Consider the following 57,671-nt stretch of genomic DNA (forward strand, 5'->3'; position numbering starts at 1 on the left):
CCAAGTTGAGCGGATCCCCGGCGCATTGATTTGCGAAGCAAATCAGCGGGGGATAAGCCTTAATAAAATTATATATCAATTTAGTTTTATGAAACTGTAACTTATGGAACGGCAGTGAACATAAGTTGCCAAGTTGAGCGGATCCCCGGCGCATTGATTTGCGAAGCAAATCAGCGGGGGATAAGCCTTAATAAAATTATATATCAATTTAGTTTTATGAAACTGTAACTTATGGAACGGCAGTGAACATAAGTTATTAAATTGAAAAAATATTTTATCCCATGAAAAAAAATTTCGTTTCTGAAATCGGAAAATATTTCAAACCAGGGGAGAAAATTGTCCTGGGGTTTTCTTCCGGCCCGGATTCCGTCTTTCTTGCGGACTGCGTCAGCGCGGTATCCGAAAGAAAAAAACTGAAAGTATGCATAGCTCATCTTAACCATATGCTGAGAGGGGCGGAAAGCGACAGGGATGAAAAATTCGCGGAAACCTTTGCCGGCGCGCGCGGCATGTCATTTTATTCCGAAAGGAAAGATGTCGCGGCCTTGAGGAAAAAGCTGTCAATCGGCATGGAAGAGGCCGCAAGGATAGCGCGGTACGATTTTTTTATGCGTTCATGCGGGCGTTTCAATTCATCCACGCTTGTCCTGGGGCATAATTTGGATGACGTTGTGGAGACCGGGCTTATGAGAATAATAAAAGGGACTTCGGTGGACGGCCTCGGCTCCATAAGGAAAGAATCGGTTTTTAACGGAATAAAAATCGTCAGGCCTCTGGTCAACACGGAAAAATCGGAGATCCTCAAATATCTTAAAGAGAGAAAAATCAGATTCCGTGTGGATAAAAGCAACCGGGATAAAAATATAATCAGGAATAAAATCCGGCTGGAACTTATTCCCCTTTTAAAGAAGGAATACAACCCCGCGGTCAGCGAAGCGCTTTCCAGGCTGATGTCCGGAGCCGCCTCGGCAAGCGACGTATTATCAAAGGAAGCCGGCAGGGAACTTGCGCTCTGTTTAAAGGAAGAAACCGGCGGCTGCCTCAGGCTTGATTGCGGAAAGCTTGTTAATACACCGGATGCGGTTGTCTCCCGTATGATTAAAACGGTTATTTTATCTGCGGGCGCGGACCCCAAGAAAGTCACCTTCATCAATCTTTCAAGGATTGTCCGGATGCTTCGCCGGGAAGGAGAAAACAAATCGTTTTCGTTTGGCAGCCTTGTTATATCAAAGGACGGGAACTTTCTGTATGTTGAACCCCGCGGGGAAAAAAGCAGGGCCTTAAAAAAAAGTTTTTCTCTCGGCAGCGGCGTAACGGCGGAAAGAGTCGGACTCAAGACAGAAATTCTTAAAGCGGGCGGAGGAACATTCAGGAAAATCCGGGAAGATTTCAAAAAGCAAAAAGCGTTTGATTTCAGCAAAGGGGCCCTTTCGGGCGTCCAGTATTTTGACGCCTCAAAATCTGGGAAAAGGATACTTTTGAGAAGCGCGGCCGAAGGGGACAGATACAGGCCGTCAGGTCTTAACGGGCGCAAAAAAATCCAGGATATACTTGTTGATTCAAAGGTGTTATGCCGCCGCAGGAATAAAATCCCCGTGTTCTGCGATATGCGCGGCAGGATAATTTTTCTTGCAGGGTACAGAATCAGCGAAGATTTTAAGGTTACGCCGAAAAGCCGGCTCATAGGCAGGATAAGATTCAGGTTCGAATTATAATAAACCGGAATCAAATTGAATATTTTTTGACAAATGTGTTAGATTATATTACCGCAGATAGTATATTGTATTAATTAAAAAGAGGTATCCAGTGAAACCCAAGAAACCTAATGACGACCAAAAAGCCAGATTTTTCCTGAAACCGGCCGTAGTCTGGCTGATAGTCTTATTGACGATATTTTATTTTTTCAGGTTCAATTCGGTTACTGAAGAAAAACCGGAAGCGATAAGCTATTCCGTGTTTCTGCAGAAAGTCCGGGACGGACAGATTGCCACTTATCAAAAAACTGAAGGGACTATTACCGCGACCGGCCAGTATACCGACGGGGAAAATTATACCGTGAATGTTGACAGTAACGATCTCCGGCTTGCGGGTATACTCGATGAATACGGGGTAAAACTCAATATAGAAAAGGAAAACCCGTTGTGGCCCATTATCTGGACCATCGCGCCGTGGCTGATATTTATCGGGTTTTTGTGGTTTATGTTTTTCAGGCAGGTTAAGGCGGGCGGCGGCGGGGCGTTGAGCTTCGGCAAAAGCCGCGCGAGGCTTATGACCAAAGATACGGAACGGGTGACCTTTAAAGATGTTGCCGGAATAGATGAAGCAAAAGAAGAAGTCGAAGAGATTATAGATTTCCTTAGAGACCCGAAAAAGTTCCAGAGGCTGGGCGGAAGGATCCCGAAAGGAGTCCTGCTTGTCGGCCCTCCGGGAACAGGGAAAACCCTGCTCGCCAAAGCCATAGCCGGAGAGGCGGACGTCCCGTTCTTTTCCATAAGCGGGTCCGATTTTGTTGAGATGTTCGTAGGAGTGGGAGCTTCCCGCGTGCGCGATATGTTCGAGCAGGGAAAGCGCAACGCGCCGTGCCTGATATTTCTTGATGAAATAGATGCCGTCGGAAGACACAGGGGAGCGGGATTAGGCGGAGGACACGATGAAAGGGAACAGACGTTAAACCAGCTGCTGGTCGAGATGGACGGGTTTAACACGAAAGAGGGAGTAATCCTGATAGCCGCCACAAACAGGCCCGATGTGCTTGATCCGGCGCTTTTAAGGCCCGGCCGTTTTGACAGGCAGATAGTTATAGATTTTCCCGACTTGAGAGGCAGGGAACAGATACTCCGGGTCCATGCAAAAAAAATAAAAATTTCCAAAGATGTCGAGTTAAGTATTATAGCCAGGGGGACACCCGGTTTTTCAGGGGCCGACCTTGCCAACCTTATAAATGAAGCCGCTCTGCTTGCGGCGAGAAAAGACCTGAAAGAAGTGTTTCTCGATGACCTTGAAGAGGCGAGGGATAAAGTTGCTTTCGGGAAAGAAAGAAGAAGCCGCACGATTGACGAAAAAGAGAAGGAGATTATCGCATATCATGAAGCCGGGCACGCTATACTGCAGAGCATCCTGGAATATACAGACCCCGTTCATAAGGTTACGATAATTCCCCGCGGGATAGCTTTCCTGGGCGCTACCATGCATCTGCCCGAAAAAGATAAATACCTGGAGGGGAAAAAGGAAATACTCGATGATATAACCGCATTGCTCGGCGGAAGAGTGGCTGAAGAAATGATAATCGGCGACATTACTTCGGGAGCCAAAAGCGATTTAAAAAGGGCGACTAAACTTTCAAGAGCCATGGTGTGCGAGTGGGGAATGAGCGAAAAAATGGGCCCGATGACTTTCGGAGAGAGAGAGGAACATATTTTTCTTGGAAGAGAAATTTCAAGACATCAGGATTACAGCGAACAAACCGCCGTCCAGATAGATGAGGAAGTCAGAAAAGTGATAGATTACTGCTATGAGCGGGCAAAAGAGATTTTAAATAAAAACAGGGATAAAATGGTCCTGCTTGCCAAAGCCCTGCTTGCAAGAGAAGTCATAGAAGGTAAAGATGTAGATTATATAGTTAAAAAAGGAAAATTGCCGAGATTTAAAAGCCGCATAAAGGAAAAAAGTGCCAGCAAAAAGAAAGATACCGCTCAAAAAACCGAAAAAACTCCCGAAGAGAGAGCAAGGGAAAATATCCCGGATAATAACCCTCTTACCCAAAAGGCTAAGTGATTTTGAAGAAGAGCTGAGAAAAATTGAGGTTGATCCTGCGGGTATAAGCAGGATGAAAGAAAAAGGGGTTATGGCCTTATTGAAAATTTCTTCGGTCCGTAACCCTTCGGCAAATATCATAAAACAGGCAATGCTTTCCCTGGGCGGAGACGCGGCGATATCAAGATGGGCGCTGACACAGCCCGGCAGAAAATCCGATATTATCCTGATAGGAACCCTTGCCCAGATAAAAAAACTGCCGGAAAAACTTCAGAAACAGAATTACTTCGAATTGCCCCGTATAGCCGGTCTTATAAGCGAAAAAGTCAGCGGGAAATCTTCCTGTCCACCGGAATTCAGGTTCGGCAGAGAAAAAATCACATTCGACAAAGGGCCTGCCGTGATGGGTGTGGTGAATATTACGCCGGATTCTTTTTACGACGGCGGAAAGTTTTTTTCGGTTGAATCTGCGGTTGAGCGCGCCCTGCGGCTTGCGGCGGAAGGCGCGGATATCTTGGATATCGGCGGCGAATCGACAAGGCCCGGTTCCAAAGGGGTTTCACCGGATGAGGAACTCAGGAGAATCATTCCCGTTATAAAGAAAGTAAAGCGGCGCGTGTCGGTGCCGTTATCCGTCGATACGAGAAAATATAAAGTTGCCGCCGGGGCTATAAAAGCCGGAGCTTCCATAATCAACGATATAAGCGCGATGACCGCCGATAAGCGCATGCTCGGGCTTGCCGCGCGGACCGGAGCCGGATGTATAATTATGCATATGAAAGGCAGTCCTGAAACAATGCAGGTAAACCCCGGTTATTCGGACACAGTCGGCGAAATCGCGGAGTTTCTTCACCTGAGGGCGTCGGCGCTGGTTAAAGCGGGCGTAAAAAAAAGTTGTATTTCTGTTGATCCTGGCATAGGATTTGGTAAAACTGTAAAAGACAATTATGCTATACTGAATCGTATAGATGAAATAGCGGCGCTCGGTTATCCTGTAACGCTGGGGTTGTCGAGAAAATCGTTTATAGGCAGGGTGACGGGAGAAAGCGCCGAATTCAGGCTGCCCGGTTCCATCGCGGCCGGAGCGGTCGGAGTTTTTCTCGGCGCGAATATTATAAGAGCTCATGATGTGACGGAAACCCGGCAGGCGCTTAAGATAGCCTGGCTGATACGCAATTATAATGATGTCAAGGAGCGGTAATGGAGCAGGTCGTTGAATTTATCCTGGCAGTATGGAAGCCGGTTGTTGAAATCGCGGCTATGTCTATCATTTTTTATTATATGCTTCTTTCCATCAGGGGAACGCTCGCTCAGCAGGTTTTAAAAGGGATTATAATATTTTTTGTGGCGTTCATATTGATTCAGAAACTGCATCTGGAAACTATAAACTGGATTTTAACGAAAGTTTTCGCGATTTCGATTATCGGTTTCATAATACTTTTCCAGCCGGAACTGAGAAGGACACTTGCGCATATAGGCGAAAAACAGTTTTTTATGTCTATGTATGCCGAAGAAGCGGTGATAGATGTCCTTGTCCGCGCGGTATCGGGCCTGTCGAAGAAAAAAATCGGGGCTTTGATAGCGATTGAAAGGGAAGTCGGGCTGAAAGATTATATTGAAAGCGGTATCCCCATAAACAGCAGGGCAAGCGAAGAACTCATACAAACGATATTTATCCCGAACACGCCTCTGCATGACGGGGGGGTTATTATAACAAACAACAGGATAAGCGCCGCGGGGTGTATTTTTCCCCTTTCGAGCAACCCGACGCTGAGCAAGACATTGGGGACAAGGCACAGGGCGGCTATCGGACTTTCGGAAGAGACGGATTCGGTTACAATAGTGGTTTCGGAAGAAACAGGCTCGATTTCAGTCGCTTCAAACGGCGTGCTGACAAGGGATATGGATGACGCAAGGCTTAAACGGGCGCTGCTTAACCTTCTTGAACCGAAGAGCAATAAGCCGGCCAGGAATAACAGGTTATTTTTCAGGAAAAACAAGAGATGAGAGATTTTTTTACAAAAAACATATGGACTAAAATCTTATCGGTGATATTTGCCGTGATAGTCTGGTTTTATGTCGCCGAAATGAGAAGCGTGAAACACGTCGCGAAAATACCCCTGAGGTTTATTCCTCCGGCCAACCTTGCGGTTGTTGACAGTTCCGCCGATGTGTTGAGAGTGACTTTCAGCGGGACGGCCGAGGAAGTCCAGAGCCTTGAAAATTATGACCTTGAGGCAGTACATAAAATCCCTGATTCCCAGGACAAGGGCCGCGTCCTTATAAAGGTGGCAAAAAGCGATATCAGCAAACCCATAAGAGTCAGTGTTGTAAATATCGAGCCTAAAATTGTAGATGTGGCGCTTGATGAACAGATAGAAAAAAAACTGATAGTCAGGCCTGTCTGGATAGGCCAGCCGGCTTACGGTTATGAAATCGCCGACGCATCTTCAACCCCGAGAGAAGTATCCGTTCTCGGGCCTGAAAAACTGTTAAGCTCCAAGAGATACATCGAAACCCTGCCGATAGATGTTACAGGCAAGGATAAATCGTTTGCCGTAAGGGTGCCGCTTGAGCCCCTTATCAAAGATGACATCTATAAGGGAGAGAAAGTCGTTGTAGTATCGCTTGAAATAAAAGAGGCGTTGTCCCAACGGCGCTTTGAGCAGCTGCCGGTGAATATACTTACTTCTTCATCAAGAAAACTTTCCATCAGGATTGAACCTGTGAGTGTTGCCGCGGTAGTGAGCGGCCCGCAGAACATACTCGACAAAATGGGTCCGCAGGAAATATCGCTGTTTATAGAAGTGCTTGAGAAGAAAAAAGGCGTGTATGAGCTTCCCGTCAAAGCCGACCTTCCCAAAAATGTTTTTCTTGAGCGAACCGAACCCGAGGCGGTTGAGGTAACGATTAACGGGCATTAAGGGAGATTCCGTGAGTAAAAAACTTCTGCTGGGTGTTAATATCGACCATATTGCGACTTTAAGGCAGGCGAGGCTGGAGAAATTTCCTTCCGTTATCCGGGCCGCTAAAGCCTGCGAACAGGCCGGAGCCGGCCAGATAACGGTTCATCTGCGGGAAGACAGAAGGCACATACAGGACAAAGATGTCTTTGAACTGAAAAAAATTTTGTCCGGAAAATTGAACCTTGAAATGGCCTGTTACGATGAAATAATTAATATAGCGTGCAAACTCAGGCCCCACCAGGCGACACTTGTTCCCGAAAAAAGAAGAGAATTGACCACAGAAGGCGGCCTTGATGTTATAAAGAATTTTAAGGCCGTTTCCGGAACCGTTGACAGGCTGCAGAAGAAAAGAATAACGGTCAGCCTTTTTATAGATCCCGATTTGGAACAGGTGGAGATGGCGTTAAGGACGGGAGCGGAATTCATTGAACTTCACACAGGTTCTTTTGCCAACGCGGCGTCAGAATCAAAAGCGCAAAAAGAGCTGTTGAAGCTGATTGACGCTTCGGTGTTCGCGCGCGCTCTCGGGCTTGGAGTCAATGCCGGGCACGGCATAGATTACAATAACATAAAATCAATATTGAAGATTCCCTATATGCATGAACTGAACATCGGGTTTTCCATTATTGCGGAAGCTGTTTTTACGGGTTTGGATAAAGCGGTGAGAAAGATGATTAAGTTGATGAGACAGTATAGAGGTGTAAGTTGATCAAAGGTATAGGCGTAGACCTTGTGGAGAATGAAAGGATAAAAAACCTTATACAAAAATGGGGTCAGGCTTTTCTGGATAAGGTTTTCCTGCCGGAAGAAATCGAGTATTGTTCCGGCAAACGGGATTTCCCGTCGTGTTTCGCGGCGCGGATTGCCTGCAAGGAAGCTGTCTTTAAAGCGTTCGGCACCGAGAAACTTACGTGGAAAGATGTCAAAGTCGTCAAGACGCTCCATGGGGCGCCCCAGATAAAACTTCTCGGGAACGCGTTGAAGTTCTGGGAAAAAAGCAGCCTCAGGCATTTAAACATAAGCCTGTCGCATTCGCGCAATTACTCGATTGCCGTCGCGACGATAGAAACATAAAAATATGAAAGCCGTAACTCCTCAGGAAATAAAAGAAATGGACGCGAGAGCGTCCTCCGAATTCGGCGTGGCCGAAACCATCCTTATGGAAAACGCGGGGAAGACGGTTGCCGAAACCGTCAAAAAAGAGGTTTCATCCATGTCCGAAACGCCTCAGGTTGTCGTTCTCTGCGGAAAGGGCAACAACGGCGGCGACGGCCTTGTTGCCGCGCGCCATCTCTGCAGCGTTTTTCCGGATGTTAAAATTTTATGCTGTTTCAAAGAGGAAGATGCCGGAAACAACACTAAAGAGCAGTTAAAGAAAATCAAAAAATCTTCTGTGGATTTTTTACCGGATTCGCTTGAAAAGTATCTTGGGAAAGATTGTATTGTGGTGGACGCGCTTCTTGGTATCGGTGTCAGGGGAAAAGTCGAAAGCCCTTGTTCCGACTGGATAAATACCGTCAACCGGTCCGGTCATTTTGTTGTTTCCGTGGATGTCCCTTCGGGCCTGGACGCGCTCAGCGGACTGCCTTGCGGAACAAGCGTCAAAGCTGATGTGACGGTAACGATGGGCCTGCCTAAAATAGGATTGCTCTATGAAAAAGCGTCCGCTTATACAGGAAAGATGATTGTGGCTGATATCGGCTATCCTGATGAAATTTATAATATGAGCCATTCGAGAGTTGAAGTTATGACGCCTTCCGAGGCAAAATCTTTTATACCAAAAAGGTTTTGCCCTTCCGATAAAAGGTCTTACGGCCATGTTTTTATTGTTTCGGGGTCATCATTATATACAGGCGCGGGTATTATGTGCGCGAGGGCATCTATGAGAGCCGGAGCCGGTTTGGTGACGCTGGGTGTTCCCGAAAGCCTGCTTTCGGTGTACCAGTCAAGGTTAATAGAAGAGATGCCGTTTCCCCTTAAGGAAAAAAGCCACGGCATACTGGGTTTTAAGGCTCTTCCCCAGATCCTTAACTGGACGCAAAGAGCCGATGCCGCCGTTATCGGGCCGGGACTTTCGGTGGATTCCGAAACTATGGCGCTTGTCCGCGACGTCATTAAATACAGCACCGGCAAGATAGTGCTGGACGCTGATGCCATCACAGCCGTTTCCGAAAACGCCGATGTGCTGAATTTCTCGGGCGCTGAAACGGTCCTGACGCCTCATGCCGGGGAAATGGCGCGGCTCTGCGGCTGCACAAGAGAGGAAGTCGAGGCCAACAGGTGGGAACTGGCCCTTGAGGTTGCCGAAAAAAGGAATACCACCGTTGTGCTGAAAGGTGCCCGCACCGTTATAGCCGGGAAAAACGGCTCATTGTTTGTTAACATCACAGGCAACCCCGGGATGGCAACCGGAGGCTCTGGGGACGCGCTCGCGGGCATTATAGGTTCTTTGATTGCCCAGGGGCTCGGAAGTTTCAACGCTTCCGTATTCGGCGTTTTCCTGCATGGTGTTGCCGGGGACATTGCCGCATCAAAAAAAGGCGAAATATCACTGATAGCATCAGACATAATATCTTCGATACCCGACGCTTACAATATGCTGCCGTCCCTGTAATTTATTTTTAACTTGATTTTTGAGATGTTTTTTATTTTAATAAGGGGCTTGACCCGGGTTTTGTATTGGCAAAACCCGCCTGTAAGGGCAACCGATTAAATTTTTGGGAAATTTAATCGTGCTTGTTGTGGTCCCCCTTTAGGGGCGCCGGCGTAGCTCAATTGGCAGAGCAGCTGACTTGTAATCAGCAGGTTATCAGTTCAAGTCTGATCGCCGGCTCCAGCAGAGCTAAACGGTTGGCGAAATACGTAAGACGAAGGACGAAAAGTTAAAAAGAGAATATTCTTTGGCGTTCTCAGTTTAGTCAACCGTTTGACGTAGTTTTGTGGGTAGGTGCCCGAGTGGCCAAAGGGAGCAGACTGTAAATCTGCCGGCGTAGCCTACGGTGGTTCAAATCCATCCCTACCCACCATATTTTTTGCGGGCGTTGCATAGTGGTAGTGCTCTAGCCTTCCAAGCTAGAAGTGTGGGTTCGATTCCCACCGCCCGCTCCATCACCAGTTTGCAATTCTCACCATTTATCTGCTGCAGTTCCATATATAACTTTGTCTACTGCGTCAAATTCCTTCGGGTGTCCTCAACAGACCCGCCGGGTATGCCTGCGGTACCCTCAGTCATTTTCCTTGTATCCAAAATCATCTATGTAACTTCGCTACAATAAATGGCGAGAAGTCCAAACTTGGAATAAAAAACAACTGCAACTTTACAGAATTAAAACTTTTCCTTATCGAGGTTACTTTTTTCCCAAAGGTACAAAAACCTACAAATTGCGAATTCGCATTTCGCGCTATTACAGACAAAATACGAACTTAAATAATCAGTATTTAAGATTGAAATCAGGGATTTAAGGATTATAATGGGTTTAAAGGTGGTAGAAAAAGCCACAAATTACGAATTCGTATATTATATGTTAGGTTAAAAATTATGAATTTATCCGGCTCGTATCGAAATCTACTAAATAATTCAAAATCTGCAATGCTTGCAGCAATAGAAATCTATAATAAACCTCAAATTTCATATCGAGATGAATGTTTCACGATATTATTAATAAATGCGTGGGAATTACTACTAAAATCGATATTATCTAAAAATAAAAAACGAATTTTTTATCCTAAAGAAAGAAAACAGAATTACCGTTCATTAACGATACAAGATGCCTTAAATAAAGTTCAGCCAGTTTTCCCTATCGATATACAATATGAGCCAATTGCACAAAATCTCGAGTTGCTTATAACTTATCGAAATAATGCTATTCACTTTTACAATCAAAAAGGATTTAGCATCGTAATCTATGGATTAGCACAAACAAACATCACAAATTTTAGAGACTTAATGATTTCAGTTTTTAAATATGATATTACTGATGAGATGAGTATTAACTTACTTCCTTTATCATTTGGAACATCTCCAGATCCTATTGAATTTATTCAAAAAAGTAAAAATCATCCATGCAAAAATAAAGCTGTTGCGCAATTTCTTAAAGAAATTTCCCAAATTACAACCAGCCTAGAGAGGCAAAACCTAGATACATCTCGATTCTTAACCACTTTTAATGTTACATTAAGATCTGTTAAAAAAATTTCATCTGCTGATGTTGTTGTTGGAGTAAAAGGCGAAGTCAGCAGTGATGGGCCACTATTAATCGAAAGACGTGTTGATCCCAACAAATCACATCCACTTAGACAATCACAGCTTATGAAAAATATTGGCTCGCAATTTAAAGGTGTTAAGTTTACAACTTTTACGTTGCAAGCGATTGTTTGGAAATATGATTTTAGAAACAAACCTCATCTTTATTGGCGTCCATCGTTGGGAGGTGTAATACAATATTCCAATGAAGTTCTGCCATTTTTGAATGCATTAACTAAGGAGCAAATTGAAGCCGCTGTCTTTGAGTTTAAGAAAACAAGAAAAAAGAAAAAAAACAGTACAAATATAAAAACCTAACGACTTCATCCCCCTGACCGTTACCCGCGCCTAAACGGCGCGTGCCCCGGCAGGTGATGTCGATGTTAGCCTTAAAAACGATGGAACATATTTATCCAGATATTGAGTGGTATACTGCAATAAGTCAGACAAAGGGTGTCACTCCGCGTTGTCCTTTTGCAAATGTACACCGGTGTCCGAGATACTATTGGAGCTACTCTTTGCTTGGAGAACAAGGAATTACAACTAAATTAAAGCCTGATGTGGATAATACGGTTCGTCTAAAATGGATGAAATCAGACCTTTGGACTACATTGGGGGAAGAAAAGACAAGAATCACGAGTTCAGATGATGAGCCTCATTCATTTAATAATTTTTGTCCAGAGGTTTCAAGTCAGGTGTTCGGCTTGTTTGCCTCTTCTCTCTCAAAATATGTTGATGAAGTAGATCGAGAAACAATGGAGAAATGGCTCGTTGAAAATGGAAGGGCATACTCTAAAGATTGGCGGTGGGATTGGGCATCAGTAACCCATAGACACTATACAGAATGTTCCACTTATTCCTTGCTTAAAACAGATCTGAGTCCAATTGAAATCAGCCCAACAAGAGAAGAGCTCATTTCAGCAAAGCCTGGTTTCTTCGGATTTTCTGTTGATTTACGTAAGCTTATTACTCGTTTTGCTCGTTGGTGGTTGAGAAAGAATATATAAATGAACTAATATCATAATAGATTTGGATTTTTAAATTTTAGCTTTGATAGAATAATAATATGAATGATGAATTTGAATATCATAATAATAAAAAACCAGGAAAGACATATCACAGTAAAAGTTTGTCTTTTAGGAATCAGGAGAATAGAAAATTTCGCTATGCGTCGAAGGTTTTCTCGGAACATGAGTTAAATAGTTTTGCTCTAGAGAAAGGAGAGCATGTTATTAGAATTACTCCTGGTGGCAAACAAGAAATCATTGCAAAGTTTTATGAAGATAATAGGGGAATATTTACGTTAACTATACAGCGTTTTACTGTTAAAACTGGCATTCCTCATAAAACTTATTTTACATTCGTAGGAGAAGAAATAGATACAATACTTGAGTTTATTAATAATATTCAATTAGTAGATTTAAGTAGCCCTAAAAATATCAATGTTACAGATAAACAGCTTGAAAAAATGATTCTAAATCGTAGCCAGGCTGTGGATCTTATTAATCATAATCAAGATTTAATGCTTGAACTTGCTAAATCTGAAATAACCAAAGAAGATATTATTGCTTTAGGATACCGTAAAAAACAGTTGGAAAGATTTGAAAAATTGCTTACAGATCCAGATTATTTTAATTCTGAAAAAAGAGAATATGATTGTACTGAAGAGCTTTTATGGCAAAAGTTTTTTGAAAAAAATAAATGGGTTTTTGGTTATGGTTTAAGTTATGTTTTTCTATCGGGTCTTGATGATAAAAAACTTGAACAAGTTGTGATTGGTTATGATTTATCTCAAAGTGGCAAAAGAATAGACGCAGTTATGAAAACTCGAGGTTTAATAAATTCATTTTGTTTTGTAGAAATAAAAACTCATAATACTGTTTTGCTTAAAAAAAGTAGTTATAGATCTGCTTGTTGGCCAGTATCTGATGAGATTTCTGGTGCAGTTTCTCAAGTTCAAGGAACAGTCGAAAAAGCTGTAGAAAAACTTCCTCGAAAACTTGAATTCAAAGATAAACAAGGTAATCCAACGGGAGAATGTGTTTTTAACTATCAACCAAAGTCTTATTTAGTTGTTGGGAATTTAAGTGAATTCAAAACCGATTATGGAATAAATCAGGACAAATATAGGTCATTTGAGCTTTACAGAAAAAACATACGCTCCCCTGAAATTATTACATTTGATGAACTACACGAGAGAGCTAAATTTATTGTGAAACATTCAGAAGTCTAAAGATGCTCTTAACCTGATGTGGAATACGCTGCCCGATTCGCTTCGCTCTTTGGGTGTTTTATACACGCAGGTTAGCTTAAATGTTAGATTGCTTTGAAAACGCATTACAGGAACAATTATCAAAGGATAAATAATGTCATTCGCTAAACCGTCAGACTCAATACAAATAAGCCTATTCCCTCAATCGAAATCAGACACTAAGATTGCGGATCTTGTGACTCCAAAAACTTATACCGGCTTGGCGGGTTTTCATAAATACTGGGGAAAGAAACCAATAGAAAGCTTATGTTACCTTATTGAAAAATGCACCAAAGAAGGAGATATAGTAATGGATCCCTTCCTTGGGTCTGGCCTGATATCGTTGGAGTGCTTACTTCGTAATAGGCGTTTTGTTGGAATTGATATCAATCCGTTTTCTGTCGAACACACATCCCTCCTGCTAAACCTTCCTTCCCGTCAAGAATACTACCAAGCATTGATCGAAATTGAAAATTCTGTTACTGAAAAAATCAGAAATACATATCTGACATCTGAAGGGAAAATTGCATCTCATTATCTTTGGGAAGGAAATGAACTCGTCTCTGTGTGGGTCAAACCTGAAACAGGTCGGACGCGAATTGAAATGGAGCCATCTGGTATAGATTTAAATTCCTACTCAACATACAAAGATTACAAGCCTTTGCATTTCAGAAATCTCAGATTTTTTACCAATTCCCGGATTAACGTCAAGCCGACCATGACAGTCAGTGATATTTTCACTGGTCGAGCAATGCGTAATATCGATTTACTTATTGAATCATTTTCCGGTTATCCAGCATATTTGAAACGTGCACTTCTTCTTACACTAACATCTTCGGCTGGTCAGATGTCAAACATGGTTTTTGCCATCAAAAATCGAAGCAAAGGCAAGAGAAATGGCAACAGCGACAAAATTGAGGTTGGTAGTTGGGTTATTGGTTTTTGGTTGCCCGATACGCATTTTGAAATCAACGTATGGAACTGCTTCAACAATCGGGCGAACAAGCTGCTAAGGGCTCTACCTGTCAAGAGGCAAACCGACTATACAGTCTCAAGTGATCCAGTGACTGTTAATACTCCGGGTCGCGATGCATGGCTTATCAATTCGGACTGTAGATCAGCACTTAAAAAAATGCCATCTCAATCGGTATCTTTCGTTTGCACTGACCCTCCGCATAGTGACCGTGTCCCTTATCTTGAGTTAAGTGAGTTGTGGAATTCCTTGCTGGGCTATACCGTAGACTTTGAGAGAGAGATTGTTGTTTCTAATGCAAAGGAACGTCTGAAATCAAAGATTAACTATAATTCAGAGATGACCGAGTTTTTTTTGGAAATATCTAGAGTTCTCAAGCCAAATGGATACATAGCATTGTATTTCAATGCACGTGATGATGAAAGTTGGCAATATCTAAAAAGCATCGAAAAAACATCTGGAATACTAAAATTTATAGGATGCTTCCCAATGACTTATTCAGCTACTTCAGTTGTGCAAGATAACAGGAAAGGGGCCATGAAAAGCGACTACATTATTATTTATCAGAAGGGGCAATCCAACTCTGAACACATATTGGAGAGTGTTTTTTCTAAGCTACCGAGCTGGTCGTCTCAATTTCCCGCAAAAAAGGAGAGTAAGTAAGAATGAAAGACTTCAACTATTGGAAAAAATTACATGAAAGTGAGAAATTGGAGGAATTCAGTTCAGATCAACTAGGTTTTCTTTGGCTCAAAGTGAAATCTATCGTTAGAAAAGAACTGATTTCAGAGTTTATCACGGCGAATAGAATAGAATTGAAAGAGACTTCTTTAAATGGTCAATTCTTTGAGTTATACGCTTTGCTTGTTAAGAATCCAGCGAAATCACACAGAATATTGAACGAATACATTGAGGCAAAAAACAAAAGCATTTTGGGTGCCTTGGACACCAAGAAACTCGTCTCCGAGTTGTACAAACTCAAATCATTTGATTGGGGAGGTGATTACCAAAACTCTTTAGATAAATATCTTGTAAGCCGCTATGTCAAAGTACTTCAGTCCTATGACGTTCTCGTATCAAAATTTGAAACAGAAATAAGTACTGCAGTGCAGGGATATGTTCTTAACAGTTGGTACAATCACTGGTCAAGTATACTAATAGAACATATCTTCAAATCAAATGAGAAAGTGTTGCCAACGGTTGGCCAAATAAAGCATGTTGATTTCTTCATTGGGAATGTCCCGTTTGATTTGAAGGTAACATATTTACCGGCAGAATATATAAAAGCTAAAAGAAAAGAGAATGGATTCCCTGTAGAACTAACTTATTTGAAGGCTCAAGCGAAAAACCTTGGGATTGATTTTGATAAGAAGGCAAAACAAACTGATGTTTACTATGAAGTTGTTGAGAAGTTAAAAGACAAGGGCACCAAGGAATGTATAGGGGTAATCGAAACTCTGAAGAAAGAAAAAGTGCAGATACTCAAAGAAGCAATTGATAATCCAAAAGGGTTGGCAAAATGGCTATATGAAAATCAGGGCGAGATGCGTTTTGGATCAGAGAACAGGCTTTTCCTTGTACTTGTCGACACAGATGATTTCACTGGGTCTTGGAAATTGAAACGTAACATGGATTTGTTAAAACCAGTTATAGAAGACTACCTTAATAATTTTTCCAAGAAAAAAGTTTCTGACTTGAAGATTGATTTTAAATACAAGGGAAAGCCACAGACATTTACGGCTTTAACTGATGTCATATTTGTCGTCAAATAGAGAACGATATGAACGCTGATTGTTCCGGGGACAGAACACTTAATTATTGAGAAGAAAATCAATGCCGCCTAAATATGTAAAAACTATTCGGGAAGAGTTGCTTTATGAATATGCGAAGCTTATGTCCCGGTCTGTTTTTGACGGTAAGCTAAATTATGGGTTTGTTTCCGATAGGTTTAAGGCTTTGCGGGATGGAGTGATTACAATATCGGGCACTATCAGAGAATGGCAAAGAGAGCAGGAATTTCCAAAAGAATGTGTTTTTTGCGGGTCCCCGGAGAATCTTCAGATGGATCATCTTATCCCGAAGCATAGAGGAGGTCCTGATTCAGCGGATAATATGGTGTGGTCTTGCAGAAACTGCAATATATCGCGTGGTGATAAGGGTATTTTTGTGTGGCTGGGGCTTCATGAGAAAGACAACCTACATCGTTTAGTCGCGGGAAAATATTTGAAACAGCTCCTTGATATGCATGAAGCTAAAGGAACAATGGATGTTCACAAAGATGACATAGAGATTCTATGTAAAGGATGCAAGAATAAACAAGTGTGTATTCAATGGAATTCAGAAAAAGAGCTAACCTGTTTCTGTCTGGAAAGTATTTTTTAGTATAAGTAATACTTTTACAGTTAGGAACAGCCACTTAAATTAGTTTTATAGGTAGAACAAATAATGCAAACTGTTAAAGGAGATGATAGATGCCACAAAAAACAGTTTTTATATTTGGAGCAGGAGCTTCAAAAGCTGATGGGGTATCAACACAAGCCGAACTTCTAAAAGGGTATTTTTCTAACAATCCACAAGACAGTTTCTCTGTGGCCTTAAATGGCTATTTTAGAGACTTTTTTGGCATTGTTAATACAATGGCTGAAGATAACAAGTGGCCTAGTTTTGAAGAGGCTCTAGCCATGGTAGAAATTGCAATAGATAGAGAACATTCATTTGGTCCTGTGTATACAGCCAATAAACTTAAAGAAATAAGAGATGGTCTTATCATTTCAATGGGGCGTGCTATAGAAAGTTGTCGGGTTGTTACCAAGACTATCCATAAGAAGTTTTTAAGTAAGCTTTTCTGGAAGGGTCACTACTGCAAGGAAGAATATTCTTTTGTCAGCTTCAACTACGATATATTGCTTGATATAGCTCTCATGGAAATGCTTTGTTATGACATTTACTCTGACTACGGGATACAATTCGCAAATTCAAAAGATAATTTTGACTCACCTTTGTTTCACAGATGGAAACCACCAGGAGATAAAAGCGTTTTGATTCTCAAGCCACATGGCTCTTTAAACTGGATGCAGTGTGCATCATGCAATTCAATTGCAATATCAGGCAGTACCAAGGGCCAAATATTTAAAACTGGTTTACTCCACACCATTGAACGATGTCCTATTGATAACTCACCAATGCAATTTGTAGTAGAGCCGCCCTCATATTTTAAGAGGTATAAGAACTATTATCTTCAAACCACATGGATTAAGTTACATGAGACATTGGTTGCAGCAGATAAGATAGTGTTTATTGGTTACTCAATGCCAGACGCAGACGTAATGATAAAATATGCTTTCAAACGAGCGTGTTTTGGTAAGAACAAGAAAATTATAGTAGTGGATCCGGAAGAAACCGTAACTGAACGTTATGAAAGGGTACTTGGACCAATTGCCTTCCATAAAATAACTTTTGCTGATCTATTAGAGCCAGAAAATTACAGAAAGATTATAAGAAAAAATGGGTCAGAGTGATTTTTCTTAAAACAAACGCCTGTTTCTCCGATAAAAAAATGAACAAGAAAATCTTAGTAAGTTTAGTCTTATTTTTTATTTCGTTAAACGCTTTAGCTGGTCAGGTTATTCCTCGGGAATATCAAATAATATTAACTGATAACAGTCAAAGTTGGGGACCGAAAATTGAATGGATACCCACAGAACCGCAAACCTCACTGGCGCTTAAGAGAATCGAACAATACCTTAAGACGAACAATACATTTCCTTCTGATTTTGAAGAACAGAAGAAAACAATTTTAAAAAGCCTTTCTAAGTACAGTGTCCAGTTTGTAGGCATTGTGGTCGATGGACGGAAGTTAATTCACTGTAATTTTTTCCCGAGGTCAGCGAATCTGAAAGATGTAAGAAATACGTATGTTTTTGTCTTTGATGGCGGCACCTCGTTTTGGCGCATAGATTATGATATTGAAAGGGATAGCTGTTTAAATTTTGAGGTTAATGGTGAGGGATAAGGCTTTAATAAATATCAAACACCTGTTTAAATTAAGAAGTACAAAGCCCACAAAATACGAACTTCTTTGAGATTGAAATCAGAAATTTAAGGATTATAATGGGTTTAAAAGTGGTAGAAAAACCCACAAATTACGAATTCGTATATTATATGTCAGCAATTTACTCCGGGAGATTATCGCAAAATGCCGAATACGATAGTTAATAACGTCGATCTTTACTATGAAGTTCATGGGAAAGGCATACCACTAATGCTTATTGCTGGACTGGCCAGTGACTCCCAAAGTTGGCAGCCGATAGTGAAAGGTCTATCCCGGCATTACTGTGTCATAACTCTCGACAACAGAGGCGCGGGCAGAACAAAACCTCAAGATATTGAGACAAGCATTCAGTATATTACCGAAGATTGTATCAACCTTATCAGACATATGGGGTTGTCATCCGTCAACCTTCTTGGACATTCAATGGGTGGATTTGTGGCGCTGGATTGTGCCATCCGCTATCCTGAATATGTTTCAAAATTGATTTTGGCAGGAACATCAGCTTTCAATTCCGAGCGGAATAATGCCCTTTTCCTTGATTGGCTTTCTTATCTTGAAAGCGGACTGAGCTCTGAACTGTGGTTCAGAAACATGTTTTACTGGATATTTTCAAGACGTTTTCTTGAAGACAAAGAAGCATTGAATAAGGCTGTTCAATTCGCAATTGAATATCCCTATCCGCAAACTAAAATTGCATTCAAGAATCAGGTCAATGCTATTAAAGAGTTTAACTGCCTGGAAGATTTGTCCGGTATCACATCAAAGACCATGATTATCTGCGGGAAGGAAGACCTGCTGTTTCCTCCTGAAGAAAGCGTCAAGGTGTTGCAGGCGATTCCGGGGGCGATTTTTTCTTTTGTTGAACATGCCGCGCATTCCATACATGTGGAAAATCCGGGGGAATTCATAAATATTGTTCGAAATTTTGTAAACAATTGCTAAAAAAATCCAGCGGACGCTAACGCGCCGCTGAATTTGAATGTATCTCAAAAGAGGAGGAAATTATGAAACTGCCTGAATATATTACTGTGGAAGAAGTAAAAAAGGTCTGTAAAGCAATCGGGTTGAGTGATTGGTCTGCAAAAAAAGAGCCAACCGTTTCGGAGAAAGAAGCATCCGTAGTCCTTAAAATCGTAAATACGAAATCAATGGAAATTCCTCTTGAAGATTTTCGAAAAGGTTTGGAGGTGGAACTTGAGCACGGCACCCGGTTTGATGATGCAAATGTGACAAACAATCATCCGATTTTAACGGGGAAAATTGTCATAGCCCATCTTAAAGAAACTATGGATTATTATCGCAGAATCGATGTTGCTGAAATAGAAGGCGACCTATTGAAAGCCATATTGTCCAGGAATATCGACAAAATAGAGTCGAAGTACAAAAAACTTATTGAAGCTCAGAACGCGCTGAATCAAGCTATAGCAGATCAATTGAAAAAATAGCAACAGCCATCTGATTTCTGTGGGCTTGAATATTGATTATTAGGGGATGAATAAAAATGAAAAAGTTCCTAAAATTTTTCGCATATTTTTTCGGAGCTGTTCTAACCATAATAATAATATTTTTAGTTGGCCTGACTGTTTATGATTCCATACAGATGCATCGGTTAGAGTCTAAAATTGTCCAGTTAAAGTTGGGCGATTCGAGGGAAAAAGCAATTCAAATACTGGGCAAACCGGATTATAGTTGGAATAAAGGAGAGCCCGAATTTACCATTTTTGGAAAACAGAAATACTATGAAAATTCGGGAATGGCATATGGGAAAATTATGGATTGGGAAAACGCCTTTTATTCTGATTTTCCTTATTTTTATCCTTTTAAATTTCGTTTGTTTGGTCCTGGGAAAGACGACATTTCGATATATTTTAACGGGAAAGACCGGATTTCGAAAATAGAAATGCCTAAAGAATAAACAAAACAAACCGGGACAGACACCTATTTCTTTAAGATTGAAACCGGAATTTTAAGGTCTATAATAGATTTAAAAGTGGTAGAAAACCCACAAATTACGAATTCGTATATTATATGTTATACAAAAAGGAATAATCATGAAACATCTGTATTTAACAATAGGTTTTCTTTGCTGCAGTAATATATTTATGACTTTTGCTTGGTATGGTCATCTTAAAAATTTAAACCATAAAACATGGATATTTGCGGCGCTTATCAGTTGGGGAATAGCGCTTTTTGAATATTTATTGCAGGTACCCGCAAACAGAATTGGACATCAGGTTATGAGTGTTGGGCAACTAAAGATTCTTCAGGAAATAATCACATTAACTGTCTTTATCCCATTTTCAATCTTTTTTATGAAAGAGAAAATTACACAAGATTATATTTTTGCCGGATTATGCTTGCTCGGCGCCATATTTTTTATGTTCAGGGTAAAAATATTCGGAGTATAATTCCGGGGACGAAACATTTAATTCGAATAGCCGGCAACAGGCGCCTGATTAAATAATATTGGGGAACGGGAAAAATGAAACAATGGTATGAAGAATTATTTGAGAATTATGCTGAAAAGTATGATAAAGAAGTGTTCACCAGAGGGACAGTCGGAGAATGCGATTTTATTGAGAGGGAAGTCAACTATGACAAAACAGCGAAAATACTTGATATCGGATGCGGAACAGGACGGCATTCGATAGAGCTGTCCAAAAGAGGCTACGCTGTTACCGGAATCGATTTATCCGAATCACAGTTACAGCGCGCCAGATTAAAAGCGTCCGGGCAGTCGCTTAAAATCGATTTTCAAAAGCATGACGCAAGAGCCCCGCATTTTTCAAATGCCTTTGATTTAGCGATTATGTTGTGCGAAGGCGGGTTTTCTCTTATGGAAACAGACGAGATGAACTTCCAAATCCTGCAAAACGCCGCAAGGGCGTTAAAAGACAACGGGAAGTTGATATTCACAACATTAAACGGATTGTTCCCGCTGTTTCATTCTGTCAATGAATTCTATGAGTCGGAGCAGAAAGAAGGCCAGTCCCAGTGTAAGGGGTGCTCTTTTGATCTGATGACTTTCCGTGATTATAACACCGTTGTTCTTGAGGACGATTCTGGCAGAAAAAGGGAGCTTAAGTGCAACGAACGTTATTATGTGCCCAGCGAGATAACGTGGCTTTTAAAGACGCTAGGATATAAAAAAATCGATATCTTTGGTTCAAAACTCGGAGCTTTCAGCCGGAATGACGCTTTAACGACTAAAGACTTTGAAATGTTGGTGGTAGCGGAAAAGTAACAACCGGCAACAGGCGTCTATTTCAGAAAAAGGGAACGTTTCTATTTTTTACTTGCCTGAATAAATAACAGCCAACAGGAAAACACTTCCTTAAATAAAAAACATCTTGTTCCCCCTTCCTGACAAAACATTACTTCGAAGCCTCCGAAGCGAAACTTCGGACAGAGGAAAAAATCTTCATGGAAAGAAATCACAGCTGTTTTTAATCGGCTTTTTGGAGAACATCCTTGAATATAGGGGAAAAACGGAGGATAATAAATACGGACTGTAAGGTTTGTTAATAGACAAAAATTATTCAGGGATTCTTTAAGATTAACCTGCCATGCGAACTCATAAGAAAAGTTTATTTCTTTTTTTCAGATTATCAGGTGTGTTTTTTAAATTTGGCACAATCCTGTTTGTTCTGTCCGGATTAGCTCCCGCGGATACATTCTATGTTACAAATACCGATGACAGCGGCGCCGGTTCGCTCCGGCAGGCTATAACCGATGGCAATGCGAGCGGTGTCGATGCCACAATCGAATTTCAGACAGAAGGAACAATTACCCTGGCTTCCGCACTGCCCGCTTTGGTTGTCAAAACGACTTTTGACCTTGCCGATTACAATGTTACTATCGAGGCTAACAGCGGAAGCAGCACCGCCGATTCCTTTAAAGTTGATAACGGCGCGGCGGGGACAGGTGTTTTTACCGTAGGAGCCGGTTCGACCTGGACTAACAGCAACGACCTTTATGTCGGGCATTCAGGAGTTGGAGACTTTGCCGTATCCGGCGGCGGCCTGGTAGACAGTGATTACGGGGTTATCGGGTATAATGTCGGTTCGGAGGGCGCGGCTGTTGTGACGGGTGCAGGTTCCGTCTGGACCGCCAGCGTCGAATTTTATGTAGGTTACACCGGCACCGGAACATTGACCATCTCTGACGCCGGAATGGTGCTTAATCCATCCGGAACCATCGGGAATGAAGCAGGTTCTGACGGGACCGTTACTGTGACCGGCGCGGGTTCAACATGGATAAGCAATACAGGCCTTAGCGTCGGATACTCTGGCACAGGCGCGTTGAATATTTCTGACGGCGGCTCTGTAAGCAGCACAGGTTTCGGGTATATCGGTTCCGAAGTTGGCTCTGAAGGAACCGTGACAATGGCCGGCGCGGGTTCAACATGGACTAATACCGGTAATTTATATGTCGGCCGGTTTGGGACAGGAACATTGACCGTTTCCGGTTCCACCGTGGATAACAGCGCCGAACTTTATGTCGGTTCTACAGGCAATGGGAATATGACAGTTTCCGATGGAGGTGAAGTAAATAATACCACCGGAGTAATCGGTTATAATTTGGCGAGTGAGGGAACAGTTGCTATAACAGACGCGGGTTCAAGCTGGGTAAACAGCGATGAATTGTATATAGGCTATACCGGCACGGGCACGATGACGGTATCCGACGGCGGGGGCGTAGAAAATACTAACGGGGTTATAGGTTATGAAGCCGGCGCTGAAGGAACTGCTACTGTAACAGGTGTTGGATCCACATGGGCTAACAGTAACCATCTTCTTGTTGGGTATACGGGAACCGGGACACTGACTATATCCGCAGGCGGCTCAGTAAGTAATGCGGGGCGGGGCTATATTGGTTTTGAAGCGGATTCCGAAGGTACATTGAATGTAACCGGCGCCGGGTCGACCTGGGCCAGCACCCAAAACATTTATGTCGGCCGCGTTGGAACGGGAACCCTGACAGTTTCAGGCGGCACAGTGGATGGCACCGCCGAGCTTTATGTCGGATACACTGATCCCGGCGTAGGGACTATGACGATTTCTAACAGCGGTGACGTGAGCGATACCAATGGAGTTATAGGTTATGAAGCCGACTCTGAAGGAACTGTTACTGTAACAGGAGCCGGGTCTATCTGGAATAACAGCGCCAACCTTTATGTAGGTTACACCGGTACCGGCACTCTGAATGTTTCTGATAACGGCTCTGTAAGTGTAAACAACGGGGCAGGAACACTTACTCTCGCTGAGGATGCAGGTTCAGTCGGCACTCTTAATATAGGCGAAGGGTTATCAGCGGGCGTTGTCAATGCTGATGATATTTTTGGGAATGACGGTACGGCAACAATTAATTTTAACCATAATGAAAACTCTTACATCTTCGCGCCTGATATTGCGGGGACTCTCGATGTTAACCACAACGGCGATGGAACTACGATTCTTGCCGGCGCAACCACTTATACGGGTGACACAACCGTTAACGCCGGAACACTTGATGTATACACAGACAGAACATTGACCGGGAATCTGAATGTTGCGGGAGGGGTTCTTTATTTGAGGTCAGGGGCACTTACAATCACCAATGATTATACGCAGGCGGCTGACACCACTCTCAAGCTGGACGTTACGGGTTCTGCTGTTGCCGGTTCGGTAGTATCAGCGGGCACTACTACTATATCTGCGAACAGTTCTTTACATGTTAATGTCACGGGATATACAGCCAACGGTTCCGCATACACAATTATTGACGGCCCGGCGGCAGGCGGCCTTGTTAACGTCCCCGGGACTATTACAGATAGCAGCGCTGTTTTGACATTCGCGGGGACAACGGATAATGATGACCTTACACTTACAGCAACCAGAGCAAACACATATACATCTCTTGGGGTAACAGAAAATGAAAAAGCCGCGGGTACAGCTCTCGAAGCCGCAGGCGGTGACGGGACAGGTGATATGATGACTGTTCTCGGGCAGTTAGACCAGTTAACTTCTCAAACCGATGTCCAGAACGCTCTTTCCCAGGTGACCCCGTCAGTTGACGCGGGTGTGATGGATATAGGATACACAACAATAACCCTGTTTCAGGAAAAGGTCACAGACCATCTGGCCGATACAAGAAGCGGATTGGCCGCAGGGGATGCTTTTAAAGACGTTGATATCTGGGCAAAAGGGTTCGGTAACTATTTAGACCAGGATAAGCGCGACCATATAGACGGGTATAAAGCCCACACGCTGGGAACGACTATCGGTGTAGATTTCCTTGTAGCCGATCCCGTGAGAATAGGGATAAGCGGAGGATACGCGTTCAGCAGGGTCGATTCCAAACAGTCAAATATCGGGGATACCGATATTGATTCTTATCAGGGTACAATCTACGGCGGTTATGACGGCGGGCCGTTCTATATAGATGTAGCGGGTTCATTCGCGTATAACAAATATGAAGGTTCACGCAATATAAATTTCGGGGGGATTGCAAGGACAGCCGATTCGGATTATGACGGCCAGCAGTATTCGGCGTATATCGGAGGAGGATACACGTTTGAGACTAACGGCCTTGAAATAACTCCGATGGCTTCTTTAAGGTACATTTATCTGTATCTTGATGATTACACAGAGTCAGGCGCTGACGCTCTTAACCTGAAAGTCGACAGCCAGGATTACGATTTCCTGCAGTCGGGGTTAGGAGCCAGGTTCGCATATCCGATAAGAAACGCCGATATGACTTTTATACCTGAAATACACGGTATGTGGTTATATGATTTTGTCGGAGACGAACAGCAGGCAACATCGACATTTACCGGAGGCGGAGCTTCTTTCAAGACTGACGGAGCTGACCCCGCCCAGAACAGTTTTAATGTCGGAGGAAGCCTGACCTTTATTATGACCAATAACTGGAGCCTGCTTCTTTCTTATGATTTCGAAGGAAAAGAAGATTTTATCGGTCATTCAGGGTCGGTTACTATGAAGTATGGTTTCTAAAAAAGATAAAAGTGCATTGTGATAAATTATAAGGGAGGGTAAAAATGGCGAAAAAAACAGCAAACCGGTTGATTCCTGTTTTTGGGATTTTGATTGTTATACTTATTGTTTCTGTTCTGGCATGGAGTATGTGGAGGGGAAGCAATGCCAGGCTGATGAATATTGCAGGGGACAGCTCCCTTTCCGATTCAGCCGCGCTTGAGAAAATTGCGAGCGTTGTCTGGCCTGAGCATATTAAAAAAGCGAGCGCGGAGAAAATACCATCGGGGGAATATGAGCTTGAGGTTACCATAAGCTACGGGAGCATTATGGCTTTCGGGGATATTACAAAAGAGAAATTGAGGCGCACCGATGAGCTTGCCGGGGGAGCCCTGCTTTGTTTCCGCGCGGGGAAAGGGAGAAAACTCACAAAGCTTATCTTGCAGCTTGAAACGCCTGTCAAATCCGCTTTAGGGAATAAAATAGAACGGATTATTGCTTATAGAGTTATCATTTATCTGCAGGATGTTGAGAAAATTCCGCAATGGGAGACTTGCAGTATAAATGAAGATGCCAAACAGAAAATAAGAAGCCTGTGGCATGTGAAACTTGATAAATTCAATGAATTACAGGTAAAATAACTTTAAATAGGGACAGACACCATATTAAGCGGAGAAATATGGTGTCTGTCCCTCATAAACGGAGGGGTTTTTATGGGAAAAAGCATGACAAAAAGAAAAATATACATTACCGAGTTTGATAAGGCGCGGCTTAATGAGCTTATCGCTGTTGCCGAAGAATTTGGAGACCATGACAGAAAAGATTTACAATCTTTGGCCGGAGAACTGGCGCAGGCGGAAGTTGTTTTGCCCAGAGATGTGCTGCCCGATGTGGTAACGATGAATTCAAAAGTTGTCCTTAGCGATATCGATACCCGGGAAGAAATGACCTATGTTCTGGTCTTTCCCAAGGATGCGGATATTGATAACGGGAAAATCTCTATTCTTGCTCCTGTCGGCACGGCGATTTTAGGTTATGCCAAGGGAGATATTATCGAATGGCCGGTTCCGGCGGGGATACGCCGCATTAGAATCGAGAAAATTCTCTATCAACCCGAAGCCGCCGGAGATTTTCATCTGTAGTTTTAATATGCTTTCGGACAAACCGGAGCTTTGATAATATTAAACGGAGGAAAGGATATTCCCGCTAATGGCTAAAAAATCAAAAGCAGACCAGTTGAACCAACCCGCTTCCGCAGTCGCGCGCAAGGATGCGGCAACGTTGCGCGAAGACGCTACCGTCCAGCAGGCATTGGAAGAAATCAGGTCTCATGGTCTCGGCGAGAAAATAGTTTATTTCTATGTTGTGGACACCGAAGGCTGTTTAACGGGGGTCATCCCGACACGACGCCTGCTTATGTCGCCTTTGAAACAATGCATTTCGGAAGTTATGATAAAACGCGTTAAAACGATTCCTGCGGACGCGACGGTGTTGGAAGCATATGATTTATTGGCTCATTATAAATATCTGGCTCTTCCGGTTGTGGATGAGCAAAAACATATTGTGGGAGTTATTGACATTACTATGTTTGCGGATGAGGATTTTGAGATTTCCGAGCGGGAAAGAATGGATAAAGTGTTTGAGTCCATCGGGTTTCGCGTTTCCCAGATAAGGAATGCCTCGCCGTTCCGCGCGTTTCGGTTCAGGTTCCCGTGGCTGATGGCAACAATCGGGAGCGGGACAATTTGCGCTTTGCTTGCCAGCGTTTACGATGTTACTCTGGAAAAAAGTCTTGTGCTGGCTTTTTTCCTGACACTGGTTTTGGGGTTGGGGAGAGTGTCAGTATGCAGTCTATGACCGTGGCTATCCATACTTTGCGTTTGTCTCGTCCGACACTGCGGTGGTATATCAGGGCGCTGCGGCGGGAGGTGGGCACCGCGTTTCTCCTCGGGGGGGCTTGCAGTATTATAGTCGGCTTAACCGTATGGGGCTGGCGCGGGGAAGGATTGGCGGCGATAGTTATCGGAAGCAGTCTTTTGTTTGTGATTTTTGCCAGTTGTCTTTTTGGATTGAGCATTCCGGCGCTGTTGCACGCGTTGAAACTCGATCCTAAAATTTCGGCCGGACCCGTTACTCTTGCGGTAGCGGATATTTGCACTATCATTCTTTATCTCAGCCTGGCGGCGCTGTTGCTGTAATAAATGCCACACACAAATTTGTGGGATAGCGGAATCAAGGGTCCAACATAAAACAGGAATTGTTATGACAAATATTAAACTTGCTCCTTTTGTATCGGCTCTGTTGATTTTTGCCGCCGTGATTTTGTTTCCGGGAACTGCCGGCGCGCAAATGGCTCTTTATAAAAACCCGAATCTTGCCGTTGAACAAAGGGTCGAAAACCTCTTGAATAAGATGACGCTGGAAGAGAAAATTGCCCAGGTCGCGGGGGCGGACCATATGAGTACACCCGAGAACAAACGGCTGGGAATACCGGCGCTGAAAATGACCGACGGGCCTCACGGCGTCAGGTGGGGGCAGGCGACTTGTTTCCCGACGCTGGTAACACTGGGCTCAAGCTGGGACCCGGTGCTTCTGAGGGCTGTCGGGAAAGCTCTCGGAAGAGAAACGAGAGCAAAAGGCAGAAATGTGCTTTTGGGCCCTTGTATCAACATACACAGGACTCCGTTGGGCGGAAGGAATTTCGAGAGTTTCGGGGAAGACCCTTATTTGATATCGCAACTGGTGACGGAATACGTCAAGGGTGTCCAGGGCGAAAAAATCGGGACTTCGACGAAACATTTCGCGTGCAACAATCAGGAATATGAAAGAACGACAATAAGCGTGGAGATAGACGAGAGGACGCTCAGGGAAATTTATCTGCCCGGGTTTGAAGCCGCCGTTAAGGAAGCCGGCACCGTAACGGTGATGGGCGCTTATAATAAAATCAACGGTGATTATTGCTGCGCGAATAAACATATTTTAACGGACATACTTAAAGACGAGTGGGGTTTCAAGGGTTTTGTGGTCTCGGACTGGGATGCCGTGCACAGCACCGTAAAAACAGCGAATGCGGGGCTTGACCTGGAAATGCCCGGTCCGCCTAAATTTTACGGCAATCATCTTTTGCGTGCCGTCAAAAACGGCGAAGTCAGCGAAAAGGTTTTGGACGATAAAGTCCGCCGTATATTGAGGGTGATGTTTTATCTTGGACTGTTCGATACCCCCGACCCGAAACTGGAAGGAGCCAGCGATACGAAAGAACACAGGGCTCTTGCCAGAGAAGCCGCGAGGCGCGGGATTATCCTCTTAAAAAATGATAACGGGACGCTTCCCATAGACAGGAACAAAATAAAATCCATCGCGGTTATAGGGCCCAAAGCCGAAGCCGCCCTTCTCGGAGGAGGCGGAAGTTCCAGTGTGACCCCCAATCGCGCTGTTACCCCGCTGGACGGCATGATGGGAAAATGCGAAGACGGTAAAATAAAATTAAACTTCGCAAGGGGTTGCGCGATGCCGAAGGATTTAGTGCCTATCAACTTCGGGGAATTTACGACCCCCGGCCCGAATCCGCAGAGCGGACTCAAAGCCGAATATTTTAACAACACGAATTTCAGCGGAATCCCGGCTCTTACAAGGGTGGACGGCAGGGTTAATTTTGATTGGGGGAGCAGTTCGCCGGCCGCGAATATCAGAAACGATAATTTTTCCGCGCGGTGGACAGCCAATTTTACGCCTTCGGCATCGGGGAACTATGACCTCGGCCTTTTAAGCGATGACGGCAGCCGTCTTTACATAGACGGTAAACTTGTTATCAATAACTGGGGTGAACACGGTCCCGAGATAAGAAGAGGCGCGGTTTTTCTTGAAGCGGGCAAAACTTACGATGTTCGCATCGAGATGTTCGAAAGCCGGGGCAATGCTGTTATTAAATTGGGTTATACTCCCGAAGATAATGTCCTGCTGGATGAAGCGGTTGACGTCGCTTCAAAGTCGGATGCGGCGGTAGTATTTGTCGGGATATCATGGGAAATAGAAGGGGAGGGTGTCGATAAACAGAACCTTAATCTTCCCAAATACCAGGATGAACTTATAAAGGCCGTAGCCGCGGCAAATAAAAACACGGTTGTTGTCCTGGTAAACGGGACGCCCCTTTTGATGGATAAATGGATAGATGATGTTCCCTCGGTGGTCGAATCGCTGTACGCGGGGCAGGAGGGGGGAGACGCCAATCCTTCGGGCAAATTGACGGTTACATTCCCGAAAAGAATCGAGGACTCTCCGTCGTATAAAAATTATCCCGGCGAGCGCGGTAAAGTTTATTATGAAGAAGGTATTTTTGTGGGATACAGGCATTTTGACAGGGAAAATATCGAGCCTCTCTTCCCGTTTGGGCACGGGCTTTCATATACGACATTCAAGTATGCCAACCTTAAAGTGACGGGCGGTTCCGGGAAGATCGCCGCGACGGTCAGCGTTGATGTGTCCAATACAGGTGAAAGGGAAGGCGCCGAAGTCGTCCAGCTGTATGTTCAGGATCCTGAATGCAGCGTTGAACGGCCTGTAAAGGAACTTAAAGGATTTTTAAAATAGGGACAGACACCTATTTAAATGGTGTCTGTCCCTATTTAGGAAAGGAATAAAGGAAAAATGAAAAAATTGACGCTTGTGATTTTGCTTACGATGATTTTCCCGTTTTCGGCATCGGGAGAAATAAAGGAAGGCGACTGCAGGCTGAAAGAAGGCTCTTTTTTTGATAAAGACGTGTTTACGGTTCAGGTGGGGGATAAAATAAAGGGAACGTGTAAGTTCTTTATAGACGAATTCTTCGGTAAAAAAATTATCAATGCGAACATCGAGATAACAAACACTGCAGACAAACCTATGTCCTGCCAGTATTATGTGGCCTTTTTTGATAAGGAAGGAAACCTGATTGGTTGTGCCGGACAGGGGACATTTGATGAGGAAGGTCTTGCGGCCGGAGAGTCCACTCAGCTGGGCAGCTGCCTTATCCCTTTGCCTGCGGGTTTTCATGAGAAAGTGGTTAAATACAAGGTCGCGTTTTACGAGTCGGATAAGCAAATCGGAAAATAACCGCAAAAACTTTTCCGCGCCCGAAAATAAACCCTTCTCATTTCACTTAAAAAATGCTACAAAAAAGTTACCGGTAAAGCACCGGTTTTTTCGGCTGGAAATCCAAATCTAAAAAAAGGATTTGTTTATGAAAGATATCCGTCCCCCCCGTATTTTTTCGATTTTTCCGGTTATCGCCGCTTTAGTTTTTTTATCGGGCAGTGTTTTTGCGGAATTGTCACTTTACAAGAACCCGAATCTTCCCGTTGAACAGAGAGTGGAAGACCTCCTGAAGAAAATGACGCTTGAAGAAAAAATCGCGCAGGTTGCGGGTGCGGACCATATGGACACGCCCCTCAACAAGCGGCTGGGTATACCGGCGCTGAAAATGACCGACGGGCCTCACGGGGTAAGATGGGGCACTTCTACCTGTTTCCCGCCGCTGGTAACGCTGGGTTCGAGCTGGGATCCCGTTCTTTTAAGAGCAGTGGGGAAAGCGCTGGGAAGGGAAACGAGAGCGAAAGGCAGGAATGTGATTTTAGGGCCGTGTATCAATATACACAGGACGCCTTTGGGCGGAAGGAATTTCGAGAGTTTCGGGGAAGACCCGTATCTGATATCGGAACTGGTGGTGGAATATGTGAAAGGTGTCCAGAGTGAAAAAATCGGGACCTCTACAAAACACTTTGCATGCAACAACCAGGAATTTGAGAGAACGACCATAAGCGTGGAAATAGACGAACGGACACTCAGGGAAATTTATCTTCCCGGGTTTGAGGCCGCGGTTAAGGAAGCCGATACGCTGACGGTGATGGGAGCTTACAATAAAGTCAACGGCGATTATTGCTGCGCTAATCACCATCTTTTGACGGATATATTAAAAAATGACTGGGGCTTTACGGGCCTTGTCGTTTCGGACTGGGGCGCTGTGCACAGCACCGTAAAGACGGCGAACGCAGGGCTTGACCTTGAGATGCCCGGCCCGCCGAGGTATTACGGTGATAACCTGTTGCGCGCGGTCAAAAACGGCGAGGTCAGCGAAAAAGTGCTGGACGATAAAGTCCGCCGGATATTGAGGGTTATGTTCAAGCTTGGGCTTTTTGATAACCCTGACCCGAAATTGAAAGGGGCCTGTGATACGAAAGAGCACAGGGCTCTTGCCAGGGAAGCCGCCCGGCGCGGGATTGTCCTTTTGAAAAACAATAATGAGACGCTTCCGATAGACAGGAATAAAGTAAAATCAATCGCGGTAATAGGGCCCAAAACAGATGCCTCTTTGCTCGGAGGAGGAGGAAGCTCCAGCATAACTCCTAACCACGCCGTTACCCCGCTGGACGGGCTGACAGAAAAATGCCGCGACGGGAAAATAAAATTAAATTTCGCAAGAGGATGTTCGATGCCCGGAAATCTGGTGCCTGTTGATTTCGGGGAATTTACGACACCCGGGCCGAATCCGCAGCCCGGGCTTAAAGCCGAATTTTTTAATAATACCGAGCTCACCGGAATCCCTGTGCTTACGAGAGTGGACAGAAACATTAATTTTGACTGGGACGGCAGTTCGCCGGGATCCGGCCTCGGGGCCAATAATTTTTCCGCGCGGTGGACGGGAAATTTTACGCCTTCGAAATCGGGAGAATACGACCTCGGACTTTTAAGCGATGACGGGAGCCGCCTTTATATAGACGGTAAACTTGTTGTCAATAACTGGGCGGAACACGGCCCTGAAACGAGAAGAGGGACAATTTATCTGGAAGGGGGGAAAGCCTGCGATATACGTGTTGAGATGTTTGAAAAAGGGGGAAACGCGCTTGTTAAACTGGGATATTCCCCCGAAGGCAACGTTTTGCTTGATGAAGCCGTGAAGGTTGCCTCTAAATCGGATATAGCGATAGTATTCGCCGGCATATCGTGGGAAATAGAGGGGGAAGGCGTCGATAAACAGGATATGAAACTGCCCAAACACCAGGATGAACTGATAAAAGCCGTTGCCGCGGCGAACAAAAATACGGTTGTCGTGCTGATAAATGGGACGCCGCTTCTGATGGAAGAATGGATAGATGATGTCCCTTCGGTGGTTGAAGCTTTATACGGCGGGCAGGAAGGCGGAGATGCGATTGCCGATATACTTTTCGGCGACGTTAATCCATCGGGCAGGTTGACAGTGACATTCCCTAAAAAAATCGAGGACTCGCCGTCCTATAAAAATTATCCCGGCGCGGGCGGGAAAATTTATTATGAAGAAGGTATTTTTGTGGGATACCGGTATTTCGACAGGGAAAACATCGAGCCTCTCTTCCCGTTCGGCCACGGCCTTTCATATACGGCGTTCAAATATGATAACCTGAATATAACTAAAGGTTCGGACAAAATCGCTGCGACAGCCAGCGTTGATATAACCAATACCGGAAAAAGAGAAGGGGCGGAAGTGGTCCAGCTGTATGTGCAGGACCCGGAATGCAGCGTTGAGCGTCCTGTAAAAGAACTTAAAGGGTTTAAAAGAATAAACCTGAAACCCGGAGAAACCGAAACCGTAACATTCGAACTCACAAAAAGAGACCTTTCGTTTTATGATGTGAAGAGCAAAAGCTGGGTCGCCGAGCCGGGGACGTTCAATGTGTTAATAGGCGGTTCTTCAAGGGATATAAGGCAGGAAGGCAGTTTTGAGCTTTAGGGAACGGAGAAGGCCCGGAGAAGCAAAAAACCGCGGGTTAGTTTTCTGTTTCTCTGTAGAGCCTGTCGATTTCCTGCTTTAGCCGGATGTTGTTGTTTGACAGGTCCAGCGCTTTATTGAAATGAAAACCGGCTTTTTCTTTGTTTTTTAAACCCAGATAACATATACCGATGTTGTAATGCGCAACCTGACTTTCAGGGTTAATTTTGATGCAGTACAGATACTCCGCCGACGCCTCTTCATACATCCCTTTTCTCCTGTAAGTTTCCGCCAGTAACATGTGTGCCGGCAGAAAAGGGGCATCCCCGTTTTCAGGCATAGCTTTTTTAAATAAAAATTCCGCGGTATCCAGCTCGTTTTTTTGTAAGGCCGCAATCCCCAGGTTTGTTATATGGGTTTTTTCTATGCAATAACCGCCTTTCTGCCAAACGAACATTTTTAAGAATAACAGGGTTGCGGCTACGATAAAGAAAGGCAGATATTTTTTCTTAAACAGGTTTGTTGCCGCCCAGTCTATCGATATGGAAGATAATATAATCAAAAAAGGGGCTGCGGGGAACCGCAGCCTTCCCAAAACAAAAAATAACATGCATGATATAAAGACACTTAAAATACTGCACACAATAATCCATATCCGGGCGAATTTTTTTATGTAAACTATAAAACCTATCAGGGCAAGCGCCGCGATAAGGCGGAAAGAAGAGAAAGAGGAAGATAAGATATAGGAATATTTTTTGTGCAGGTAAAAATTTGCGTTTTGAGGTATTTCGTAGTTATCCCAGAAGAGCTCTGCCTTTATTAATAAGTTGGAAAAGAACGCGCGGGGGTAGGTTTTTACGCTGTTAAAAAACTCATGATACCAATTCACCTTTTCTTTGCTGCCGGAAATATTTTTATAAGATTCCGGAACGATGGATCCTCGAAAAGAATCATACGCGTTGCCGATATACAGGTTTGCGCCGCCCATAACGGAAATACAGATTGATTTTTCCGTTTTATAATTATGGCAGAGCGCGGGGAAAATTATTACAAGAACGCAGATTGCGATAATAGCCGTCGGGATGAGCCGTTTGTATACCTTGCCGGAAATATTTTTGTTCAGCAGAAGAGCCCCCGCCGTAAAGGGAAGCATTAACAGGATATTTTCGCGGCACAGGACAGCGGCGCCCAGGGCAATTCCCGGCAATATAAAAAATAAGGGTTTGCCTTTCCTGTCCTCGGCAAAAATAAATGAGGCGACAAATAAAACCCAGAGAAAAGTAAAAAGGGATGTTCTCAGCAGCAGGGAAGAATAAAATATCGCGACGGAATAAACCGCGTATGTGAACGCGGAAATAAGGCCCGTCAGGATATTAATCCTGCTTTTGCAGATGTAGAAAATAAGGAGGATGTTCAGGGAGTCCAGCAGGCATTGGATCGTTCTGACGGAATGATAGCTTGCGCCTTTTAGCATGTATACCAGGGCAAGAAAATAAGGATAAAGAGGAGCCTGATAATAAGCTCCTTCGATTCCTTTTCCCGCCAGGATATCTCTCGCCAGATTATCAAATCTGGTATAATCCATGCCTTCGATAAAAACATTATAATCCGGCATGACCGAAATAAACTGCAGGTTCAACAGACGAAGGGCCAGCCCGAACGCAAAAAAAGCAAAAAGGATGATACCGGTGTTTTTATCGCATTTTTTTAAAAATTCGGGGTAGTTAATCATTTAAAAAAATATGTTCATTCTCTTTTTGCGGATATTACCGTCACCGGCTCCACCGGCACATCGCTGTAGCGGCCCGAATTAGAAGTTTTTACTTTTGCTATTTTGTCGATGGTGTCCATCCCGTCTGTTACTTTCGCAAAGACCGCATACCCGTAATCGCGGGCCCCGTGGTCAAGAAAATCGTTGTCCTTAACGTTTATAAAAAACTGGGAGGTTGCGCTGTTTACATCCTGCGTCCTCGCCATCGAGAGCCAGCCTCTCTTATTCTTCAGCCCGTTGTCAGCTTCGTTTTTTATTGAGGGTCTTGTCCTTTTCTGCTTCATATCTTCGGTGAATCCTCCGCCCTGTATCATAAAACCGGGTATGACCCTGTGGAAAATGGTGCCGTCATAAAAACCGGAATCGACATATTTAAGGAAATTCTCACATGTTTCAGGCGCTTTATCGGGATAGAGTTCAACCGTAAAGTCCCCGAGGTTTGTGGAAAAGATTACTTTGTGGTTTGAAGATTCGCTGTTTTTGCCGTCTGCTATTGAAGTATGAAGGAAAAGAAGAAATGAAAATAAAAAACTGCCCGCAAAAAAATATGCTTTTTCCATAAAAGCCTCCTTGTTGAATTTTAAACCTTCATTCTAATTGTTTTTCGGCCGGTGTTCAATAATCCTTTTGTTTTTTTAGAAAATCATTTTATAAACCGGCTGAGATATGCTATTAAATATATGTTTTATATGTCTTTCAAAAAAAAGGTTTTTTGTGGAAAAAACGGGAATAAGCCGGGAAAACAGGTCGTTGTCTCTTGTCGCGGTAGAATTGGCGGCGGTTTCATTTATCGTGCTTTTTCAGGAATTGGCCCTGATAAGATGGGTGGCGGGGCAGGTGAGGGTTATCGCTTATTTCCCGAACCTTATTTTGCTGAGCGCTTTTTTGGGGCTTGGGTTGGGCTGCCTGCGCTCCGGGAACAAACCCTTACTGTGGCTTTGGCCTGTAAGCCTGCTGGTCCTGACAGTAACGGCGTTTTTTATGGGCCGGATTGTTTTCACCCAGGAAAGTTATTCCGAACATCTCTGGCTTTTATATTATGACCTTCCGAAAAGTTCGATCGAGATTCCTTCAATTAAAATCCCCATAATAATATTTTTTATTTTAAGCGCGATCTCTTTTATTCCTCTCGGCCAGGTAATCGGCAGAAAAATCCGGGTGTTCAGTTCTTTTTCCAGGCCGCTTGCCGGCTATATGTACAATATTCTGGGTTCTCTCGCGGGAGTTGCGGGTTTTTCCCTTATCAGTTTGTTCGGCGTTTTCCCCAAGTATTGGTTTGCGGCAATCCTTATATCGGGGATAACACTTTTTCTACATGAAAAAAAAGCGCTGATATGGTATCTGATTTTTTCGGTTCTTATTTTTCTGAGCGTTTTAAAAGCCGAAAAAGCAGATGCCTACAGCCCGTATTATGCTCTTTCATACAGGACGGGAAATAAAATTTTCGATGTGCTTACAAACGGTTCCCTGCATCAGACTGCCGTAGATTTAAGCATGAAAAAAGACGGATGGGATAAGAGAAGCGAGACCGTCAAAAAAATTGTTACGGGGTATCATCTCCCGTATATGTGCCTTGAAAAGTCTCCGGAAGAGGCGCTTGTTTTGGGTTCCGGCACGGGGAATGATATTGCGGCATTATTAGAGCATGGGGTAGGGCACATAGACGCCGTTGAGATTGACCCGGTTATTATAGATTGGGGGAGACAATACCACCCCGATAAACCTTACAGCTCCGGTAAAGTTACGGTTTATAATACCGATGCGCGCGCGTTTCTTAACACAACGGCGAAAAAATACGACCTTATTGTTTTCGGGACACTTGATTCGCAGACGCAGCTTTCCGCGCTTTCAAACGTCCGGCTGGATAATTTTGTCTATACAATGGAAGGCATCAAAGCCGCTAAAGAGCGTCTTGCCGAAAACGGCGGGATGATAATGTATTTTATGGTGGGGAAACAGTTTATCCTTCAGCGGATAATAGCTTTATCAGCCGAAATATTCGGGGAAACACCCGTTATTTATTTTAATGACCATATATTGTTTAACACAGTTTTCATGTCCGGGCCGGCTTTTGACAGGTTAAGGGATGAGAAGGACGCCGCTTTCAACGATAAGTTTAAAAAGGATTTTCTTCCTTTTATAGAATTGCCGACCGATGACTGGCCGTACCTGTACCTGGCGGAGAAAAAAATCAGCGGTTTTTATCTGCAGATTATGGTTATTATAGGGGCGCTTTCCGCCGCCGGTATCTTTTTTCTTTCCAGGTCTTTCCGCGCCGCCATAACGGACAGGCGTAAAATAGATTATGAGATGTTTCTTTTCGGCGCGGGTTTTCTTTTATTTGAAACCAGAGCTGTGACGGAAATGAATCTGGTATGGGGAACAACGTGGATCACCAGCGCGGTTGTTTTCGGTTCCGTTTTAACGATGATACTGCTCGCGACGCTTGTAATGCAAAGGTATTTCCTGTCTTTCCGGGCATCTATCATAGGGCTGGGAATCTCTTCCTATATAGTTTATATGCTGCCCGTAAATTTGATCCTGGGGGAACCTGTCGCAGTTAAATTGCTATGTTCTTTATTTATGGTCGGTATGCCTGTTTTTTTCGCGTCCCTCTGTTTTACGCGGTTGTTTGCGGAAAGTATTTCTGTGGACACGGCGTTCGGCTGGAACCTGCTGGGTTCGGTATGCGGGGGGTTAATTGAATATTCTTCGATGATACTGGGGTTCAAGATTCTTCTGTTTGTTGCTTTGGCGGCATATCTGGCGGCATTTCTGATTTATATAAACCGCGGTAAAAACAGGATAGGGGAAAAAGCAGAAACAGTGTAATTGTTTTGAGGTCCGTTTTTGCTGTTGATTTTCCTTATTGTGAAATATCCGTTAAAATAACATTTATCTTCCACTTCTTCAGGTAAGGGCAAACCCGTTACATGCCGAAGCAACAGTTGGATTTAAATAATTAAAAATTTTATTGTTTGGGAAAAGGGTTTTAATAAAAAACAGGCTTTTCCGTTTAAGCACTATATATGGTGTCTGCTTCGAGAATTGATAACTATATTTAGTTATACCCTAAAAATCATAGTTAATTGCCTGATATTATGCTTTTTACAGCGAAAAAAAATGTTAAAAAATTTATATTTTTTTCTTGACTTCATATTGCCAAGTATATATTATTGCGTCTCTGTGTGAAATTGTAATACATTTCTTGACGGTAAAAAAGATTTCATACCGAAGAAAAGTAGCAGCAAAACACAAAAACTGATGTGTAAGAATTGCTACTTCCAACTGGAAGAAAATCTGCACATCTCGGGATTTTACCGATGCCAGGGTAAGCAGGGTAAAACCTGTAACTTGGGGAAATTTTTTGTGCTTTGCCCACGTAGCTCAGTTGGCAGAGCGCGTCCTTGGTAAGGACGAGGTCACCAGTTCAATCCTGGTCGTGGGCTCCAGAAAATGGAGTTTTGAAGATATAGATAGATAAAAGACTTAATTTCCTTAAAAAAAGGAGAGAGTTATGGCAAAAGAGAAATTTGAGAGGACGAAACCGCACGTAAACGTAGGTACGATAGGGCATGTAGACCATGGCAAGACTACGTTGACAGCGGCATTGACGAAGGTACTTGAACAGAAAGGGTTGAGCAAATTCATAAGCTATGACGAGATAGCGAAGGCATCGGAGTCGCAGGGAAGAAGAGACGCGACAAAGATCCTTACGATATCGACATCGCATGTTGAATATTCATCTGAGAAACGGCACTATGCCCATGTTGACTGTCCCGGGCACGCGGATTACGTAAAGAACATGATAACGGGAGCGGCCCAGATGGACGGGGCGATACTGGTAGTGAGCGCGGTAGACGGGCCCATGCCGCAGACCAGAGAACATATCCTGCTTGCGAGACAGGTAGGCGTACCTTATATAGTAGTGTTTATGAACAAATGCGACATGGTAGACGACCCTGAGCTGCTTGACCTGGTAGAACTTGAAGTAAGAGAACTTCTGAACAAATACGAGTTTCCGGGAGATAAGATACCTGTAATAAGGGGGAGCGCGACAAAAGCGATAGCATCGCCTAATGCCGACAGCCCTGATGCGAAACCTATACTGGATCTTGTAAAAGCGCTTGACGATTACATACCCGAACCGCAGAGAGAGATCGAGAAACCGTTCCTGATGCCGATAGAAGACGTATTTTCGATAACCGGCAGAGGTACAGTGGGTACAGGCAGGGTTGAGAGAGGCATAGTAAAAGTAAGCGACGAGATAGAAATAGTCGGGATAAAACCTACGATGAAGACAGTTGTGACCGGGGTTGAGATGTTCCGCAAAGAACTTGACCAGGGTCAGGCGGGAGACAACGTAGGGTTGCTGTTAAGAGGAGTTGACAAGGAACATCTGGAAAGAGGACAGGTACTTGCAAAACCGGGATCGATCACGCCGCACAGGAAGTTCAAGGCTGAAGTATATGTTCTTACAAAGGATGAAGGCGGCAGGCACACGCCGTTCTTCGCCGGGTACAGGCCCCAGTTCTACTTCCGCACGACAGATGTGACGGGGATAGTAAACGAACTGATAGGCAAAGACGGGAATAAGGCGGAGATGTGCATGCCCGGAGACAACGTACAGATGCAGATAGATTTAATATGCCCGATAGCGATGGAGAAGACACTGAGATTCGCTATAAGAGAAGGCGGAAGAACAGTAGGAGCCGGCAGAGTAACCGAGATTATCGAATAACATTATTAAGAGTACCCGGGGTGGTTCATCCCGGGTTTTCTTGTGTATAAAAAATAGAAGGAACAACTTTTTATGGCTCAAAAAGGGAACAGGGAACAGATAACCATGGCTTGCACAGTCTGCGGGAGAAGAAATTATGTCTCCACAAAGAATAAAAAGAAGGCTGCGGGCCGGTTAGAGTTAAAAAAATATTGTAAATGGGATAAGAAGCACACTGTCCATAAGGAGACAAAATAAAGCTCTTTACAAATAAGGAGAAAGAGGCATTAGGCCAGTAGCTCCAATTGGCTAGAGCGCCGGTCTCCAAAACCGGATGTTGTGGGTTCAAATCCCTCCTGGCCTGCCATTTTTCGAATTACAGGACAGGAAGAAAAAAAGGAAGTTTGGGTAAAATGGAAATTTTTCGAAAAGAACAAGGGAAAGTTGCGAGAATATCAGTCATAGCGTTTATGGCGCTGATAGGAATCCTTCTGGCAGGCTGGTCGAACACGCTTGTATCCGATGAATCCGGTCTGCGTAACCGCCTGTTCGGACTGGATTTTTTGGGTGTTAGCATTTCATGGGCTCATATCATCTCCGCGGCAGTGTTTTGTATATGCGTTATTGCAGGACTTGCCCTGGCAAATACCCCGAAAACAGCAACCTTCCTTATCGATACCGAATCCGAAGTAAAAAAAGTTTCCTGGTCGACATATAAAGAATTGACGAGTTCGACGGGAGTAGTCATAATGGCTTCATTTTTTGTCGCGCTTTTTGTAGGTGTGGCTGATTTGGTTATTTCAAAGTTAATACATTTATTAATACGTTTATAGGGTGAAGTGATGGGTGAGAAGAAGTGGTATGTCGTGCATGTTCTTTCAGGGCATGAGAAAAAAGCTCAGGAATCTCTTGAGAAAAGGATTAAGACAGAGGGCATGGCAGAAAAGATTGCAACGGTGCTTATCCCGACCGAAAAAGTTTCCGAGGTTAAGTCCGGCAAAAAGACCATTGTCGCGAGAAAATTTTTTCCGGGTTATATTCTTGTGAATATGGAGATGGATGAAAATACCTACTATGTTGTGAAGGACACGCCGGGGATTATCGGTTTTATCGGTTCCGGCACGCCGGTTCCTCTGCATGAGGAAGAAATAAACGACATAATCGCGCAGATAGAAGCCAAGAAAGAAAAAGTTAAGCCGAAAGTTGATTTTGAAAAAGGTGAAGCCGTTAAGATCAAGGACGGTCCTTTTGTAAACCTTGACGGTGTTGTTGAAGATATTGATCCTGACAGAGGCCGGCTCAGAGTTATGGTGACAATTTTCGGAAGGGCGACACCGGTTGAGCTTGAATACTGGCAGGTCGAAAAAGAATAAAGAGGTATTCCGGGAGGAAAGATGGCTAAAAAGGTAACCGCAATCATAAAATTACAGATACAGGCAGGGGTTGCTACCCCCGCGCCGCCGGTCGGTCCTGCTCTTGGGCAGCATGGTGTGAACATAATGGAATTCTGCAAACAGTTTAATGCCGCAACCAAAGATAAAGGCGGGCTTGTTATCCCTGTCATAATAAGTGTTTATCAGGATAAAAAGTTCTCATTTATATTAAAGCAACCGCCTGCCTCCGCGCTTTTAAAGAAAGCCGCGAGTGTAGCCGTAGGCTCAGGTGTCCCTAACCGCGAGAAAGTCGGAACGATTTCCAAAAAACAGGTTAAAGAAATCGCGAAGATAAAAATGAGCGATTTGAATGCCAGGAGCGCCGAAGCGGCTGAAAAGATTATTGAAGGAACAGCCCGCAGTATGGGTATTGAGGTGAAAGAATGAGCAAAAGAAGCAAAAGATTTAAAACGGCCGCTGAGAAAATAAAAGGCAAAGAAGAATATACCCTTCCGGAGGCCGTTAAAGCCGTTAAAGAAAATGCCAGCGCGAAATTCGATGAAAGCGTTGAGATTGCGTTTAAACTCGGGATAGACCCTAAACAGCCGGAACAGATGGTGCGTTCGACTGTCAAGCTGCCGCACGGTACGGGAAAAAGCGTAAGAGTAATTGCGTTTGCGGAAGGGGCTGCCGCCGAAGAAGCCAGGAAAGCGGGCGCTGATGTGGTGGGAATGGCGGAACTCGCTGAAAAAATAACGGCCGGCTGGATGGATTTCGATATTGTTGTTGCTACTCCGGCCGCCATGAAAGTAATAGGGAAGCTCGGTAAAGTTCTCGGGCCGAAAGGACTGATGCCCTCTCCGAAAGCGGGAACGGTTTCCCCCGATGTAGCTCAGGCGGTAAAAGAGGTAAAAGCCGGCAAAATAGAGATTAAAGCCGATAAAACTTCAAACCTGCACGCGTTTGTCGGAAAAATTTCTTTTGATGAGCAAAAACTTTTTGAAAATGCTCAGGCCGTTATCAACGCGGTGCTTAAATCGAAGCCCGTATCTTCAAAAGGCATTTATATGCAGAGCGCCACTCTTTCATCAACTATGGGCCCGGGGCTTAAACTTAATCTTAAAGAGATTCAGGGCATTTAGATAGAAAGGAATCGGGTAATGAGACCGGAAAAAAAGATAGCTGTAAAGGAAATGAAACAGAAGCTTGACGCTTCCGCTTCATTTGTCCTTACAGATTATGTGGGTGTCTCAGCGGAAGAAATGAATAAGCTCAGGATTAAACTGTCTGAGAAATCCGCTAATTTTATGATAGTAAAAAACAGGCTTTTCTCAAGAACGGTCAAGGAATCGGGTTTTGACGGTATTGACCAGCACTTGAAAGGTCCTACAGCCGTGGCTTTCCTGGGAAAAGACATTGTCGCCGGAACAAAGGCGCTTGTCGATTTTGGTAAGGAGTCCGGTAAACTTGCGGTTAAATGCGCGATGCTCAATAACAAGGTGATAAATGCCGATAAAGTCCAAGAGCTGGCAAATCTTCCGTCCAGAGAGGTCCTTCTCGGAATTGTTGCCGGAACTATTCAGGCTCCTATTTCAGCCTTTGCGCGCGTGCTTAACGCCCGTTTGAGCAGCCTGGTTTATGTAATAAATGCAATTTTGAATAAGAAAGAAGGAAATTAATCGAGGAGGCATTTAATGACAAATGAAGAAAAAACCGCTGTTGCGGAAAACAAAGAGGGAAAAACAGAATCAAAAAAGGAAGTGAAGGTGTCGGGAAAAATGGAAGAGATAATCAAAAGTATAGAAAAAATGACCGTTCTTGAGCTTTCTGAACTCGTAAAAGCTCTTGAAGAAAGGTTCGGAGTTTCTGCCGCCGCTCCCGTAGCAGCCGTAGCAGCTCCTGTTGCCGCCGGAGCAGCTTCTGCGGCCGAAGAGAAAACTGAATTCACGGTTGTCCTGGCAAGCGCGGGAGACAAAAAGATTAATGTTATTAAGGAAATCCGCGCGGTTACCAGCCTCGGGCTGAAAGAAGCGAAGGATCTTGTTGACGGCGCGCCGAAAACGGTGAAAGAAAATGTCACGAAAGAAGAAGCCGAAGAAATAAAAAAGAAACTTGAAGCAGCAGGTGCAAAAGTCGAACTTAAATAACATTCCCGGTAGGTAAATTAAAAGCATCCTTACCGCTTAAAGGGGAAATATTATTATGTCAGTAAAAACAGGGAAAGAAAGAGTTTCTTACGCCAAGCTTAAAGAGGTTATGGACCTTCCGAATCTTGTAGAGATTCAGACGAGGTCTTATGCCGAGTTTCTTCAGGAAGACACTCTTCCCGAAGAAAGAAAAGATTTCGGGATTCAAGCGGTTTTCAACGAAATATTTCCGTTGAAGAATTATGATGAAAGCTGCACGCTTGAATTCGTTAAATACAGGCTGGGTGTTTCGAAATACGATGAACTTGAATGCATGAGAAGGGGTTTAACCTATGAAATGCCCATGAAAGTGACTTTCAGGCTTCATCAGGCGGGGCACGTCGAGGAAGAAGAAGTTTTTATGGGAAATCTCCCTAAGATGACCCCGAGCGGGACATTTATTGTCAACGGCGTGGAAAGGGTAGTAGTAAGCCAGCTGCACAGGTCCCCGGGCATATGTTATGAACAGGAAGCTCTTTCAAGAGGGCAGGTGATTTATTCTTTCAGGATAATTCCTTACAGGGGTTCATGGCTGGAAGTTAAATTTGACCAGAACGATTCGATATACATCTATCTTGACAGGAGTGTGCGCAGAAAGAAAATCCTGGCGACAACTTTTATGAGGGCTCTCGGATACGGGACAAACGAACAACTGCTGAAATACTTCTTCCAGGAGGAAGAAATAAAGTTTACTTCCAAAATAAGCGACAAAGACATAGAAGGAAGGGTGCTCGCAAAGAATGTTGTGGATGAAGAAGCTAAAATTACTCTTGCTAAGGCAGGAGACTCAATAAATATAAAAAATTTCAAAATGTTTAAGGAAGGGAAAATAAGCGCCATACATCTCCTTAAAGGAGCCGCAGAGAGCCATCCCGTCCTTAAAATGATTAAAAAAGACCCGACGTCTACAAAAGACGAAGCTTTGATAGAGATATTCAAGAGATTGCGCCCCGGCGACCCCGTCAACAAGGCAAATGCCGAAGGTATGATACAGAGATTATTTGCCGATAAGAAAAGATATGACCTTGGAAGAGTCGGGAGATATAAACTTAACAAGAAGCTGGGCTTACCCATTACCGAAGAAGAACTTTCCATAACGACCCTGAGCAACAGGGATATTGCGGAAGCTATTAAATATCTTATAGGCTTGCGCGACGGGTTGGGGCAGATAGACGACATCGACCACCTTGGGAACAGGAGAGTAAGGTCTGTCGGTGAATTGCTTGAAAATCAATTCAGGGTCGGACTTGCGAGAATGGACCGCCTGATAAAAGAGAAGATGACGCTGCATGATGCGGAAGCCGAGCCGCTGACCCCGCATAATCTTGTCAGCCCGAAATCACTTTCCAGCGTTATTAAAGATTTCTTCGGCAGAAGCCAGCTCAGCCAGTTTATGGACCAGACAAATCCTTTGGCGGAACTTGCCCACAAGAGAAGGTTAAGCGCTCTCGGGCCCGGAGGTCTCAGCAGGGAAAGAGCCGGTTTCGAAGTAAGAGATATACATACGAGTCATTACGGCAGGATCTGCCCGATACAGACTCCTGAAGGACCGAACATCGGCTTGATTTCATATTTGAGCTGTTATGCGAGAGTGAATGAATACGGATTCGTTGAAACTCCTTACAGGAAAGTTGAGAACGGGAAAGTAACCGAAAAAATAGATTATCTTACGGCTGACGAGGAAGCTGATTATATTATAGCGCAGGCCAATGCGGCTATTGACGCAAAAGGTAAATTCGTTAACAGCGAAGTGCTGTCCAGATGCAGAGGTGAATTCCGTACGATAGAAGCCGAAAGAGTAAATTATATGGACGTTTCCCCCAAACAGCTCGTGAGTGTCGCGGCGGGTCTTATCCCGTTCCTTGAACACGATGACGCCAACAGGGCTTTGATGGGGTCGAATATGCAGAGGCAGTCCGTGCCGCTTTTAAGCACAGTTCAGCCTTTTGTCGCGACCGGGCTTGAATCCAAGGCAGCGAGGGATTCGGGAGTGATGGTCATAGCGGCAGAAGACGGAACGGTTACTTATGTGGACGCGAATGAAGTGCATGTCGGCAGCAAGGTCTACAGGCTGAAAAAATACCTGCGTTCCAATGCCGGGACTTGTTTTAATCAGAGGCCTATAGTCAGGAAAGGCGAAAAAATCAAAAAAGGCGATGTTATTGCCGACGGTCCCTCCACAAGAGACGGGGAAATCGCGCTCGGAAGGAATGTGCTTTGCGCTTTTATGCCGTGGGGCGGATATAATTTCGAAGACGCGATACTGATAAGCGAAAAGATTGTAAAAGAAGATATTTATACATCCATCCATATTGAAGAGTTCGAAGCAAGCGCCAGAGAAACCAAAATAGGCAAAGAAGAAATCACCAGGGATATACCGAATGTCGGAGAGGAAGCGCTTAAAAATCTCGGCGAAGACGGTATAATCAGGCTCGGAGCGGAGGTTAAGCCCGGGGATATACTTGTCGGAAAAATTACTCCCAAGAGCGAGACCGAACTTCTTCCGGAAGAAAAACTTTTAAGGGCTATTTTCGGTGAAAAAGCGGCCGATGTAAGAGATACATCGTTACGTGTTCCTTCGGGAACGGAAGGTATTGTGATGGATGTGAAGATGTTCTCGCGCAAAGAAAAAGCGAAGAATGAAGCCGAGAAAAAAGAAGAGCGCAGGAGAACAAGGGAAATTCAGCAGAGGAAAGAGGAAAGGCTTGAAAAAGCCGAAACAGAGAAACAGGAAGCATTGAAAAACCTGCTGCTGGGTAAATCGATAAAATCGGACATTGTTGATATCAATACGGGAGAGGTTATAATCCAGGCCGGCCAGAAGATAACAAAAAATCAGGTCAGCAAACTTGAAAACCTGAGATATTCGGGTATGGATATAACTGAAGAAGACCCGGATATCAGGATTAAAATAAAAACGATTTTTGCCAAATACGACCATATTACAGAGGAAATAATTACGGAAGAAGAAAAAGAGCTGGAACATATCAAGAAAGGCGATGAACTTGAACCGGGGGTTATAAAACAGGTTAAAGTATATGTCGCCAGCAAAAGGAAACTTCAGGTCGGGGATAAAATGGCCGGAAGGCACGGGAACAAAGGTGTTATCGCGAAAATTCTTCCTGAAGAAGATATGCCGTTTCTTGAAGACGGAACTCCCGTTGAAATAGTCCTGAACCCCCTCGGCGTTCCTTCGAGAATGAATGTAGGGCAGGTTCTTGAAACACATCTTGGGTGGGCCGCTTCAATCCTGGGAATTAAAGTTCTGACTCCTGTTTTCGACGGCGCCAAGGAAGAAGAGATACGCAGGGTTATGAAAGAAGCCAAATTGCCGGAAAGCGGCAAGGTCACGTTGATTGACGGCAGGACAGGCGAAAAATTCGAACAGCAGGTAGTTGTCGGATGTATTTATATGATGAAGCTGGCGCATCTCGTGGCGGATAAGATACATGCAAGGTCAGTAGGCCCTTACTCTCTTGTCACACAGCAGCCTCTTGGAGGAAAAGCGCAGTTCGGAGGCCAGAGGTTCGGGGAAATGGAAGTGTGGGCGCTTGAGGCATACGGCGCCGCTTATACTCTCCAGGAACTTCTGACGGTGAAGAGCGATGATGTGACGGGAAGAACAAAGATATATGAATCGATAGTCAAAGGTAATAACAGATTAGAGGCGGGAACGCCCGAATCGTTTAATGTTTTAATAAAAGAAATGCAGGCATTGTGTCTGGACATTTCCCTTAAAACCGAGATGGATAAATAGGGAAGAGGAGGAGACTTTGACAGTTGAAACTGCGAAAAGTTTATTGGGGTTTGAAGTAAAAACACCCTTTGACAAGGTTCAGATAAAAGTTGCTTCGCCTGAAGTCATCAGGTCGTGGTCTAAGGGAGAAGTTAAAAACCCCGAGACCATTAATTACAGGACTTTTAAACCTGAGCGCGGCGGATTATTCTGTGAAAGAATATTCGGGCCGACGCGCGACTGGGAATGTAACTGCGGAAAATACAAGAGAATAAAACACAAAGGGATTATCTGCGACCGCTGCGGAGTAGAGGTAACTCTTTCCAAAGTAAGGCGTGAAAGAATAGGACATATAGAACTTGCGGTGCCCGTATCTCACATCTGGTTTTTCAAGACGATGCCGAGCCGCATAGGAAACGTTCTCGGGCTCTCAACAAGGACGCTCGAAAGGGTTTTATATTATGAAGACTATATAGTCCTGGATGCCGGAGACACCCCGCTTGAGAAAAAACAGCTTTTAAGCGATGAAGCATACAGAGAAGCGCTTGATAAGTACGGCAGGAATTTTGTGGCTAAAATGGGAGCCGAAGCCATAAAAGAGCTTTTAAGGACAGAAAACCTGGATGCGCTTGCGGACGATTTGCACGAAAAAATGCATAAGTCAAAATCCAAGCAGGCCCAGAAAAAATATTCGAAGAGATTGAAAGTTATAGAAGGTTTCAGAAAAGCGTCGATAAGACCGGAATGGATGGTGCTCGATGTTATCCCTGTTCTGCCGCCAGATTTAAGGCCTCTTGTCCCTCTCGACGGGGGAAGGTTTGCCACTTCCGACCTTAATGACCTGTACAGGAGGGTGATTAACCGTAACAACAGGCTTAAAAATATTCTTGAGATGAAAACTCCCGAAGTAATCGTGCGCAACGAAAAAAGAATGCTTCAGGAAGCAGTTGACGCCCTCTTCGATAACGGCCGTCACGGCCGTCCTGTTGTAGGCGCGGGAAACAGGCCGTTAAAATCGCTGAGCGATATGCTTAAAGGAAAACAGGGCAGGTTCAGACAGAATCTTCTCGGTAAAAGAGTGGATTATTCCGGCCGTTCAGTTATTGTCGTCGGGCCGGAACTTAAACTCCATCAGTGCGGTTTGCCTAAAAAGATGGCCCTTGAACTTTTCGAACCCTTTATCATCAAGAGGCTGAAGGAGATGGGGCATATCCACACCATCAAGAGCGGGAAAAAGATGATAGAGAGAGAAGCGCCGGAGGTGTGGGATATACTTGAAGACGTTACAAAAGACCATCCTATCCTTTTGAACAGGGCGCCTACTCTTCACAGGCTTGGCATTCAGGCTTTCGAGCCCATACTGATAGAAGGAAAAGCGATTAGGATTCACCCGCTGGTATGTACCGCGTTTAATGCCGACTTCGACGGAGACCAGATGGCTGTTCACGTGCCTCTTTCGACCGAAGCCCAGCTTGAAACCCGTGTCCTGATGCTTGCGCCCAACAATATTTTCTCGCCTTCGAGCGGGAAACCGATAGCGACACCGACTCAGGATATCACACTCGGACTTTATTATATTACCTGCGACCCTTTCAGAAAAGAAGACAGAAAACAGCATCTGATGAGTTCTGTCGAAGAAGTTATGATGGCGTTTGACCTGGGTATGATCAATATACACACAAGCATAAAGATATTTATCAGGGGCGAACTCAGAGATACGACCGTCGGAAGAGTTTTATTCAACGACATTCTTCCCGACGAACTTGGATATGTCAATCAGGTTATAGACAAGAAAAAGATAAGCAAAATCATTGACGAATGCTATAAAATCGCCGGCCACCAGAAAACAGTCGAGACGCTTGACAGGCTTAAAGACCTCGGTTTCTCGATTGCCACGAAAGCGGGGATATCCATCGGAATGGTGGATATGAAGGTCCCTGAATCCAAGAAAAAAATAATAGAAGATGCCCATGCTGAAGTGAAAGCCGTTGAGAAACAGCGTAAAAACGGAAGCATTACAGACGGAGAAAGATATAACAAGATTGTTGACATATGGACCCATGTAACCGACCAGATATCCGAAGATATGTACAGGGGAATGAAAGAAAATGAGGGGAAAGAAGAACTTAACCCTATTTATATTATGGTGGATTCCGGAGCAAGAGGTTCCAGACAGCAGATAAGACAGCTTGCGGGGATGAGAGGACTTATGGCCAAGCCGTCCGGAGAAATCATCGAAGAACCGATTATTTCCAATTTCAGGGAAGGGCTTTCCGTTCTTGAGTACTTTATTTCTACTCACGGGGCGAGAAAGGGCCTTGCCGATACAGCTCTCAAAACGGCGGATTCCGGCTATCTGACGAGAAGGCTTGTTGACGTTGCGCAGGATGTAATAGTAACCGAAGATGATTGCGGCACGCTGAACGGGATAGCGGTCAAGGCTATTTATGAAGGCGAAGATGAAATTGTTTCGCTGAAAGAACAGATAAGCGGACGTTTTGCCAATGAAGATATTTTGGATCCGGGGAATTCAAAACGCGTTATAGTTAAAGCCGGCGAGGAAGTAACAAATGAAAAAGCCGAAGAAATTATACGGGTTGGGATACAGCAGGTTAATATCCGCTCGGTTCTTACCTGCGAAACGCGTGAAGGTATTTGCGTAAAATGTTACGGCAGAAACCTTGCAAACCAGAAAAATGTCAAATTGGGCGAATCAGTCGGCATCATTGCGGCCCAGTCAATCGGGGAACCGGGAACACAGTTGACTATGAGGACTTTCCATATCGGAGGCACGGCAAGCCAGGTGTTCAAAAAGCCCGAAATAGTGTCAAAGTTCAACGGTATAGTCAGGTACACTGATGTGAAAACAGTCAAGTTGGCCGACGGGAATTTGATTGCGCTCAGCAAAAACGGGACAGTAGGAATACACAATGAAGAAGGAAGGGAACTTGATAAACATACAGTAGAGTTTGGATCCGTTATAAGCATTCCCGAAGGCGGAAAAGTCAAAAAAGGCGAAAAATTCATCCAGTGGGACCCTTACAGCGCGCCGATTATCACGGAGTTTGCCGGGACAGTTGAATTTGTCGATATCATAGAAGGCCAGACCATGAAAAAAGAGCTGGATGAATCGACAGGCCTGACAGGCACGGTTATTATCGAGCACAGGGAAGAACTGCATCCGCAGATACTTATCAGGGGCGCGGGCGGCGATGAAGTAAAGGGTTATTATTCAATTCCCGCCGGCGCGCATATAGTCGTAAAGAACAACCAGAAAGTCGTGGAAGGCGCGCTTCTTGCGAAAACGCCCAGAAAATTTGCCAAGACCAAAGATATTACGGGAGGTCTTCCCAGGGTTGCCGAATTATTTGAAGCCAGAAGGCCCAAAGATTCCGCCGATATCGCGAAGATTGACGGTATTGTCGAACTTGCCGGCACGGTAAAGGGAAGAAGAAAAGTCATTATAAAAGACGAGGTCACGGGAAATACGGAAGAACATCTTGTCCCTCTCGGGAAACATCTCATGGTATATAAAGGAGACAGGATCAAAAAAGGCGAGCAGTTGACTGACGGGCCTGTTATACCCCAGGAAATACTTCAGGTATGCGGGACAAAAGAACTGCAGGAATATCTTGTGAACCAGGTGCAGGAAGTTTACAGGCTACAGGGAGTTGAGATTAATAATAAACATATTGAGGTTATAGTAAGGCAGATGCTGAAGAAAATCAAGATTACGGATCCGGGTGATACCGAACTCCTTATAGGAGAACAGGTGGATAAGATTAAATTCGAGGAAATCAATGCCGAAGTTAAAAGCAGAAAGATGCGCCCTGCTTCAGCTTCACCTCTTCTGCTCGGAATAACCAAAGCTTCTCTGGGAACGGAGAGTTTTATTTCAGCGGCCTCTTTCCAGGAGACAACGAGGGTTCTTACAGATGCCGCGGCGAGCGGGAAACAGGATGAACTGAGAGGCTTTAAAGAAAATGTTATTATGGGGCATCTCATACCTGCGGGGACAGGGTTTAAAACGTTCGCGTCGGTAGAAGTGGGGAAAATAGTTGAAGAAGGCGAAGCAGAATTGAGTGAAAGCAGCTTGGAAGAAAAGTAAGGGAGAGATAGATGCCGACGATTAATCAGTTGATAAGGAAAAAAAGAAGCAAAGTTGTGAAAAAGAAAAAGACGCCCGCTCTTAACGGCTGTCCTTTTAAAAGAGGTGTCTGTCTTCAGGTAAAAACACAGACGCCTAAAAAACCTAACTCTGCGTTGAGGAAGATTGCCAGGGTAAGGCTGACAAACGGTATGGAAGTTACCGCTTATATCCCGGGCGTCGGACACAACCTGCAGGAACATTCGATTGTGCTTATAAGAGGGGGAAGAGTAAAAGATCTTCCCGGTGTCAGATATCATATAGTGAGAGGCACGCTTGATACTCTCGGGGTTGAGGGGAGAAAGCAGTCGCGGTCAAAATACGGCGCGAAGATGCCTAAATAATTACGAAAGACGTCCGCTTTGCCGGGACGCAGGACGAAGGATGCGGGAAGTAAAAAGATAACAGGAAAAACAGAGAGGTAAACAATGGCAAGAAGGCGCAGGGCCACAAAAAGAATAAAAGCAAGAGATGAAAAATTTGGCAGCGAGCTGGTAGGCCGTTTTATAAACTGTCTTATGCTGCAGGGAAAAAAGAGCATAGCCGAATCGGCTGTATATAACGCTATGGAAATCCTGAAAGAGAAATCAGGCTCGAAAGATTCTCTTGAGGCTTTAAAAAAAGCTATAGATAATGTTAAGCCTGTTCTTGAAGTCCGTTCGAGAAGAGTCGGCGGAGCGACTTATCAGGTTCCCGTTGATGTCAGCCCGGACAGAAGGACGGCGCTTGCGTTCAGATGGATTGTCGGCTTTGCCAGAACTAAAAAAGGCGGGCCTATAGCGCAGAGGTTGGCCGGCGAGCTTCTTGACGCGTTTAATAATGCGGGTTCTGCCGTTAAAAAGAAAGAAGATACGCACAAAATGGCTGAAGCCAATAAAGCATTTGCGCATTACAAGTGGTAGGCGCGGAAAAATTCGGAATTCGAGTATAAAAATTCGAAACCAGGTTGAATATTTTTGTGCAATTTAAATATGAAAAGACAAAATATAGAATTTTCGGGAGTTTAAATAGTGGCAAAGAAAGTATCGTTAGAAAAATTAAGGAATATTGGTATCATGGCTCACATAGATGCCGGGAAAACCACTACGACCGAAAGGATACTGTTTTATACCGGTAAAACCTATAAACTCGGTGAAGTCCATGAAGGAACCGCCACTATGGATTGGATGGAGCAGGAGCAGGAAAGAGGAATAACGATAACATCAGCTGCGACCACGACTTATTGGAAGGAACATCAAATTAATATTATTGATACTCCCGGGCATGTTGATTTTACCGTTGAAGTTGAAAGATCTTTGAGAGTTTTAGATGGCGCGGTAGCTGTCTTTTGCGCCGTGGGCGGTGTTGAGCCCCAGTCGGAAACAGTATGGCGCCAGGCAAATAAATATAATATACCGAGAATAGCCTTTATCAACAAGATGGACAGGACAGGAGCTGATTTTTTCACCGCTGTTGCGCGAATGAGAGAAAGGCTTGGAGCTAACGCCGTGCCCATTCAACTTCCTGTCGGAGCAGAGGACCAATTCAGAGGTATAATCGATTTAGTGATTATGAAGATGATTGTAAATAAGGGAGACGACAAAGGGGCCACGGTGGAAATCGAAGAAATACCGGAGGAATACAGGCAGCAGGCGGAAGAATACCGCGAAAAGCTTTTCGAAGCGCTTGCCGATGAAGATGATATGATCCTTGAAAAATATGTGGAAGGAAAGCCGATTGAAGAGAAGGAAGTAAAAGATGTCCTGAGAAAAGCTACTCTGGACAACCTTGTAGTTCCTGTCCTTTGCGGAGCCTCTTTTAAAAATAAAGGGGTTCAAAGGCTTATTGACGCGATTGTTGATTATCTTCCTTCCCCGCTGGATGTGCTGCCTGTAAAAGGCGATAATCCTGACGCCGGGCAGGAAGAAACAAGAAAACCCGATAAAAATGAACCGTTCTCAGCTTTGGCGTTTAAGGTTGTGAGCGACCCTTATGTCGGCAAACTTACATATTTCAGAGTTTACTCCGGTTCGTTTAAGAAAGGGTCTTATATTTACAATTCTTCGAACGGGAAAAGAGAGAGAGTCGGAAGGCTGCTCCATATGCATGCAAATGACAGGGAAGATATAGATGAAGTAGTTGCGGGGGATATTGCCGCGGGTGTCGGGCTCAGGGAAACGGGTACAGGGGATACTCTCTCGGATGAAGATCATCCGATAATACTTGAATCCATGGTGTTTCCCGAACCGGTTATTTCCATGGCGATAGAACCTAAAACAAAAGCTGACAGGGATAAGCTTCAGATAGCTTTGCAGCGGCTTCAGGAAGAAGACCCGACTTTCAAGGTTAAATCGGACCCTGATACAGGGCAAACCATAATTTCGGGGATGGGAGAGCTTCATCTTGACATTATTAAAGACAGGATGCTCAGGGAATTCAAAGTTGATGCAAGCGTAGGAAAACCCCAGGTTGCGTACAGAGAGACAATTCAGGTGCCGCGGGAGGCAGAGGGTAAGTTCATAAGGCAGTCCGGAGGAAGGGGACAATACGGACATGCTGTAATAACCATTGAGCCTGTCCAGCAGGGCAAAGGGATTGAGTTCGAGGATAAGATTGTAGGCGGAACAATACCCAGAGAATATATTCCTGCGGTTCATTCAGGGATAAAAGAAGCGGCTTTGACAGGTGTGCTCGGCGGGTATCCGGTTGTAGATGTTAAAATATCTCTTATTGACGGCTCTTTTCATGAAGTTGATTCTTCGGAGTTGGCATTTAAGATGGCAGGTTCGATCGCATTTAAAGAAGCTATGAGAAAAGCAGATCCGGTTCTGCTTGAGCCGGTGATGAAAGTTGAGGTTACAACTCCCGAAGAATTCATGGGAGATGTTATAGGAGATTTAAATTCCAGGAGAGGCAAGGTCAAAGAAATGGAAACAAAAGGCAATGCCAAGATTATTCTGGCCGATGTGCCTCTTGCTGAAATGTTCGGATACGCAACGGTGATAAGATCTATTACGAGGGGAAGGGCAAGTTATTCAATGGAACCGTCACATTTTGAAAAGGTGCCCAAAAATATAGCAGAGAAAATTCTTGAGTAGGAGGATTTAATATGGCAAAAGAGAAATTTGAGAGGACGAAACCGCACGTAAACGTAGGTACGATAGGGCATGTAGACCATGGCAAGACTACGTTGACAGCGGCATTGACGAAGGTACTTGAACAGAAAGGGTTGAGCAAATTCATAAGCTATGACGAGATAGCGAAGGCATCGGAGTCGCAGGGAAGAAGAGACGCGACAAAGATCCTTACGATATCGACATCGCATGTTGAATATTCATCTGAGAAACGGCACTATGCCCATGTTGACTGTCCCGGGCACGCGGATTACGTAAAGAACATGATAACGGGAGCGGCCCAGATGGACGGGGCGATACTGGTAGTGAGCGCGGTAGACGGGCCCATGCCGCAGACCAGAGAACATATCCTGCTTGCGAGACAGGTAGGCGTACCTTATATAGTAGTGTTTATGAACAAATGCGACATGGTAGACGACCCTGAGCTGCTTGACCTGGTAGAACTTGAAGTAAGAGAACTTCTGAACAAATACGAGTTTCCGGGAGATAAGATACCTGTAATAAGGGGGAGCGCGACAAAAGCGATAGCATCGCCTAATGCCGACAGCCCTGATGCGAAACCTATACTGGATCTTGTAAAAGCGCTTGACGATTACATACCCGAACCGCAGAGAGAGATCGAGAAACCGTTCCTGATGCCGATAGAAGACGTATTTTCGATAACCGGCAGAGGTACAGTGGGTACAGGCAGGGTTGAGAGAGGCATAGTAAAAGTAAGCGACGAGATAGAAATAGTCGGGATAAAACCTACGATGAAGACAGTTGTGACCGGGGTTGAGATGTTCCGCAAAGAACTTGACCAGGGTCAGGCGGGAGACAACGTAGGGTTGCTGTTAAGAGGAGTTGACAAGGAACATCTGGAAAGAGGACAGGTACTTGCAAAACCGGGATCGATCACGCCGCACAGGAAGTTCAAGGCTGAAGTATATGTTCTTACAAAGGATGAAGGCGGCAGGCACACGCCGTTCTTCGCCGGGTACAGGCCCCAGTTCTACTTCCGCACGACAGATGTGACGGGGATAGTAAACGAACTGATAGGCAAAGACGGGAATAAGGCGGAGATGTGCATGCCCGGAGACAACGTACAGATGCAGATAGATTTAATATGCCCGATAGCGATGGAGAAGACACTGAGATTCGCTATAAGAGAAGGCGGAAGAACAGTAGGAGCCGGCAGAGTAACCGAGATTATCGAATAAGGGAGAAAACTTAACGTGGAAGGACAAAGAATCAGAATTAAGTTAAAGGCATACGATCATAAGGTCCTTGATCAATCTGCTCAGGAAATAGTTGAAGTGGCGAAAAGGACGGGAGCTTCTGTTTCGGGCCCTATTCCTTTGCCCACCAGGATTGAAAAATATACAGTGCTTCGTTCTCCGCATATTGACAAAAAATCGCGGGAACAGTTTGAGACAAGGACGCACCAGAGGCTTCTTGATATCGTTAACCCGAGCGCCAAGACGGTGGATGAGCTTAAAAAGCTTAATCTTCCCGCCGGCGTGGATATTAATATCAAAAGCTGAGAAAGCGCCGGAATAAATAAGTAAAAAGTTGGAGATATTACAATGGGTATTTCATTGTTTGGCAAGAAAATCGGAATGACACAGGTTTTTTCACCCAAGGGCGATATTCTGCCCGTTACGGTTCTGGAGGTGGGGCCTTGTGTGGTTGTGCAGGTTAAAACGTCTGATAAAGATAAGTATTCGGCCATCCAGATTGGATTTGGCGGCGTGAAAGAAAAACATGTGACCAAACCGCTGCGCGGGCATTTCAAGAAATCCAGCCTGGAGTTCAGGAAATTTTTGGGCGAATGCAGGCTTCAGGACGGGGAAGAAAAGAGTTTTAAAGTCGGGCAGGAAATAAAAGTGGATATATTCAAGAAAGGCGATCACGTTGACCTTACCGGCACTTCCATCGGAAAAGGTTTTGCCGGGGTAATGAAAAGGCATCATTTTCACGGGCACAAAGGTTCTCATGGAACGCATGAAAGCAAGAGAGGCCCGGGTTCCATAGGCGCACACGCGACACCTTCAAGAGTTTACAAGGGTAGAAAACTTGCCGGGCAGATGGGTAACACCAGAGTTACCATGTTAAACCTGGAAGTTGTTGATATCAGGCCCGAACAGAATATTATGCTTGTGAAAGGCGCGGTCCCGGGATGGGATAACGGCCTTGTCAGGATTAGAAAATCGGTGAAGATTAAGAAAAAGCAGTAAGCAATTAATTTTACAGGCGAGGTTTTTTAAATGGGAAAAATAGATGTTTTGAGTGTTAAAGGTAAAAAAGTGGGTGATTTCAGCATTCCTGAAAAAATCGAGGGCTTCAAATATGCGGGCCAGCTCGTTCACGATGCGGTGGTAAAACAGCTTGCCGGGAGAAGAAGCGGCAATGCGTGCACCAAAACCCGCGCGGAAGTAAACCGTTCAGGCATCAAGTTATACAAGCAGAAAGGGACGGGAAGAGCGAGAGCCGGAACCGCGGGCTCTCCTACAAGAGTGGGAGGCGGAGTCGCGTTTGGGCCCAGGCCGAGAGATTATTTTTTGAGGCTTAATAAAAAAGAACAGCAGAAAGCCCTGAAATCGGCTATTGCGGAAAGATTTAAAACAGGCGGGGTTATAATAGTCGACAAAATCAGCATCCCTGCTCCTAAAACCAAAGAAATAAAGGTTTTTCTGGATAATATCAATGCGGGGGAGAATGCCCTGATAGTTTTGAAAGAGCTGAACAATGAGTTCAAAATGGCTGTGAGAAATATGCCGAAAGTGACAGCGGTTGTCGCGAACAGTCTTAATACATATGATGTTCTATATTATAAGAAACTTATTATCGATAAAGATGCTGTTAAAGAAATAGAAGAAAAGTTTAATTGATTTAAAAGAGGGTTGAAATGAGAGATTTATATAAAATCATAAAGAGTCCTGTAATCACAGAAAAAGGTTCCGCCCAGGCAGAAAAGGGAAAATATTATTTTAGAGTCGATAAAACTGCAAATAAACTTGAAATCAGGCAGGCAGTTGAGAAAATGTTTAAAGTTAAAGTTACAGATGTAAACAAAATGAAAGTGCACGGCAAGAAAAAAAGGGTCAGGTATAAACAAGGTCTTACATCCGATTGGGTAAAAGCGATTGTTACTCTTAAGGAAGGCGACAAAATCGAATTTGTATAAAGATTGATGAGGTGATAAAGAAATGGCTATAAAGAAATTTAAACCGATTACGCCCGGAACAAGATTCATGACGGTTTCCTCTTCTGAGGATATAACGAGGAATAAACCGGAAAGAAATCTTCTTTCGGCAATAAAGAAAACCGGCGGCAGAAACAACGCGGGCTCTATTTCAGTGCGGCATCACGGCGGCGGACACAAAAGGATGTACCGTTTCATAGACTTTAAAAGAGATAAGGACGGGGTTCCAGCCAGGGTCGCTTCCATTGAATATGACCCGAACAGATCCACGAGGATCGCGTTGGTCGTTTATAAGGACGGGGAAAAAAGGTATATTGTCGCCCCGAACGGCTTAAAAGTTAATGATGAGGTGATGTCCGGCTCCAATGCTGAAATTCAAATCGGCAATTGCCTGCCGTTAAAAGATATCCCGCTGGGAATGAATATTCATAATATCGAACTTAAAGAGCATTGCGGGGGCAAACTGGTCAGGAGCGCCGGCGGAAGCGCCGAACTGATGGCGAAGGAAAG

49 protein-coding genes, 5 tRNA genes and 1 pseudogene (1 of these 55 only partly in view) are annotated in these 57,671 nt (G+C 44.3%); 53 read left to right on the forward strand and 2 right to left on the reverse strand.

All coding sequences use genetic code 11. The features are described 5' to 3' along the window. The first annotated feature begins 281 nt into the window (after nt 1-281). The 31 genes and pseudogenes from tilS to M0R36_04770 all read left to right on the forward strand — a co-directional run bounded on the left by tilS (nt 282) and on the right by M0R36_04770 (nt 32,952). On the forward strand, nt 282-1,715 hold the full coding sequence (gene tilS / locus M0R36_04620; protein MCK9555084.1) for a tRNA lysidine(34) synthetase TilS: 1,434 nt from the start codon (nt 282-284) through the stop codon (nt 1,713-1,715). 91 nt (nt 1,716-1,806) lie between these two features. After that, nucleotides 1,807-3,774, forward strand: coding sequence for an ATP-dependent zinc metalloprotease FtsH (gene ftsH, locus M0R36_04625; GenBank protein MCK9555085.1), 1,968 nt, complete (start codon nt 1,807-1,809; stop codon nt 3,772-3,774). Next, nucleotides 3,668-4,954: a dihydropteroate synthase gene (gene folP, locus M0R36_04630; GenBank protein ID MCK9555086.1), complete on the forward strand. Its 1,287-nt coding sequence runs from the start codon at nt 3,668-3,670 to the stop codon at nt 4,952-4,954. Before ftsH ends, folP begins: the two co-directional genes overlap by 107 nt. Continuing rightward, a complete protein-coding gene (cdaA, locus tag M0R36_04635; GenBank protein ID MCK9555087.1) occupies nt 4,954-5,760 on the forward strand; it encodes a diadenylate cyclase CdaA in 807 nt (268 codons plus the stop codon). Before folP ends, cdaA begins: the two co-directional genes overlap by 1 nt. Beyond that, entirely contained in the window at nt 5,757-6,677 is a 921-nt protein-coding gene (locus M0R36_04640) for a CdaR family protein (protein ID MCK9555088.1), read from the forward strand. Before cdaA ends, M0R36_04640 begins: the two co-directional genes overlap by 4 nt. A gap of 10 nt (nt 6,678-6,687) precedes the next feature. After that, complete coding sequence (locus M0R36_04645) at nt 6,688-7,428, forward strand: pyridoxine 5'-phosphate synthase (GenBank protein MCK9555089.1); 741 nt, start codon at nt 6,688-6,690, stop codon at nt 7,426-7,428. After that, the gene (gene acpS, locus M0R36_04650) at nt 7,425-7,793 is read left to right on the forward strand and encodes a holo-ACP synthase (protein ID MCK9555090.1); all 369 of its coding nucleotides are present in this window, start codon (nt 7,425-7,427) and stop codon (nt 7,791-7,793) included. The genes M0R36_04645 and acpS overlap by 4 nt, the downstream gene beginning before the upstream one ends. A gap of 4 nt (nt 7,794-7,797) precedes the next feature. Further along, complete coding sequence (locus M0R36_04655; GenBank protein MCK9555091.1) at nt 7,798-9,333, forward strand: NAD(P)H-hydrate dehydratase; 1,536 nt, start codon at nt 7,798-7,800, stop codon at nt 9,331-9,333. 146 nt (nt 9,334-9,479) lie between these two features. Next, nucleotides 9,480-9,555: transfer RNA gene (locus M0R36_04660), tRNA-Thr, on the forward strand. A gap of 105 nt (nt 9,556-9,660) precedes the next feature. Further along, a tRNA-Tyr gene (locus M0R36_04665) sits at nt 9,661-9,745 on the forward strand. Nucleotides 9,746-9,753: 8 nt separating this feature from the next. Further along, nucleotides 9,754-9,827 (forward strand) — tRNA-Gly (locus M0R36_04670). 481 nt (nt 9,828-10,308) lie between these two features. Then, nucleotides 10,309-11,280, forward strand: coding sequence for a DUF3644 domain-containing protein (locus M0R36_04675; protein MCK9555092.1), 972 nt, complete (start codon nt 10,309-10,311; stop codon nt 11,278-11,280). A 62-nt stretch (nt 11,281-11,342) separates the two neighbouring features. Next, complete coding sequence (locus M0R36_04680; GenBank protein ID MCK9555093.1) at nt 11,343-11,969, forward strand: hypothetical protein; 627 nt, start codon at nt 11,343-11,345, stop codon at nt 11,967-11,969. Nucleotides 11,970-12,028: 59 nt separating this feature from the next. After that, a complete protein-coding gene (locus M0R36_04685) occupies nt 12,029-13,195 on the forward strand; it encodes a DUF4263 domain-containing protein (protein ID MCK9555094.1) in 1,167 nt (388 codons plus the stop codon). 133 nt (nt 13,196-13,328) lie between these two features. After that, the gene (locus M0R36_04690; GenBank protein ID MCK9555095.1) at nt 13,329-14,849 is read left to right on the forward strand and encodes a DNA methylase; all 1,521 of its coding nucleotides are present in this window, start codon (nt 13,329-13,331) and stop codon (nt 14,847-14,849) included. Nucleotides 14,850-14,851: 2 nt separating this feature from the next. Next, nucleotides 14,852-15,958: a hypothetical protein gene (locus tag M0R36_04695; protein MCK9555096.1), complete on the forward strand. Its 1,107-nt coding sequence runs from the start codon at nt 14,852-14,854 to the stop codon at nt 15,956-15,958. Nucleotides 15,959-16,019: 61 nt separating this feature from the next. Further along, entirely contained in the window at nt 16,020-16,568 is a 549-nt protein-coding gene (locus M0R36_04700; protein ID MCK9555097.1) for an HNH endonuclease, read from the forward strand. An 89-nt stretch (nt 16,569-16,657) separates the two neighbouring features. Beyond that, on the forward strand, nt 16,658-17,704 hold the full coding sequence (locus M0R36_04705) for an SIR2 family protein (GenBank protein ID MCK9555098.1): 1,047 nt from the start codon (nt 16,658-16,660) through the stop codon (nt 17,702-17,704). 38 nt (nt 17,705-17,742) lie between these two features. Next, on the forward strand, nt 17,743-18,198 hold the full coding sequence (locus tag M0R36_04710) for a hypothetical protein (GenBank protein MCK9555099.1): 456 nt from the start codon (nt 17,743-17,745) through the stop codon (nt 18,196-18,198). 183 nt (nt 18,199-18,381) lie between these two features. Next, nucleotides 18,382-19,179 carry an alpha/beta hydrolase gene (locus M0R36_04715; GenBank protein ID MCK9555100.1) on the forward strand — a complete coding sequence of 266 codons (798 nt, stop codon included), beginning with the start codon at nt 18,382-18,384 and terminating at the stop codon, nt 19,177-19,179. A gap of 62 nt (nt 19,180-19,241) precedes the next feature. Then, a complete protein-coding gene (locus M0R36_04720) occupies nt 19,242-19,682 on the forward strand; it encodes a hypothetical protein (protein ID MCK9555101.1) in 441 nt (146 codons plus the stop codon). Nucleotides 19,683-19,738: 56 nt separating this feature from the next. Then, complete coding sequence (locus M0R36_04725; protein ID MCK9555102.1) at nt 19,739-20,152, forward strand: hypothetical protein; 414 nt, start codon at nt 19,739-19,741, stop codon at nt 20,150-20,152. A gap of 136 nt (nt 20,153-20,288) precedes the next feature. Further along, nucleotides 20,289-20,645, forward strand: a complete 357-nt coding sequence (locus tag M0R36_04730; GenBank protein ID MCK9555103.1) for a DMT family protein — start codon at nt 20,289-20,291, stop codon at nt 20,643-20,645. 74 nt (nt 20,646-20,719) lie between these two features. Next, nucleotides 20,720-21,481 carry a class I SAM-dependent methyltransferase gene (locus M0R36_04735; GenBank protein ID MCK9555104.1) on the forward strand — a complete coding sequence of 254 codons (762 nt, stop codon included), beginning with the start codon at nt 20,720-20,722 and terminating at the stop codon, nt 21,479-21,481. Between the two features lie 370 nt (nt 21,482-21,851). Then, nucleotides 21,852-25,232, forward strand: a complete 3,381-nt coding sequence (locus M0R36_04740) for an autotransporter domain-containing protein (protein ID MCK9555105.1) — start codon at nt 21,852-21,854, stop codon at nt 25,230-25,232. A gap of 44 nt (nt 25,233-25,276) precedes the next feature. Next, nucleotides 25,277-25,852 carry a hypothetical protein gene (locus M0R36_04745; protein MCK9555106.1) on the forward strand — a complete coding sequence of 192 codons (576 nt, stop codon included), beginning with the start codon at nt 25,277-25,279 and terminating at the stop codon, nt 25,850-25,852. Between the two features lie 72 nt (nt 25,853-25,924). Continuing rightward, the gene (gene rnk, locus M0R36_04750; protein MCK9555107.1) at nt 25,925-26,353 is read left to right on the forward strand and encodes a nucleoside diphosphate kinase regulator; all 429 of its coding nucleotides are present in this window, start codon (nt 25,925-25,927) and stop codon (nt 26,351-26,353) included. A 67-nt stretch (nt 26,354-26,420) separates the two neighbouring features. After that, a pseudogene (locus tag M0R36_04755) lies at nt 26,421-27,409 on the forward strand (magnesium transporter). A 64-nt stretch (nt 27,410-27,473) separates the two neighbouring features. After that, nucleotides 27,474-29,801 (forward strand): glycoside hydrolase family 3 C-terminal domain-containing protein, encoded by a 2,328-nt coding sequence (locus M0R36_04760; protein MCK9555108.1) that lies wholly within the window; start codon nt 27,474-27,476, stop codon nt 29,799-29,801. Nucleotides 29,802-29,858: 57 nt separating this feature from the next. Then, the gene (locus tag M0R36_04765; GenBank protein ID MCK9555109.1) at nt 29,859-30,302 is read left to right on the forward strand and encodes a hypothetical protein; all 444 of its coding nucleotides are present in this window, start codon (nt 29,859-29,861) and stop codon (nt 30,300-30,302) included. Nucleotides 30,303-30,429: 127 nt separating this feature from the next. Continuing rightward, nucleotides 30,430-32,952, forward strand: coding sequence for a glycoside hydrolase family 3 C-terminal domain-containing protein (locus M0R36_04770; protein MCK9555110.1), 2,523 nt, complete (start codon nt 30,430-30,432; stop codon nt 32,950-32,952). 37 nt (nt 32,953-32,989) lie between these two features. Here M0R36_04770 and M0R36_04775 read toward each other — a convergent pair whose 3' ends face one another. Both M0R36_04775 and M0R36_04780 read right to left on the reverse strand, forming a co-directional pair. Beyond that, nucleotides 32,990-34,663, reverse strand: a complete 1,674-nt coding sequence (locus tag M0R36_04775; protein ID MCK9555111.1) for a glycosyltransferase family 39 protein — start codon at nt 34,661-34,663, stop codon at nt 32,990-32,992. Nucleotides 34,664-34,677: 14 nt separating this feature from the next. Beyond that, nucleotides 34,678-35,262, reverse strand: coding sequence for a peptidylprolyl isomerase (locus M0R36_04780; GenBank protein ID MCK9555112.1), 585 nt, complete (start codon nt 35,260-35,262; stop codon nt 34,678-34,680). Nucleotides 35,263-35,416: 154 nt separating this feature from the next. Between M0R36_04780 and M0R36_04785 the strand changes: the two genes are divergently transcribed. The 22 genes from M0R36_04785 to rplB form a co-directional block, all read left to right on the forward strand. Continuing rightward, nucleotides 35,417-37,534: a hypothetical protein gene (locus M0R36_04785; GenBank protein MCK9555113.1), complete on the forward strand. Its 2,118-nt coding sequence runs from the start codon at nt 35,417-35,419 to the stop codon at nt 37,532-37,534. A 544-nt stretch (nt 37,535-38,078) separates the two neighbouring features. Then, nucleotides 38,079-38,154: transfer RNA gene (locus tag M0R36_04790), tRNA-Thr, on the forward strand. A gap of 65 nt (nt 38,155-38,219) precedes the next feature. Further along, a complete protein-coding gene (tuf, locus tag M0R36_04795; protein ID MCK9555114.1) occupies nt 38,220-39,443 on the forward strand; it encodes an elongation factor Tu in 1,224 nt (407 codons plus the stop codon). A gap of 72 nt (nt 39,444-39,515) precedes the next feature. Next, entirely contained in the window at nt 39,516-39,680 is a 165-nt protein-coding gene (rpmG, locus tag M0R36_04800; GenBank protein MCK9555115.1) for a 50S ribosomal protein L33, read from the forward strand. A gap of 31 nt (nt 39,681-39,711) precedes the next feature. Continuing rightward, nucleotides 39,712-39,789, forward strand: a tRNA-Trp gene (locus tag M0R36_04805). Between the two features lie 46 nt (nt 39,790-39,835). Then, nucleotides 39,836-40,255, forward strand: a complete 420-nt coding sequence (secE, locus tag M0R36_04810; GenBank protein MCK9555116.1) for a preprotein translocase subunit SecE — start codon at nt 39,836-39,838, stop codon at nt 40,253-40,255. A gap of 9 nt (nt 40,256-40,264) precedes the next feature. Beyond that, nucleotides 40,265-40,795 carry a transcription termination/antitermination protein NusG gene (gene nusG / locus M0R36_04815; GenBank protein MCK9555117.1) on the forward strand — a complete coding sequence of 177 codons (531 nt, stop codon included), beginning with the start codon at nt 40,265-40,267 and terminating at the stop codon, nt 40,793-40,795. A 21-nt stretch (nt 40,796-40,816) separates the two neighbouring features. After that, nucleotides 40,817-41,242, forward strand: a complete 426-nt coding sequence (rplK, locus tag M0R36_04820; GenBank protein ID MCK9555118.1) for a 50S ribosomal protein L11 — start codon at nt 40,817-40,819, stop codon at nt 41,240-41,242. Beyond that, the gene (gene rplA / locus M0R36_04825) at nt 41,239-41,937 is read left to right on the forward strand and encodes a 50S ribosomal protein L1 (GenBank protein ID MCK9555119.1); all 699 of its coding nucleotides are present in this window, start codon (nt 41,239-41,241) and stop codon (nt 41,935-41,937) included. The genes rplK and rplA overlap by 4 nt, the downstream gene beginning before the upstream one ends. 18 nt (nt 41,938-41,955) lie before the next feature. Beyond that, complete coding sequence (gene rplJ, locus M0R36_04830; GenBank protein ID MCK9555120.1) at nt 41,956-42,474, forward strand: 50S ribosomal protein L10; 519 nt, start codon at nt 41,956-41,958, stop codon at nt 42,472-42,474. Between the two features lie 99 nt (nt 42,475-42,573). Further along, nucleotides 42,574-42,942: a 50S ribosomal protein L7/L12 gene (gene rplL, locus M0R36_04835; protein MCK9555121.1), complete on the forward strand. Its 369-nt coding sequence runs from the start codon at nt 42,574-42,576 to the stop codon at nt 42,940-42,942. 55 nt (nt 42,943-42,997) lie between these two features. Beyond that, entirely contained in the window at nt 42,998-46,738 is a 3,741-nt protein-coding gene (rpoB, locus tag M0R36_04840; GenBank protein MCK9555122.1) for a DNA-directed RNA polymerase subunit beta, read from the forward strand. A gap of 16 nt (nt 46,739-46,754) precedes the next feature. After that, nucleotides 46,755-50,825 (forward strand): DNA-directed RNA polymerase subunit beta', encoded by a 4,071-nt coding sequence (gene rpoC, locus M0R36_04845; protein MCK9555123.1) that lies wholly within the window; start codon nt 46,755-46,757, stop codon nt 50,823-50,825. An 11-nt stretch (nt 50,826-50,836) separates the two neighbouring features. After that, nucleotides 50,837-51,208, forward strand: a complete 372-nt coding sequence (rpsL, locus tag M0R36_04850) for a 30S ribosomal protein S12 (protein MCK9555124.1) — start codon at nt 50,837-50,839, stop codon at nt 51,206-51,208. Nucleotides 51,209-51,292: 84 nt separating this feature from the next. Beyond that, complete coding sequence (rpsG, locus tag M0R36_04855) at nt 51,293-51,766, forward strand: 30S ribosomal protein S7 (protein MCK9555125.1); 474 nt, start codon at nt 51,293-51,295, stop codon at nt 51,764-51,766. A 108-nt stretch (nt 51,767-51,874) separates the two neighbouring features. Beyond that, nucleotides 51,875-53,941 (forward strand): elongation factor G, encoded by a 2,067-nt coding sequence (gene fusA / locus M0R36_04860; protein MCK9555126.1) that lies wholly within the window; start codon nt 51,875-51,877, stop codon nt 53,939-53,941. 11 nt (nt 53,942-53,952) lie between these two features. Continuing rightward, the gene (gene tuf / locus M0R36_04865; GenBank protein MCK9555127.1) at nt 53,953-55,176 is read left to right on the forward strand and encodes an elongation factor Tu; all 1,224 of its coding nucleotides are present in this window, start codon (nt 53,953-53,955) and stop codon (nt 55,174-55,176) included. Nucleotides 55,177-55,191: 15 nt separating this feature from the next. Beyond that, the gene (gene rpsJ, locus M0R36_04870) at nt 55,192-55,500 is read left to right on the forward strand and encodes a 30S ribosomal protein S10 (protein ID MCK9555128.1); all 309 of its coding nucleotides are present in this window, start codon (nt 55,192-55,194) and stop codon (nt 55,498-55,500) included. 42 nt (nt 55,501-55,542) lie between these two features. Further along, nucleotides 55,543-56,193, forward strand: coding sequence for a 50S ribosomal protein L3 (gene rplC, locus M0R36_04875; GenBank protein ID MCK9555129.1), 651 nt, complete (start codon nt 55,543-55,545; stop codon nt 56,191-56,193). Between the two features lie 30 nt (nt 56,194-56,223). Further along, complete coding sequence (gene rplD, locus M0R36_04880; GenBank protein MCK9555130.1) at nt 56,224-56,847, forward strand: 50S ribosomal protein L4; 624 nt, start codon at nt 56,224-56,226, stop codon at nt 56,845-56,847. Between the two features lie 17 nt (nt 56,848-56,864). Continuing rightward, on the forward strand, nt 56,865-57,143 hold the full coding sequence (rplW, locus tag M0R36_04885; protein MCK9555131.1) for a 50S ribosomal protein L23: 279 nt from the start codon (nt 56,865-56,867) through the stop codon (nt 57,141-57,143). A gap of 22 nt (nt 57,144-57,165) precedes the next feature. Further along, nucleotides 57,166-57,671, forward strand: the 5' portion of a protein-coding gene (rplB, locus tag M0R36_04890; protein MCK9555132.1) for a 50S ribosomal protein L2. It continues 325 nt past the right edge of the window; the window shows 506 of its 831 coding nt (coding positions 1-506); its start codon is at nt 57,166-57,168; the stop codon falls past the right edge of the window.

Source organism: bacterium (genome assembly GCA_023228325.1).
Lineage (GTDB): Bacteria > Auribacterota > UBA6266 > UBA6266 > UBA6266 > UBA6266.

What these genes read in the sequence shown, in the direction of transcription:
- tilS (MCK9555084.1), top strand. Translation starts at nt 282, where the DNA reads ATGAAAAAAAATTTCGTTTCTGAAATCGGAAAATATTTCAAACCAGGG.
- cdaA (MCK9555087.1), top strand. Translation starts at nt 4,954, where the DNA reads ATGGAGCAGGTCGTTGAATTTATCCTGGCAGTATGGAAGCCGGTTGTT.
- M0R36_04640 (MCK9555088.1), top strand. Translation starts at nt 5,757, where the DNA reads ATGAGAGATTTTTTTACAAAAAACATATGGACTAAAATCTTATCGGTG.
- M0R36_04655 (MCK9555091.1), top strand. Translation starts at nt 7,798, where the DNA reads ATGAAAGCCGTAACTCCTCAGGAAATAAAAGAAATGGACGCGAGAGCG.
- M0R36_04675 (MCK9555092.1), top strand. Translation starts at nt 10,309, where the DNA reads ATGCTTGCAGCAATAGAAATCTATAATAAACCTCAAATTTCATATCGA.
- M0R36_04680 (MCK9555093.1), top strand. Translation starts at nt 11,343, where the DNA reads ATGTTAGCCTTAAAAACGATGGAACATATTTATCCAGATATTGAGTGG.
- M0R36_04685 (MCK9555094.1), top strand. Translation starts at nt 12,029, where the DNA reads ATGAATGATGAATTTGAATATCATAATAATAAAAAACCAGGAAAGACA.
- M0R36_04690 (MCK9555095.1), top strand. Translation starts at nt 13,329, where the DNA reads ATGTCATTCGCTAAACCGTCAGACTCAATACAAATAAGCCTATTCCCT.
- M0R36_04695 (MCK9555096.1), top strand. Translation starts at nt 14,852, where the DNA reads ATGAAAGACTTCAACTATTGGAAAAAATTACATGAAAGTGAGAAATTG.
- M0R36_04700 (MCK9555097.1), top strand. Translation starts at nt 16,020, where the DNA reads ATGCCGCCTAAATATGTAAAAACTATTCGGGAAGAGTTGCTTTATGAA.
- M0R36_04705 (MCK9555098.1), top strand. Translation starts at nt 16,658, where the DNA reads ATGCCACAAAAAACAGTTTTTATATTTGGAGCAGGAGCTTCAAAAGCT.
- M0R36_04710 (MCK9555099.1), top strand. Translation starts at nt 17,743, where the DNA reads ATGAACAAGAAAATCTTAGTAAGTTTAGTCTTATTTTTTATTTCGTTA.
- M0R36_04715 (MCK9555100.1), top strand. Translation starts at nt 18,382, where the DNA reads ATGCCGAATACGATAGTTAATAACGTCGATCTTTACTATGAAGTTCAT.
- M0R36_04720 (MCK9555101.1), top strand. Translation starts at nt 19,242, where the DNA reads ATGAAACTGCCTGAATATATTACTGTGGAAGAAGTAAAAAAGGTCTGT.
- M0R36_04725 (MCK9555102.1), top strand. Translation starts at nt 19,739, where the DNA reads ATGAAAAAGTTCCTAAAATTTTTCGCATATTTTTTCGGAGCTGTTCTA.
- M0R36_04730 (MCK9555103.1), top strand. Translation starts at nt 20,289, where the DNA reads ATGAAACATCTGTATTTAACAATAGGTTTTCTTTGCTGCAGTAATATA.
- M0R36_04735 (MCK9555104.1), top strand. Translation starts at nt 20,720, where the DNA reads ATGAAACAATGGTATGAAGAATTATTTGAGAATTATGCTGAAAAGTAT.
- M0R36_04745 (MCK9555106.1), top strand. Translation starts at nt 25,277, where the DNA reads ATGGCGAAAAAAACAGCAAACCGGTTGATTCCTGTTTTTGGGATTTTG.
- rnk (MCK9555107.1), top strand. Translation starts at nt 25,925, where the DNA reads ATGGGAAAAAGCATGACAAAAAGAAAAATATACATTACCGAGTTTGAT.
- M0R36_04760 (MCK9555108.1), top strand. Translation starts at nt 27,474, where the DNA reads ATGACAAATATTAAACTTGCTCCTTTTGTATCGGCTCTGTTGATTTTT.
- M0R36_04765 (MCK9555109.1), top strand. Translation starts at nt 29,859, where the DNA reads ATGAAAAAATTGACGCTTGTGATTTTGCTTACGATGATTTTCCCGTTT.
- M0R36_04770 (MCK9555110.1), top strand. Translation starts at nt 30,430, where the DNA reads ATGAAAGATATCCGTCCCCCCCGTATTTTTTCGATTTTTCCGGTTATC.
- M0R36_04775 (MCK9555111.1), bottom strand. Translation starts at nt 34,663, where the DNA reads ATGATTAACTACCCCGAATTTTTAAAAAAATGCGATAAAAACACCGGT.
- M0R36_04780 (MCK9555112.1), bottom strand. Translation starts at nt 35,262, where the DNA reads ATGGAAAAAGCATATTTTTTTGCGGGCAGTTTTTTATTTTCATTTCTT.
- tuf (MCK9555114.1), top strand. Translation starts at nt 38,220, where the DNA reads ATGGCAAAAGAGAAATTTGAGAGGACGAAACCGCACGTAAACGTAGGT.
- rpmG (MCK9555115.1), top strand. Translation starts at nt 39,516, where the DNA reads ATGGCTCAAAAAGGGAACAGGGAACAGATAACCATGGCTTGCACAGTC.
- secE (MCK9555116.1), top strand. Translation starts at nt 39,836, where the DNA reads ATGGAAATTTTTCGAAAAGAACAAGGGAAAGTTGCGAGAATATCAGTC.
- nusG (MCK9555117.1), top strand. Translation starts at nt 40,265, where the DNA reads ATGGGTGAGAAGAAGTGGTATGTCGTGCATGTTCTTTCAGGGCATGAG.
- rplK (MCK9555118.1), top strand. Translation starts at nt 40,817, where the DNA reads ATGGCTAAAAAGGTAACCGCAATCATAAAATTACAGATACAGGCAGGG.
- rplA (MCK9555119.1), top strand. Translation starts at nt 41,239, where the DNA reads ATGAGCAAAAGAAGCAAAAGATTTAAAACGGCCGCTGAGAAAATAAAA.
- rplJ (MCK9555120.1), top strand. Translation starts at nt 41,956, where the DNA reads ATGAGACCGGAAAAAAAGATAGCTGTAAAGGAAATGAAACAGAAGCTT.
- rplL (MCK9555121.1), top strand. Translation starts at nt 42,574, where the DNA reads ATGGAAGAGATAATCAAAAGTATAGAAAAAATGACCGTTCTTGAGCTT.
- rpoB (MCK9555122.1), top strand. Translation starts at nt 42,998, where the DNA reads ATGTCAGTAAAAACAGGGAAAGAAAGAGTTTCTTACGCCAAGCTTAAA.
- rpsL (MCK9555124.1), top strand. Translation starts at nt 50,837, where the DNA reads ATGCCGACGATTAATCAGTTGATAAGGAAAAAAAGAAGCAAAGTTGTG.
- rpsG (MCK9555125.1), top strand. Translation starts at nt 51,293, where the DNA reads ATGGCAAGAAGGCGCAGGGCCACAAAAAGAATAAAAGCAAGAGATGAA.
- tuf (MCK9555127.1), top strand. Translation starts at nt 53,953, where the DNA reads ATGGCAAAAGAGAAATTTGAGAGGACGAAACCGCACGTAAACGTAGGT.
- rplC (MCK9555129.1), top strand. Translation starts at nt 55,543, where the DNA reads ATGGGTATTTCATTGTTTGGCAAGAAAATCGGAATGACACAGGTTTTT.
- rplD (MCK9555130.1), top strand. Translation starts at nt 56,224, where the DNA reads ATGGGAAAAATAGATGTTTTGAGTGTTAAAGGTAAAAAAGTGGGTGAT.
- rplW (MCK9555131.1), top strand. Translation starts at nt 56,865, where the DNA reads ATGAGAGATTTATATAAAATCATAAAGAGTCCTGTAATCACAGAAAAA.